53 protein-coding genes, 1 tRNA gene and 1 pseudogene (2 of these 55 only partly in view) are annotated in these 56,825 nt (G+C 66.8%); 28 read left to right on the forward strand and 27 right to left on the reverse strand.

Features of this window, described 5'->3' with window-relative positions; translation table 11 throughout:
• The 4 genes from ACTODO_RS02565 to ACTODO_RS02580 form a co-directional block, all read left to right on the forward strand.
• Positions 1-885, forward strand: partial view of a hypothetical protein gene (locus ACTODO_RS02565; RefSeq protein WP_003791067.1) — the 3' portion only. Its footprint begins 414 nt before the window's first position; the window shows 885 of its 1,299 coding nt (coding positions 415-1,299); the start codon falls outside the window, past its left edge; it ends in the stop codon at positions 883-885.
• Positions 878-2,398, forward strand: a complete 1,521-nt coding sequence (locus ACTODO_RS02570; RefSeq protein WP_208853680.1) for a multicopper oxidase domain-containing protein — start codon at positions 878-880, stop codon at positions 2,396-2,398. Before ACTODO_RS02565 ends, ACTODO_RS02570 begins: the two co-directional genes overlap by 8 nt.
• A gap of 151 nt (positions 2,399-2,549) precedes the next feature.
• The gene (locus tag ACTODO_RS02575; protein ID WP_003791073.1) at positions 2,550-3,770 is read left to right on the forward strand and encodes an MFS transporter; all 1,221 of its coding nucleotides are present in this window, start codon (positions 2,550-2,552) and stop codon (positions 3,768-3,770) included.
• Between the two features lie 46 nt (positions 3,771-3,816).
• Positions 3,817-5,064, forward strand: a complete 1,248-nt coding sequence (locus ACTODO_RS02580; RefSeq protein ID WP_003791075.1) for an App1 family protein phosphatidate phosphatase — start codon at positions 3,817-3,819, stop codon at positions 5,062-5,064.
• 95 nt (positions 5,065-5,159) lie between these two features.
• Here the strand turns inward: ACTODO_RS02580 and ACTODO_RS02585 are convergent, their stop codons facing one another.
• Positions 5,160-5,774, reverse strand: a complete 615-nt coding sequence (locus tag ACTODO_RS02585) for a LytR C-terminal domain-containing protein (protein WP_196773357.1) — start codon at positions 5,772-5,774, stop codon at positions 5,160-5,162.
• A 204-nt stretch (positions 5,775-5,978) separates the two neighbouring features.
• Between ACTODO_RS02585 and ACTODO_RS02590 the strand changes: the two genes are divergently transcribed.
• On the forward strand, positions 5,979-7,127 hold the full coding sequence (locus tag ACTODO_RS02590; RefSeq protein ID WP_003791079.1) for an acyl-CoA dehydrogenase family protein: 1,149 nt from the start codon (positions 5,979-5,981) through the stop codon (positions 7,125-7,127).
• A 66-nt stretch (positions 7,128-7,193) separates the two neighbouring features.
• Here ACTODO_RS02590 and ACTODO_RS02595 read toward each other — a convergent pair whose 3' ends face one another.
• The 5 genes from ACTODO_RS02595 to ACTODO_RS02615 all read right to left on the reverse strand — a co-directional run bounded on the left by ACTODO_RS02595 (position 7,194) and on the right by ACTODO_RS02615 (position 14,092).
• Positions 7,194-8,435: a variant leucine-rich repeat-containing protein gene (locus ACTODO_RS02595; protein WP_003791081.1), complete on the reverse strand. Its 1,242-nt coding sequence runs from the start codon at positions 8,433-8,435 to the stop codon at positions 7,194-7,196.
• Positions 8,436-8,551: 116 nt separating this feature from the next.
• Positions 8,552-9,415, reverse strand: coding sequence for an anaerobic ribonucleoside-triphosphate reductase activating protein (locus ACTODO_RS02600; RefSeq protein ID WP_003791085.1), 864 nt, complete (start codon positions 9,413-9,415; stop codon positions 8,552-8,554).
• Positions 9,366-11,231, reverse strand: coding sequence for a ribonucleoside triphosphate reductase (locus ACTODO_RS02605; RefSeq protein ID WP_003791087.1), 1,866 nt, complete (start codon positions 11,229-11,231; stop codon positions 9,366-9,368). The genes ACTODO_RS02600 and ACTODO_RS02605 overlap by 50 nt, the downstream gene beginning before the upstream one ends.
• Positions 11,232-11,733: 502 nt before the next feature.
• The gene (locus ACTODO_RS02610; protein ID WP_003791092.1) at positions 11,734-12,258 is read right to left on the reverse strand and encodes a DoxX family membrane protein; all 525 of its coding nucleotides are present in this window, start codon (positions 12,256-12,258) and stop codon (positions 11,734-11,736) included.
• 742 nt (positions 12,259-13,000) lie between these two features.
• The gene (locus tag ACTODO_RS02615; protein WP_003791093.1) at positions 13,001-14,092 is read right to left on the reverse strand and encodes a phosphatase PAP2 family protein; all 1,092 of its coding nucleotides are present in this window, start codon (positions 14,090-14,092) and stop codon (positions 13,001-13,003) included.
• A gap of 261 nt (positions 14,093-14,353) precedes the next feature.
• On the opposite strand from ACTODO_RS02615, the gene ACTODO_RS02620 reads away from it, so the two are divergent.
• From ACTODO_RS02620 to ACTODO_RS02645, 6 genes are all read left to right on the forward strand, one after another.
• Positions 14,354-14,812, forward strand: a complete 459-nt coding sequence (locus ACTODO_RS02620; protein ID WP_034512581.1) for a YbjN domain-containing protein — start codon at positions 14,354-14,356, stop codon at positions 14,810-14,812.
• Positions 14,809-15,291, forward strand: a complete 483-nt coding sequence (locus ACTODO_RS02625) for a YbjN domain-containing protein (protein ID WP_003791098.1) — start codon at positions 14,809-14,811, stop codon at positions 15,289-15,291. Before ACTODO_RS02620 ends, ACTODO_RS02625 begins: the two co-directional genes overlap by 4 nt.
• A 125-nt stretch (positions 15,292-15,416) precedes the next feature.
• The gene (locus ACTODO_RS02630; protein WP_003791100.1) at positions 15,417-17,996 is read left to right on the forward strand and encodes a DEAD/DEAH box helicase; all 2,580 of its coding nucleotides are present in this window, start codon (positions 15,417-15,419) and stop codon (positions 17,994-17,996) included.
• A 113-nt stretch (positions 17,997-18,109) separates the two neighbouring features.
• Positions 18,110-18,565 (forward strand): hypothetical protein, encoded by a 456-nt coding sequence (locus ACTODO_RS10295; protein WP_003791102.1) that lies wholly within the window; start codon positions 18,110-18,112, stop codon positions 18,563-18,565.
• 27 nt (positions 18,566-18,592) lie between these two features.
• Positions 18,593-20,137: a hypothetical protein gene (locus ACTODO_RS02640; protein ID WP_003791104.1), complete on the forward strand. Its 1,545-nt coding sequence runs from the start codon at positions 18,593-18,595 to the stop codon at positions 20,135-20,137.
• Positions 20,116-21,315 (forward strand): S8 family peptidase, encoded by a 1,200-nt coding sequence (locus tag ACTODO_RS02645; RefSeq protein WP_034511877.1) that lies wholly within the window; start codon positions 20,116-20,118, stop codon positions 21,313-21,315. The genes ACTODO_RS02640 and ACTODO_RS02645 overlap by 22 nt, the downstream gene beginning before the upstream one ends.
• A gap of 1,483 nt (positions 21,316-22,798) precedes the next feature.
• Here the strand turns inward: ACTODO_RS02645 and ACTODO_RS02650 are convergent.
• From ACTODO_RS02650 to ACTODO_RS02675, 6 genes are all read right to left on the reverse strand, one after another.
• Complete coding sequence (locus ACTODO_RS02650) at positions 22,799-23,176, reverse strand: Rv3654c family TadE-like protein (protein WP_034512586.1); 378 nt, start codon at positions 23,174-23,176, stop codon at positions 22,799-22,801.
• 50 nt (positions 23,177-23,226) lie between these two features.
• Positions 23,227-23,565 (reverse strand): TadE/TadG family type IV pilus assembly protein, encoded by a 339-nt coding sequence (locus ACTODO_RS02655; RefSeq protein ID WP_003791110.1) that lies wholly within the window; start codon positions 23,563-23,565, stop codon positions 23,227-23,229.
• On the reverse strand, positions 23,562-23,834 hold the full coding sequence (locus tag ACTODO_RS02660) for a DUF4244 domain-containing protein (RefSeq protein ID WP_003791112.1): 273 nt from the start codon (positions 23,832-23,834) through the stop codon (positions 23,562-23,564). Before ACTODO_RS02660 ends, ACTODO_RS02655 begins: the two co-directional genes overlap by 4 nt.
• 132 nt (positions 23,835-23,966) lie before the next feature.
• Positions 23,967-24,827, reverse strand: coding sequence for a type II secretion system F family protein (locus ACTODO_RS02665; RefSeq protein WP_244262499.1), 861 nt, complete (start codon positions 24,825-24,827; stop codon positions 23,967-23,969).
• 383 nt (positions 24,828-25,210) lie between these two features.
• Positions 25,211-26,323: a TadA family conjugal transfer-associated ATPase gene (locus tag ACTODO_RS02670; protein ID WP_003791117.1), complete on the reverse strand. Its 1,113-nt coding sequence runs from the start codon at positions 26,321-26,323 to the stop codon at positions 25,211-25,213.
• Complete coding sequence (locus ACTODO_RS02675) at positions 26,316-27,329, reverse strand: CpaE-like family protein (RefSeq protein ID WP_003791118.1); 1,014 nt, start codon at positions 27,327-27,329, stop codon at positions 26,316-26,318. Before ACTODO_RS02675 ends, ACTODO_RS02670 begins: the two co-directional genes overlap by 8 nt.
• Positions 27,330-27,472: 143 nt before the next feature.
• On the opposite strand from ACTODO_RS02675, the gene ACTODO_RS02680 reads away from it, so the two are divergent.
• On the forward strand, positions 27,473-28,243 hold the full coding sequence (locus ACTODO_RS02680; RefSeq protein ID WP_003791122.1) for an HAD family hydrolase: 771 nt from the start codon (positions 27,473-27,475) through the stop codon (positions 28,241-28,243).
• A gap of 9 nt (positions 28,244-28,252) precedes the next feature.
• Here the strand turns inward: ACTODO_RS02680 and ACTODO_RS02685 are convergent, their stop codons facing one another.
• Positions 28,253-29,089: a Fic family protein gene (locus ACTODO_RS02685; protein ID WP_003791124.1), complete on the reverse strand. Its 837-nt coding sequence runs from the start codon at positions 29,087-29,089 to the stop codon at positions 28,253-28,255.
• Positions 29,090-29,106: 17 nt separating this feature from the next.
• Here ACTODO_RS02685 and ACTODO_RS02690 point away from each other — a divergent pair, with 17 nt between their 5' ends.
• The 4 genes from ACTODO_RS02690 to ACTODO_RS02705 all read left to right on the forward strand — a co-directional run bounded on the left by ACTODO_RS02690 (position 29,107) and on the right by ACTODO_RS02705 (position 33,644).
• A complete protein-coding gene (locus ACTODO_RS02690) occupies positions 29,107-30,036 on the forward strand; it encodes a hypothetical protein (protein WP_003791125.1) in 930 nt (309 codons plus the stop codon).
• A gap of 54 nt (positions 30,037-30,090) precedes the next feature.
• Positions 30,091-31,878: a hypothetical protein gene (locus ACTODO_RS02695; protein ID WP_003791128.1), complete on the forward strand. Its 1,788-nt coding sequence runs from the start codon at positions 30,091-30,093 to the stop codon at positions 31,876-31,878.
• A complete protein-coding gene (locus tag ACTODO_RS02700; protein ID WP_003791129.1) occupies positions 31,875-32,780 on the forward strand; it encodes an alpha/beta fold hydrolase in 906 nt (301 codons plus the stop codon). The genes ACTODO_RS02695 and ACTODO_RS02700 overlap by 4 nt, the downstream gene beginning before the upstream one ends.
• Positions 32,781-32,960: 180 nt before the next feature.
• Positions 32,961-33,644: a Crp/Fnr family transcriptional regulator gene (locus tag ACTODO_RS02705; protein WP_003791132.1), complete on the forward strand. Its 684-nt coding sequence runs from the start codon at positions 32,961-32,963 to the stop codon at positions 33,642-33,644.
• A 143-nt stretch (positions 33,645-33,787) separates the two neighbouring features.
• On the opposite strand, the gene sp36 is transcribed toward ACTODO_RS02705, so the two are convergent.
• Positions 33,788-33,967, reverse strand: a complete 180-nt coding sequence (gene sp36 / locus ACTODO_RS02710) for a Sp36 family protein (RefSeq protein WP_003791133.1) — start codon at positions 33,965-33,967, stop codon at positions 33,788-33,790.
• A 9-nt stretch (positions 33,968-33,976) separates the two neighbouring features.
• A complete protein-coding gene (locus ACTODO_RS02715; protein WP_003791135.1) occupies positions 33,977-34,327 on the reverse strand; it encodes a WhiB family transcriptional regulator in 351 nt (116 codons plus the stop codon).
• Between the two features lie 169 nt (positions 34,328-34,496).
• Between ACTODO_RS02715 and ACTODO_RS02720 the strand changes: the two genes are divergently transcribed.
• The 4 genes from ACTODO_RS02720 (at position 34,497) to ACTODO_RS02735 (ending at position 38,472) form a co-directional block, all read left to right on the forward strand.
• Positions 34,497-36,617 (forward strand): transglycosylase domain-containing protein, encoded by a 2,121-nt coding sequence (locus tag ACTODO_RS02720; protein WP_003791136.1) that lies wholly within the window; start codon positions 34,497-34,499, stop codon positions 36,615-36,617.
• Complete coding sequence (locus tag ACTODO_RS02725; RefSeq protein WP_003791138.1) at positions 36,607-37,587, forward strand: metallophosphoesterase; 981 nt, start codon at positions 36,607-36,609, stop codon at positions 37,585-37,587. The genes ACTODO_RS02720 and ACTODO_RS02725 overlap by 11 nt, the downstream gene beginning before the upstream one ends.
• Before the next feature lie 138 nt (positions 37,588-37,725).
• A tRNA-Pro gene (locus ACTODO_RS02730) sits at positions 37,726-37,799 on the forward strand.
• Between the two features lie 139 nt (positions 37,800-37,938).
• Positions 37,939-38,472, forward strand: coding sequence for a hypothetical protein (locus ACTODO_RS02735; protein ID WP_003791140.1), 534 nt, complete (start codon positions 37,939-37,941; stop codon positions 38,470-38,472).
• A 94-nt stretch (positions 38,473-38,566) separates the two neighbouring features.
• Here the strand turns inward: ACTODO_RS02735 and ACTODO_RS02740 are convergent, their stop codons facing one another.
• Positions 38,567-38,989 carry an RNA-binding protein gene (locus ACTODO_RS02740; protein WP_244262500.1) on the reverse strand — a complete coding sequence of 141 codons (423 nt, stop codon included), beginning with the start codon at positions 38,987-38,989 and terminating at the stop codon, positions 38,567-38,569.
• 159 nt (positions 38,990-39,148) lie between these two features.
• The gene (locus ACTODO_RS02745; RefSeq protein ID WP_034511882.1) at positions 39,149-40,132 is read right to left on the reverse strand and encodes a bile acid:sodium symporter family protein; all 984 of its coding nucleotides are present in this window, start codon (positions 40,130-40,132) and stop codon (positions 39,149-39,151) included.
• Positions 40,133-40,342: 210 nt separating this feature from the next.
• On the opposite strand from ACTODO_RS02745, the gene ACTODO_RS02750 reads away from it, so the two are divergent.
• A complete protein-coding gene (locus tag ACTODO_RS02750; protein ID WP_003791145.1) occupies positions 40,343-41,125 on the forward strand; it encodes a YwiC-like family protein in 783 nt (260 codons plus the stop codon).
• A 69-nt stretch (positions 41,126-41,194) separates the two neighbouring features.
• On the opposite strand, the gene hisC is transcribed toward ACTODO_RS02750, so the two are convergent.
• The gene (gene hisC, locus ACTODO_RS02755) at positions 41,195-42,259 is read right to left on the reverse strand and encodes a histidinol-phosphate transaminase (RefSeq protein ID WP_003791147.1); all 1,065 of its coding nucleotides are present in this window, start codon (positions 42,257-42,259) and stop codon (positions 41,195-41,197) included.
• 65 nt (positions 42,260-42,324) lie between these two features.
• On the opposite strand from hisC, the gene ACTODO_RS02760 reads away from it, so the two are divergent.
• Positions 42,325-42,711 (forward strand): phage holin family protein, encoded by a 387-nt coding sequence (locus tag ACTODO_RS02760; RefSeq protein WP_034511887.1) that lies wholly within the window; start codon positions 42,325-42,327, stop codon positions 42,709-42,711.
• Positions 42,712-42,741: 30 nt separating this feature from the next.
• On the opposite strand, the gene ACTODO_RS02765 is transcribed toward ACTODO_RS02760, so the two are convergent.
• The gene (locus tag ACTODO_RS02765; protein ID WP_003791150.1) at positions 42,742-44,436 is read right to left on the reverse strand and encodes an alpha/beta hydrolase; all 1,695 of its coding nucleotides are present in this window, start codon (positions 44,434-44,436) and stop codon (positions 42,742-42,744) included.
• Positions 44,430-44,750: a hypothetical protein gene (locus ACTODO_RS02770; RefSeq protein WP_003791152.1), complete on the reverse strand. Its 321-nt coding sequence runs from the start codon at positions 44,748-44,750 to the stop codon at positions 44,430-44,432. The genes ACTODO_RS02765 and ACTODO_RS02770 overlap by 7 nt, the downstream gene beginning before the upstream one ends.
• Before the next feature lie 228 nt (positions 44,751-44,978).
• On the opposite strand from ACTODO_RS02770, the gene purB reads away from it, so the two are divergent.
• A complete protein-coding gene (gene purB / locus ACTODO_RS02780; RefSeq protein WP_003791154.1) occupies positions 44,979-46,436 on the forward strand; it encodes an adenylosuccinate lyase in 1,458 nt (485 codons plus the stop codon).
• A 90-nt stretch (positions 46,437-46,526) separates the two neighbouring features.
• Here purB and ACTODO_RS02785 read toward each other — a convergent pair whose 3' ends face one another.
• From ACTODO_RS02785 to ACTODO_RS02815, 7 genes are all read right to left on the reverse strand, one after another.
• Positions 46,527-47,207 carry a DUF4853 domain-containing protein gene (locus tag ACTODO_RS02785; RefSeq protein ID WP_003791155.1) on the reverse strand — a complete coding sequence of 227 codons (681 nt, stop codon included), beginning with the start codon at positions 47,205-47,207 and terminating at the stop codon, positions 46,527-46,529.
• Entirely contained in the window at positions 47,204-47,869 is a 666-nt protein-coding gene (locus ACTODO_RS02790) for a DUF4853 domain-containing protein (RefSeq protein WP_003791158.1), read from the reverse strand. The genes ACTODO_RS02785 and ACTODO_RS02790 overlap by 4 nt, the downstream gene beginning before the upstream one ends.
• Positions 47,870-47,891: 22 nt before the next feature.
• Positions 47,892-48,584, reverse strand: coding sequence for a DUF4853 domain-containing protein (locus ACTODO_RS02795; RefSeq protein ID WP_003791160.1), 693 nt, complete (start codon positions 48,582-48,584; stop codon positions 47,892-47,894).
• Between the two features lie 5 nt (positions 48,585-48,589).
• Entirely contained in the window at positions 48,590-49,252 is a 663-nt protein-coding gene (locus tag ACTODO_RS02800) for a DUF4853 domain-containing protein (protein WP_003791161.1), read from the reverse strand.
• Positions 49,249-49,722 carry an alpha/beta hydrolase gene (locus ACTODO_RS02805; RefSeq protein WP_003791163.1) on the reverse strand — a complete coding sequence of 158 codons (474 nt, stop codon included), beginning with the start codon at positions 49,720-49,722 and terminating at the stop codon, positions 49,249-49,251. The genes ACTODO_RS02800 and ACTODO_RS02805 overlap by 4 nt, the downstream gene beginning before the upstream one ends.
• A 132-nt stretch (positions 49,723-49,854) precedes the next feature.
• Positions 49,855-50,496 carry a hypothetical protein gene (locus tag ACTODO_RS02810; RefSeq protein WP_003791166.1) on the reverse strand — a complete coding sequence of 214 codons (642 nt, stop codon included), beginning with the start codon at positions 50,494-50,496 and terminating at the stop codon, positions 49,855-49,857.
• Positions 50,493-51,974: an alpha/beta hydrolase gene (locus ACTODO_RS02815; RefSeq protein WP_003791168.1), complete on the reverse strand. Its 1,482-nt coding sequence runs from the start codon at positions 51,972-51,974 to the stop codon at positions 50,493-50,495. Before ACTODO_RS02815 ends, ACTODO_RS02810 begins: the two co-directional genes overlap by 4 nt.
• 407 nt (positions 51,975-52,381) lie before the next feature.
• Here ACTODO_RS02815 and ACTODO_RS02825 point away from each other — a divergent pair, with 407 nt between their 5' ends.
• From ACTODO_RS02825 to ACTODO_RS02840, 5 genes and pseudogenes are all read left to right on the forward strand, one after another.
• Positions 52,382-54,406, forward strand: a complete 2,025-nt coding sequence (locus ACTODO_RS02825) for a copper-translocating P-type ATPase (RefSeq protein ID WP_003791171.1) — start codon at positions 52,382-52,384, stop codon at positions 54,404-54,406.
• 100 nt (positions 54,407-54,506) lie between these two features.
• Positions 54,507-54,767, forward strand: a pseudogene (locus ACTODO_RS11045) (DUF305 domain-containing protein); the annotation flags it as partial.
• A gap of 126 nt (positions 54,768-54,893) precedes the next feature.
• Positions 54,894-55,184 carry a metal-sensitive transcriptional regulator gene (locus ACTODO_RS10740; RefSeq protein ID WP_016460585.1) on the forward strand — a complete coding sequence of 97 codons (291 nt, stop codon included), beginning with the start codon at positions 54,894-54,896 and terminating at the stop codon, positions 55,182-55,184.
• Positions 55,185-55,199: 15 nt separating this feature from the next.
• Positions 55,200-55,445 carry a heavy-metal-associated domain-containing protein gene (locus ACTODO_RS02835; protein WP_003791178.1) on the forward strand — a complete coding sequence of 82 codons (246 nt, stop codon included), beginning with the start codon at positions 55,200-55,202 and terminating at the stop codon, positions 55,443-55,445.
• Between the two features lie 85 nt (positions 55,446-55,530).
• Positions 55,531-56,825 carry the 5' portion of a metal-transporting ATPase gene (locus ACTODO_RS02840; protein WP_003791180.1) on the forward strand. Its footprint extends 1,261 nt past the window's final position, so the window shows 1,295 of its 2,556 coding nt (coding positions 1-1,295); its start codon is at positions 55,531-55,533; its stop codon lies off the right edge, out of view.

Consider the following 56,825-nt stretch of genomic DNA (forward strand, 5'->3'; position numbering starts at 1 on the left):
ATCCGCTACTACATCGCGGCCGCGTTCTTCCTGGTGGTTGGCGCGACGCTGGCGGGTTTCATCACGGCGGCCATGTTCGACGCGGACGCTCCCACGTGGTTGGCCGAGGCCCGGGACCGCCTGACGGTCGCCCACGCGCTGGCGGGGATCGCCGGATGGGTGGGCCTGACGATGGGTGGAACCCTGGTGACGCTGGGGCCAACCGCGATGCGCACGCGCATGGATCCGCGAGCCGTGTCCTTTGCGACGAGCGCGCTGCCCCTGTGGGTGGCCGCGCTTCTCGTCGCCGGCACGGGCGCTGTGGCAGGGTCGATGCGCGTGACTTCCGTGGGTCTCCTCGTCGTCGTGGGCGCGGCCACCCTGGGCGTGGGCGTTCCGCTGGTCCGCGTGGCGCTTAAGAAGGGGCCGGCTGAATACGGTGCGTGGTCTCTCATGCTGGGCGCCGCATGGATCCTCGTTGCCGGCGCGGGAGCGTCCCTGCGCGCCTTCCAGGCGACGGACGCGACCGGGCTGCGCTCGGCTTTCCTCGCGTGGATGCCGATCCTGGGCGCGGCCGGGCTGGGCCAGCTCTTTGTCGGCGCGCTCACCTACCTGATGCCCGTCGTGATTGGCGGCGGCCCGTCCGCGGTGCGCGTCGGCGTCGGCGTGCTCGAGGCCGGGGCGCCCATCCGGGAGGCGGCTCGCAACGTGGCCGCGGTCCTCGCGCTCGCCGTCGCATCCCTGGGCGGAACCTCCGCCGAACGCCTCACCATCGCCGCGTGGGTGGTCCTGCTGGCCACCTACCTTGTTGACATCGTCCTCATGGCCCGCTGCGGCGTCGCCCAGGCGCGCGCCAAACGCGCCGCCGCTTCATCCCCCACCACACAAGGAGGCAGCCGTGGCTGACCTGAACCTGTCCGCTTCGCCGTCGTCGGGAGGCAAGAAGCCGAAGACGCCCGCCCCGAAAGTCCCCACGACGGGAAGCCCCAAGCTGCGCATGAGCCCTGCGGGCGATCACTCGCCCGTGAGCCGCACGGCCGGAGCGATCGTCGGCGTCGTCTCCGTCGTGGCGCTCGCTCTCGCGATCTTCCTGTCCAACCCGTCCGCGCCCACGACGCAGAGCACGGGAACGGGGACCGGGACCACGACCTCGTCTGTGACGCCGACCGGACACACGACCCGCGTGTCGGTGGGGGTCGAGGGCATCGCTTTCACACCAAACCACATTGAGGTGCCGGTTGGCGACCGCCTGGTCATTGACTTCACGAACTCGGGGGACCAGCGCCATGACCTGGTATTTGAGACGGGCGTGTCGTCCGGGTCGCTCGCGTCGGGTGAGACAAAGGAACTGGACCTCGGCATCATCTCCGGCGACGTCGAGGGCTGGTGCTCCCTACCGGGACACCGTGAGCTCGGCATGACCCTGCACGTGCAGGCCACGGGCGCGTCATCGTCGTCCTCGTCCTCCTCGGGAACCTCGGCCTCGGGCAGCCACGCGCACCACGGGCACGACCACGGCCAAGACGCCGCCGCCGGTCCCGCCACCCCGACGGCCCTGACGGACTACGCGGCGACCATCGACGCGCGAGACCCTGTGCTGCCGCCCGCCACGAACGAGACCGAGCGCCACTACACCTTCACGGTCACCGAGCAGACCGTCAACGTGACGAGCTCACTGACGCGCGAGTCGTGGACCTTCAACGGGGACGCTCCCGGCCCGATCCTGCGCGGACACATCGGCGACACCTTCCATATCACGCTCGTCAACAACGGGACGATGAGCCACTCGCTGGACTTCCACGCGGGCCTCGTCGCCCCCGACAACGTCATGCGCTCGATCGAGCCCGGGCAGACGCTCGAGTACACCTTCGTCGCCAAGAACGCGGGCATCTGGCTCTACCACTGCTCGACCGCGCCCATGTCGATGCACATCGCAAACGGCATGTTCGGGGCCGTCATCATCGACCCGACCGACCTGGATAAGGTCGACCGCGAGTACGTCATGGTTGCCTCCGAGCTCTACCTGGGCGCGGACGGGCAGCCCGCTGACGCCTCGCTCCTGTCGGCCCTGCAGCCCAACGCGATGGCCTTCAACGGCGTGCCCTTCCAGTACAAGGCGCACCCGATCCAGATCAAGACCAACGAGCGCGTGCGCGTGTGGGTCATGGACGCGGGCCCGAACCTGGCAACCACCTTCCACGTCGTGGGTACCCAGTTCGACACCGTGTGGCGCGAGGGCGCCTACGTGATCCGAGGCGGCGGAAGCGGCGGCGGCTGGGGACAGGTCCTCACACTGGGCGCCGCCGAGGGCGGATTCGTCGAGTTCACGCCGCTCGAGGCCGGCCACTACACCTTCGTCAACCACGCTCTCTCCCTGGCGGAAAAGGGCCAGGTCGGCGTCTTCGAGGTGACCGACTAGACCTTTCCCCGTTCCCCGGCCACGGCCTCGTCCTTTTTGACGAGGCCGTGGCTTTTTCGCGGATTCCCCTCCCCGTGCGGAGGGTCCGAATGGTTACGAACACCCCATTCCACTTGGCTTTCGGCACGCTGCACGGCGATAGAATGGATGGATGCTCGGCACCTATCTTGACATTCTGCGTTACCGCCAGTCCTGGAAATTCTCCGCGGCTGGACTTGTGCTACGCATGCCGATGTCCATGGTGGGACTGTCAACGATCCTCATGGTGCGCACTGAGTACGGCAACTACACGCTGGCCGGCGCGGTTTCCGCAGTCAACATCATCGTCATGGCGATTTGCGCGCCCATTCTCGCGCGCCACGTCGACCGCTACGGGCAGCTGCGCGTCATGGGTCCCGCGTGGGTCATCGCGACCCTGTCGATGTGTGGCCTCGTCGCCGCCGTCTTCATGCACGCCCCCGAGTGGCTACTCTTCATCCCGGCGGCCCTCGCGGGCGCCACGTGGGGAGCGCCCGGTGCGCTCGTGCGCTCGCGCTGGTCGACGATCCTGCACAAGCCGGGCCAGCTGTCGACCGCCTACGCCCTCGAGTCTGCGGTCGACGAGTTTGTCTACATCGTGGGCCCCGTGCTCTCCACGGTCCTGGGCACCGCCCTGCACCCGGCCACCGGCCTCATTATCTCAATCGTCAGTCTGGCGGTGGGCGGCGCTCTCTTCCTGTCGCGCCGCGACTCCGAGCCCGCGATCATCCCCTACGATCCGAGCGCCCCGCGCGAGTCCGTTATCCGCAAGCCCGTCGTCCTCGTCATGGCCGCGACCTACATCGGCATGGGTATGACGTTCGGCGCGATGGAAGTGTCGATGGTCAGCTTCACCGAGGAGCTGGGTGCCCCCGCACTCGGCGGCATCCTCCTGGCCCTCTTCTCGATCGGCTCACTGACGGCCGCCCTCGTGTACGGCGCACGCACGTGGAGGCGCCCCACCTGGCAGCTCTTCGTCATCGGCGTGATCGCGATGGCGATCGGCATGAGCCTGTTCCCCGTGGCATTCAGCGTCTGGACAATGGCCATTGTCATCCTCATCACGGGCCTCACCTGCGCCCCCACGATGACGAACGTCAACGTCATTATCCAGAATTCCGTCTCCCCCGCGAAGCTCACCGAGGGCCTGACCTGGATGTCCACCTCGATCAACCTGGGCACGTCGCTGGGCACGGCGATCGCCGGACCCGCGATCGACGCAATCGGCGCGCGCGGCGGCCTGTTCACCATGGCCGGCGCGGGGTGGGCGATGGTCCTCTTCATGCTCATCGGCCTGCCCGCGCTGCGTAAGGGCACCGCGGCCACCCCCAAGCCCACGCTGCCCCTCGACTGAGGACGCAACCCCCTCGATTCTTGCGCCCGCACGGGCGCGAGGACCTATGATTGCCATCATGCGCCTCCGACCGCCCCTCATCGACAACGAATCACCGTCGCTCGCGCTCGCCCTGACGGCAGGCGTGGGTGAATTTGCCTCGTCTCTGCTGGTCGCCGCCATGTCGCAGGGCTGGTACTACCCGGGCGTGGTCGGATTCGGCGGCATCGGCTCTGAACGCAGCGCCCGCATCCTCGGCCGCGTCCTCATGGCGCGCGGCGACGACGGTCGTTCCTGGCTGCAGACCCGGCGCGGATGGCGCCAGTTCTTCAACGCGCAGGTCCCCCGCCAGCCCGTGCTCATCACGGTCGGCAACGCGCGCCGACTCACCTTCGCGGACCGCGGCGGATTCGTCGACATGACGATTCTGGGCCACGGCCTCGAGCCCGGCTGGCACGACGCGACCATCCAGGTCCTGCACGCGGGCGACGTGCGCGCACTCGGCCTGTCCGAGGACACCGCCACCAAACTCGCGACCACTCTGCGCACGGCGACCCCTCTGCCTGCCCCGGCCTCGGCGATGTACGAGCGCCCCCGCAAGGGCCATATCCGCGCCGGCCGCCCCACCTCCGTTCGACTGCGCATCGTGTCGGATCACGAGCATTTCGGCGTGGTCTCTGACATCGATGACACCGTCATGGTGTCGATGCTCCCGCGCCTGGTCACGGCCGCGAAGCACGCCTTCCTGGACCGTGTATCTTCGCGCGAGGCCGTCCCCGGCATGGCGCACCTGCTGACAACGCTGACGACGTCGTCGGCCTCGTCGGAGGTCGTGCCCGAGGGCACCCACGCCCCCATCATGTACCTGTCCACCGGCGCGTGGAACGTCGTGCCGACGGTGCGTTCCTTCCTGGAGCGCTCCGGCTACCCGGCCGGCGGCTTCCTCATGACGGACTTCGGCCCCTCGAATACGGGATGGTTCCGTTCGGGGCCTGAGCACAAGCGCCGCGAGCTGCGCCGCCTGGCCCGCATGTTCCCGCACATGCGCTGGCTCCTCGTCGGCGACGACGGACAGCACGACCCGGAGATCTACGCGGAGTTCGCTCGCGAGTTCCCGCAGTACGTCGCGGGCATCGCGATTCGTTCCCTGTCCGAGATCGAGCAGTTCATGGCGCACGGCAGCTTCGAGGCCATGGTGCCCGACGCCCTGTGGACCGTCCCTGAGTCCGTCCCCGTCTGGTACGGGTCGGACGGCGAGGCGCTCCTGGAGAACATACGAGGCCGTGGCACGGCCGGGCCGCTGACCGGCCGCTAACCGCGACGTCCCCATCGCCCGCGGCTCTCTACGCTCAACGAGCGCCGCAGCCGATGCGAAAAGGCCGCCCACTCGGGGCGGCCTTTTCTTCTGTCTTAGTCCTGCTTCGTGCCCGACATCGGTCGGCACTTCGCGGGCTGCTCGATCGAGTCGTTGGACTTGAGGACTCGCTGCACGTCCTCGGCGCTCATCGTGTCGTCGTAGAAGGTGCCAAGTTCGACCGTGACGGTAGCATCCTCAGCGTCGCTGAGGCGCACGTGGGAGCCGGGGAAGAATCGGGCCACCGAATAGGCGGCGTCCACCGAGTCCGCGCGTGCCGTGATGCGCACCTTGCCGGTGTATTCGACGTCCGAGTTCGCCGGTTCCTCGGTCTGGAAGCCGGCGGTTGAGAGCATATCCGTGGCCTTGGAGGCCAGGCCCTGGTGCTGGGTCGTGTTGATGACCGTGACGGTGACCTGCGAGGGGGCCACGGGCTTCGCGTCCACCTTCGGACACGGGATGTCACCGGTCTCGGCGTACTTGACCTTGACGGAGAAGTCATTGCCGAACGGGACGGGAACGATTCCCGTGAACACGAGGGCGGCCGCCACCGCGGCCACTATCATCGCGATGCCGATGATAGCGAACGTCGTGTTCTGGCGCTGCTGACGCTCGCGCAGGAAACGCTGACGCGGAGTGAGGGCAGGGCGGGGCGCGTTCGGAGTACTCACAGCATCCACCCTAGCTAATAGGGGCGGCCCGAGGCCAGACAACGCCCCGTCAGGCACATTACATCTCGCCCACACGTCCCACTCAGCGTTACAGTTAGGTCACCCTGAGTAACGGGGCCATTACACGCGCTACCACCCCTCGAAGGGCACCGCCGTGTGCTAGGCGCCCCGTCCTCGTTCACCCCCACCGAAAAGAGGACCGCGATGAGCTTCCTGGATTCCGACCTGCTCGCCCGCATCCACGAGCGCGCCGCCGACGCGGACGCCGCCAACACCTACCCCGAGAAGGATCTGGAGGAGCTGCACGAGGCCGGATACCTGTCGGCCTTCGTCCCCACCGAATTCGGGGGCGCGGGTCTGAGCCTGACCGAGATCGCCGCCGAGCAGACGGCGCTAGCCAAAGCGGCTCCCGGCACGGCACTGGGCATCAACATGCACCAGATCATCGTCGGCCTCGGTCGCTACCTGGTCGCCAACGGCAACGCGCGCGGTGAGCAGATCCTGCGCGACGCCGTCGCCGGCGAGGTCTTTGGCTTCGGCATCTCCGAGCCAGGCAACGACCTCGTGCTCTTCGGCTCCACAACGCGCGCGATCGCGACCGCAGACGGCGGCTACTCCTTCGAGGGCACCAAGATCTTCACCTCCCTGTCTCCCGTGTGGACGCGCCTGCTCATCTTCGGGCGCGCAGAGACCGAGGAGGGCCCCAAGTCCGTGTTCGGCATCGTCCACCGCGACGACGAGGGTTATTCGATCAAGGACGACTGGAACACGCTGGGTATGCGCGCCACCCAGTCCATGACGACCCTGCTCGAGGGCGTGACCGTGCCCGAGGAGCGCATCCTCACGATCACGGATCCGGGACCGAGTGCCGACCCGGTCATCTTCGGCATTTTCTCCCACTTCGAGATCCTGCTGGCCGCCACCTACCAGGGCGTCGGCGAGCGCGCGGTCGAGGTGGCCGCCGAGCACGTGGCAACGCGCCGCTCGGTGAAAAACCAGACGACCTACTCCAACGACCCCGACATCCGCTGGCGCATCGCCGAGGCCGCCCTCATCATGAACGCGGTCGGCCCGCAGATCCGCGAGCTTGCGCGCGACATCGACGAGGGCGCGGACCGCGGTCGCGGGTGGATGCCGCAGCTGTCCGCCGCGAAGAACGCGGCCGCCGAGGCCACGCTGCGCGCCGTCGAGCAGGCCATGCGCGCATGCGGCGGCAGCGCCTACTACAACACGCACGAACTCTCGCGCCTGTACCGCGACGCGCTCGCCGGCCTCTTCCAGCCCTCCGATCAGGAGTCCCTGCACGCCGCGTGGGCAAACCTGATCCTGGGCCCCATCGAGAAGGCTCAGTAGGCTTGCGCAGACTTAAGGGGCGGGCCCGAGGATGTCCTCGGGCCCGCCCCTGTTATGCGCGTGATGTCAGTCGTTCCAGCTGAACTTCTGGGGGCCGATCTCGCCGGTCGTACCGGTCATCCAGCCGCCGCGTGCCAGCGCGAAGGACTGGCCGGTCTTCGTGTTCCAGCAGCTGATGCCATCCTGGGTGGAGTGGCAGGCGTAGTCACCCTTGGTCGCTGCGGCGCCGTACGCGAGGGCGTTGCCGCCGCCCGGCACCGCGGCCTCGCAGGACTGGCCCGCCTTGTCCTTCGAGGCGGTGAGGACGCCGACCTGGCTGCCGGAGCAGGAGGCGTATCCGTCCTCGGCCCAGTCGGATTCCTTGATGCCGCAGCTGACGCCATCAGCGGTGAAGGAACAGGTGATGTTGCCGGACGGGGACGAGAAAGAGTCCACGGTGATCGCGCCGGCGGGCGCCGGGTACTTGACGGGTTCCTCCGTGGTCGCGCTCGGGGAGGGCGTCGCGTGTGCGGGCGACGAAGAGGAGGCCGAGGGGGTCGCGTCCGAGCTCGTGGCCGGGCCCTCGTATCCGCGCGTGAAGACGTAGATGACGAAGCCGAGAAGGATCACGGCGATCAGGCCAAGGATGCCCAGGACGACGCCCATCATCGGGAAGCCACGGCGTTCCTTCTCTTCCTTCGGCGCAGCCTCCTGCGAGACAGTGGGCTGCACCTGGTGGGAGGCGCCGGCGCCCGGGTAGGCCTGCGGCGCGGACTGGGGGCGCGCGGGGGTACCCGACGCGCTGGGGTAGGACGAGCCGAAGGACGCGCTCGGGTAGACGGCGGTCGCCTCGGGATCCTGAGCCCCCTTACTGCCTATGATGGACTGACGCTGCACCTGGGCGACGACCTGCTCGCGAGCACCCACCTGCGGGACAGGAGCATTCGTGCCGACGACCGCAGAGTAGGGGGTGGTGCGCTCGACCTGCGAGTAGGAGTTCACGCCACCCTGACCGAGGACGTACATGCCGGATTCGGAGGTACGGATCGACGAGCCGGCGACCGCGCCGGACACGTCTCCGTGCATAACGAGGTAGCCGTTGGAGTCGATGTAGCCGTCATAGTCGTCGCGAGCCTCGAGGGCCGCGTTGACCTGCGGGTCGTTGAACTGGTGCAACCAGTCAAGCAGCCCGCGATAAGCGTGCGGATGCGCGGCCACGGCCGGGCGCAGCTCGGGGTAGCGGTACGCCAGCTGGCGCAGCGCTTCGGCGTCGGTCGACGGGTCCTGGGCAGCCGCCGCAGGATCGTCGAAGTGCAGCTCTTCAGCCATCGAAACTCCAGACTTCACGGTCACGAGGTTGTTACACAATACCGCGATCAGTGGTCACAAGTGAAACCTTCCCCATATTTATTCCCAACATGCGGCGCTGTCACTTGACAAATGCTCTACGAGTCCCCACGGAAGATAAACCTCTCAAAGTCCAGCGTTTCGATGTCCCGCGCGAGGGAACGAACCTGGTCGTCCCACCCAGGCCTCGTCGCGGAAAAGCCGTCGGGCGTCCCCAGGTCGCGCGCCTGCTGAAGGGCGAAGATCCTCACCCCCATCTCGCGTGCCCGCGCCGCCACCTCGAAGCCGTCTCCAGGGCCGTCCGGGTAGACGGTCAGGCGCACCTCGTGGTCCACCTCAGGGTGAGCCAAAACGATGCTCAGCGACTCCCACGCCCGCTCGCCCGCGCCGCTGCGCCCGGCCACAGCCTCGTAATTGCCCCGGGTTGCCTTCACGTCGATGCCCACCCAGTCGACGAGGCCCGCGCCGAGCAGCTCCTTGAGGCGCCTCGGGTAGGGTCCCGCGGTATGCAAGCCCACGCCAAAGCCGAGCTCGCGCACGCGCGCCATCGCCGCCCCGAGCGCGATCTGGCGGGTCGCCTCGCCGCCGGAAAACACGACGCCATCAAGGAGGCCTCGCCTGCGCGCCAGCAGATCCTCGAGCGCTCCCCACGCGACCACGCCCGGGATGCGCGGGTCGATAATCGCACTGTTGTGGCAGTACGGGCACGCCCACGGGCACCCCTGCAGGAACAGGGACGCCGCGAATTTCCCCGGCCAGTCCACGGTCGACATCGGCACGAGGCCGGCGATCTGCAGGTCGTCCGGCGTCCACTCGCGCGCATCCCGCCCCCCGACGAGGCCGGGGACGCCCAGGCTCAGCGTGCCCTCCCGGGTTGCCCCGGCATCGTCGTCATGGGGACGGGCGCCCACGTCAGCGACTCCCCGCGGGAGGGAACGCGCTGACGAGCTCACCGTGCGCATCCGCGGCGCTCTCAGAGAACATCTGGCGCTCGTGGTACTCGCCCTTCTTGCCGATGTTGAAGGACTGGACCGGGCGGAAGTAGCCCATGACGCGCGTCCACACCTCGCAGGCCTGCGGCTCCGCGTGGGGGTGGGCAGCCGCGCACTTCTCACAGGTGAAGTGCTCACCAGCCAGGTAGCCGTGGACCGGGCAGATCGAGAAGGTCGGCGTGATCGTGATGTAGGGGACCTTGAAGGCCGTCAGCGAGCGGCGCACCATCTCTTTGCAGGCCTCGCCCGAGGACACGCGCTCACCCATGTACAGGTGCAGGACCGTGCCGCCCGTGTACTTGCCCTGCAGGACCTCCTGATCCTCAAGGGCCTGGAACGGATCATCCGTGTATCCCACGGGAAGCTGCGAGGAGTTCGTGTAGTAGGGCTCATCGGGCGTGCCCGCATGGATGATGTCGGCGAAGCGCTTTCGGTCCTCCTTCGCGAAGCGGTAGGTCGTCCCCTCCGCGGGGGTCGCCTCCAGGTTGTACATGTGGCCGGTGGCCTCCTGGAGCTCGACCATGCGCTCGCGCACTCGATCCAGGATGCGCACGCACATGTCGAAGCCGCGCGGGTCCGTCAGGTCGTAGGCGTCGTCGCTGAAGTTGCGCACCATCTCGTTCATGCCGTTGACGCCGATCGTCGAGAAGTGGTTATCAAGCGTGCCCAGGTATCGCTGCGAGTAGGGGAAGAGGCCGTGGTCCATGTGGTACTGGATGGTCTCGCGCTTGATTTCGAGGGACTTCGAGGCCAGGTCGATGAGCTCATCCATGCGCGCGACAAGACCCTCCTCGTCGCCCTTGTAGAGGTAGCCGAGGCGCGCCATATTGAGCGTGACCACGCCAATCGAGCCGGTCAGCTCCGCCGATCCGAAGAGGCCGTTGCCGCGCTTGAGGAGCTCACGCAGGTCCAGCTGCAGGCGGCAGCACATGGAGCGGATCATGTGCGGGTCCAGGTCGGAGTTGATGAAGTTCTGGAAGTAGGGCAGGCCATACTTCGCGGTCATCTCGAAAAGGGCGTCGACATTCTCGCCCTCCCAGTCGAAGTCGGGCGTGATGTTGTAGGTCGGGATCGGGAACGTGAAGACGCGGCCGTCCGCGTCGCCGCCCGTCATGACCTCGATGAACGCACGGTTGATGAGGTTCATTTCCCGCTGCAGCTCACCGTAGGTGAAGTCGACGACCTCGTCACCGATGAGGGGATGCTCGTCCGCGAGGTCATCCGGGCACGTCCAGTCGAAGGTCAGGTTCGTGAACGGGCACTGGCTGCCCCAACGCGAGGGCACGTTCAGGTTGTAGATGAGCTCCTGCATGCACTGCACGACGTCCTCGTACTCCATGTCGTCCAGGCGCACGAAGGGGGCCATGTAGGTGTCGAAGGAGGAGAATGCCTGGGCGCCCGCCCACTCGTTCTGGAGAGTGCCGAGGAAGTTGACGATCTGGCCGCACGCCGAGGAGAAGTGCTTGGGCGGGGCCGAGGCGATCGCGCCGCCCACGCCGTTGAAGCCCTCCTGGATGAGGCGCTTGAGGGACCAGCCGGCGCAGTATCCGGCGAACATGTCGAGGTCGTGAATGTGGTAGTCGCCCTCGCGGTGCGGCGCGCCGATCTCGGGGGTGTAGACGTGTTCGAGCCAGTAGTTGGCGACGATCTTGCCCGCCGAGTTCAGGACGAGTCCGCCGAGCGAATACCCCTGGTTCGCGTTGGCATTCACCCGCCAATCGGAGCGGTCGAGGTACTCCTGCACGGTTGCGATGGCGTCGACGTCGTAGCGGGGTGCGCTAGTCATTGTTCTTCCTGTCTTGATTCCGTTGTGTGCCGCGGGCTGCTGGGCACTGGGTGGGAGATGTGTGTGGTGTCGTGGGACTGCGTGGGGCGGCGTGCGCCTCTGACCCTGCGCTTCGGTGGGCGGCGGGCCGGTACTGCTGTTCGGTCGCGTGATCGACACGTCGTGGATGCTCCACCCTCGTGGGGCGAGGCCGTAGCACTGTGGGTGGAGGTGGTTTCCTCCGCCCGGCGTGAGGCTCCCCTAGATCTAGGGGAACGCGACCATCAATCACTAGATGTAATGCTTGATGCGAACAGTGACCACTATATCTAGTGTCATACGTGCGTCAGAAGCACGACGCGCGCGACGATCAGTTCCGCTCATCACGCGCGCGCTTTTTCAGCATCCACCGAGGACTAACGTCCCATTGTGGAGCCGCGCCCCGCGCTCCCCAGCCTGCCGCCAACACAGCGAGGCCGCGACCGGAAACACGGCCACGGCCTCGTTGAGACAGTCGGACGAATCAGATGAGGAAGGGCAGCTTCTTGACGAGCCCCAGGCCCTTCCACCACGAGCCCAGGCCGAGCGTATCGCCCGCGCTGGTCAGCGGAATCAGGATGAGAACGAGAGCGTAGACCAGGTGCTCATTGACGACCGGATTGAGGGAACCCCACACCCACGGGGCGACCGCCGCGTACATGAAGCCCAGCATGACAACGCCTGCGACAGCCGCGAGGCGCGTGCCAATGCCCAGCAGGAAGGCCAGGCCGATACCCAGGAGGCCCAGCATGAACAGCCAATCCATGGCGGGCATGGCCAGCGACTCGAAGAAGGAGGCCAGGGGCTTGCCGGTCGTCGCGCCCGTCAGGTAGCTCTGCGCCGGCGTGCCGCCGTTGATCCACGCGCGCGAGGGGCCCGTCGAATAGTGCAGGCCAAACGTCTTATCCAGGAACGACCACAGGAAAATGAAGCCGACCGCGATGCGCAGCAGGGCCAGGACGAAGCGCGCGGGCTTGGAGGTGACGACGGCTGATGCGGGACGAGGCATGTCAGTCCTTTCGGGACGGAACTGCAGGTGGGCGTTGTGTGGGCGTCGACAGCGTGCCGCCCTCTCCCATTATCCACTGCCCAAACCCCGCAACGCTAGGGACATTCCACCAGCCCAGCCCAACTGGAAGATGGCACGAGGTTGATGGACCCTTCGAGCAAACAACTGCACACAAGTGGCGGCCCAGCGAAACCCGTGACACCACTGCTCAGGCGTCCAGGGGCAACCTTGAAACCAGCGACACCTTTGCTCGCCCACAATGCCGCAAAGACACACATTTCGAGCGAGCAAAGGTAATGGCGGTTTCACCCACGCACAAAGACCGGGCCACAAAGGTGACAGCGGTTTCAGCCTGGCAACGCGTTGCACCGAAAAGGCACGCAATGCGGCAAGCGAGGTGTGGACGCGACACCTGCGCGGTGACGACGAGGCCTGACCGGGCTCCGAGACGACGCGCCAATCAGCGACCAAGCGCCACCGGTGTGGAGGGCGCCGGAGGGACCGAAGGGCACGGTCGGGCTTCGAGACGCGGCGCCGGGCGAAGCGAAGTCGCCTAGTCTCGCGGGCGGCCGGGCCCTCCGGCGCCCGGAACACCCGTGGAGCCACAAGCAACACACGCAGGAAGGACGACGCGCCGAGCGAAGCTCGCGGCGCGGACGGCCAGCGGGCGGGCCGCCACCCACCGGCACACACAGCGGCCGGGCCCGACAGCGCCCGGAACACCAGCAGCGCTCAGAAGGAATTACTCGCCCGCGAGGCGGTCAACCTCGTGCATGATGAGGCCGCACACGGCGCTCACCCACGCGACGGCTGCGACGCCGAGGACGCGGGAACGCCAGGGCCTTAGCTGCAGGAAGTCCTCAAAACCGTAGCCGGATCCTGGGGACGCGGCGGACATACTGAAGCCCCACATGGCGGCGCCGGTGGCCAGCAGCGCGATGACGATGAGTCCGAGGCTCACCCACACCATGACGCGTTGGACTTTCGCGCCGTGTCGGGGGCGCCGCTCGATGGGCGACAGGGCGAGGGCCCACGCCCCAGCGATGAGGGCGGCGGTAATGACGTCGGAGGGGCGGTGCCAGCCTTCCATCATGACGGACACGCCCATGAGGGATGTCCACGCCCAGCCGATCCACGCGGACGGGCTGCGGAACCACTGGGGCGCGACCACGATGAGGGCCAGCGACAGGGTGACGGCGACGGTGGTGTGCCCGGAGGGCAGGGAGTTGCCGGCACCCGTCGTGACGCCCAGATTCGGGCGGGTGAGGATGTAATCCTTGAGGATCTGCGTCGTGATGTTAGCGCCGATGACAGCGCCGAGGGCACGCCCTGCGAGCGTGGGCCGCCGTCGCGCAGCGGCAACGAGGGCGACGACGATGCCGGCCGCGACCATAACGGGCACGGACACGATGCCGGTGATGAGGGTGGAGAAGGCCTCGTAGCGCCTCGCGGAGCGCATCGTGCCCTCCATGAGGATCGTGTCGAGGACCTGCCCGGGCGCGGTCGAGAGCGCCACGTGACTGATGAGCATCGTCAGCACCAGGCAGGTGGCGACTCCCCCGAGGCGTCGGGCGAGCTTGCGCCGGTACCAGGAGTCGGAGGTCAGGCGACGAGGCTGGGGCCCGCTCGCCGGGGCCTCGCCGTTGGTCTGGGGGCCGGGAGCGCGCCCTCGGGTGGGCCGCTGGGTAGCGGGGGCGCTGTCCGCTCGGGAGGAGCGACCGGCGGTCTCGGCGGATGCCGACAAGCGCGCGCGGGGGCGCACGGGGCGTGAGCCTTTGGTGTAGGACTCGTCGACGGTGGGGTCGGAGGGCAGGGCGGCGTTGGGGTCGTCCATGGTGTCCTCCGTTCGTGTCGATGCGATATTTCGTATCCACTGTAGTGGAGGGACGCGCGGGCGCGTGTATTGGTTCCGCTTTCTCGCGAATCGAAGGCAAGCACACAGCGGGTGGGCGGCCGGCGTACCTGCCCTCTCCTCGTTGAAAAGGCGTGGGAGGCCCCGTGTCAAGACTTGTCGGACAACGTGGGCGCGCGCGGGAGAGAGGCCTCGGTTACAGTGGGGGTGTCCGATTCTGTATGTCTCACGCGGGAGTTGTCAGTGGCTGCATCTTCACCTGTCAGCACCGATCGCATTCGGGATTTGCTGCGTTCCCGGGACGTGCGTTTCGGCGACTACAACGAGGGCGAGCTGGCGTATCTGACGCCGAACGCCGCTTTTTTCTGGAATGCGACAAACCCTCAGATTTTGCAGTTGCGCGCTCAGTGGCGCGGGATTGCGCGCACGCCGGAGCAGTTCGGTGAGCTTGCCCGCGAGGTCGCGGCCTGCAATTCGACGCGCACGGGCCCGAAGGCGTACTTGGCGCCCCTGGAGGATGGCACGCAGTACGGCCTGATCGCAGAGTGCAACGTTGTGGTCATGTCGGGACTTACGCAGGCTCAGTTGGATAATTTCTTTGAGACGTCCATGTCGATGATCATGGGTTTCTTCGCGGATCTTGAGGTGACGTTGCCCGGGTTCGTCGATTGGGATTCCCAGGGTCGGGAGGTGTCGCTGTGAACGTTCCATACCTGGTGCCCGAGGATGAGGTAACCCCCTACCCGGCCGATTTTGAGCGGGTCGTTCAGGCCGTGCGCGAGATGGGTTACGCGCTGGACGTGATCGAGAAGGGTCGTGCGGCGGGCGCTATTTTTGACGAGATTCCGTTCCTCGTGTCTTTCGATGCGGCGGGTCGCTTCCTGTCGATTCGCGCGCTGTGGGAGTCGGATCTGCCGGCCGAGAGCGCGGAGCCCGCGCTGTTCGCGACGGCCGACAACTGGAATCGCGAGAAGTATTTCCCGACGGTGTACACGGCGACCTCACCGGAGGGGACGCTGGGCGTGTACGCGGATTTCGTGGTGGACACGGAGGCCGGCCTGTCAGACGTGCAGCTGCGTGACGCGATTTCGTCGGGTATTTCGACAGGTATCGCGGCAATCCAGTACGTGAAGGAGTCCGCCTCCGAGGCGCTGGGGCTCGGTGAATCCGGGCGCGAATGAGCGCTGACCTCTCACCTTCTTCACAGACGTCTTCGTCGAACGAGGCCGGGGCTTCCTCGCCCGGTCAGGCACGCAATGGCCTGTCCTCTCCTTCTCCCGCGCACCTGCTCGATGTTCTGGAGCGCATGAGCGCCGAGGATGATCGGCTGCTCGGCCACGTGACGCTGCCGGGCCGATCGGGAAAGATCGCGGATTGGCCGCAGTGGGTGTCGCCCGCGGTCGTGGACGCGTGGGCACGCCGGGGCGTGGAGCACCCGTGGATTCATCAGCGCGAGGCCTTGGACGCTGTGCGCGAGGGCCTTGACCCCGTGCTCGCGACGGGCACGGGGTCTGGCAAGTCGCTGGCCGCGTGGACGCCGATCCTCTCCGACCTGGTGGAGGCCGAGGATTCCTCGCGTATTTCCGCGATTCACCGCCGCCCGACGGCCCTGTACCTGGCTCCGACGAAGGCTCTGGCGGCGGACCAGCTGGCTTCGCTCATGTCGCTGCTCGGCCAGGATGGCAAGTCCGCCGACGCACAGGCGAGCGCAGGCGCGGAAGGAAGCCCCAGCCTCGTCGATGAGAGGCTGCGCCGCGTGCGCGCGACGACCGTGGACGGGGATACGCCGCGCGAGGCGAAGGAGTGGGCGCGCGCGGGCGCTGACCTGATCCTGTCGAACCCTGATTTCCTGCACTACGTGATGCTGCCGTCGCACCAGCGGTGGTCGCGTTTCCTGGCGTCGCTGCGCCTCATCGTCATCGACGAGGCCCACCATTGGCGAGGCGTGACCGGCTCGCACATCGCGCTGGTCGTGCGCCGTCTGCTGCGCGTCGCCCACCACCTGGGGGCGGATCCGCGCGTCGTCATGCTGAGCGCGACCGTGCGCGACGCGGCTGCGGTCGGGCACGCGCTCACGGGCCGCGACGCGGTCGCCATCACCGAGGACGGATCGCCTGCGGGCGCCCACGAGCTGGTGCTGTGGCAGGGCGCGATCATGGCCGACGAGTCCGAAGTCGACATCTCTTCTTTCTTGGAGGCCCTCGACGCGCCGCCCGGCACGGCCACCCTCAAGGTCCCGATCGTTCGACGCAGCGCCGGGGTTGAGGCCGCCAACCTGGCCACCGCTTTCGTCGAGGAGGGGGCGCGCCTCCTCGCCTTCGTGCGTTCTCGCGCGGGGGCCGAGGCCGTGGCCGCTCAGGTGCGCGACCGGCTCTCGGCGCGTGGTTCCGCGAACGCAGGCCGGGTGGGCGCGTATCGCGGCGGTTACCTGCCCGAGGAGCGCCGAGCGCTCGAGGAGGCGATCCGCACGGGAGGAGTGCGGGCGCTCGCCACGACGTCCGCACTTGAAATGGGCCTGGACATCTCAGGCCTGGACGCGACGATCACGGTCGGCTGGCCGGGCACGCGCGCGTCCCTGCGCCAGCAGATCGGGCGCGCGGGTCGCGCGGGCGCGCCGGGCACGTCCGTACTCATCGCTTCCGCCAACCCTCTCGACGCGTACCTGGTGCGCCACCCGGAGCACATTCTCGGCGAGGTCGAGGCCTCCGTCATCGACCCCTCCAACCCGTGGGTGCTGGCCCCACACGTCGCCGCCGCGGCTGCCGAGATACCGATCACCCCATCCGATATCACCTACTTTGGCCAGGAACTGCGAGGCGTGACCGAGCGCCTCGTCGCCGACGGGTATCTCAAGCACAGGCCCGCCGGATACTTCTGGGACGCCACTCGTGCCGAGCGTCCCAGCGACCTCACCGACCTGCGCGGAGCCGCCGGCGACGTCCAGATCGTCGACGCGGCCACCGGCACCGTCGTCGGCACCATCGACCAGGCCTCCGCCGACGCCCACGTCTTCCCCGGCGCCATCTACATCCACCAGGGGCGCACCTTCCACGTGCTGAGCCTCACCTCCCTCGCCACACCCACCGCTCCCGCCACCCAGGGGTGGCCACGCGCACTCCTGCCCGAGGCCCCGGGCGGCACCCGGGGAACCGAGCGCCTCGGGGGCGGGGAGCGGGAGGGGGCCCAGGCCTCGTCGATCATCATCCCACCCGCGCGGACGGGCGACGCGCGCGTCGCCCTGGTCGAGGAGGTGCGCACTCCCCTGCGCACACGCTCGACGACCCACACGAGCGTCGAGGTCTGCGCGATCGAGGAGACCTACGTGTGCGGGGACGGCACGGTCACCTGGCATCACGGGCCGACGAACGTGTCGACGCGGGTCACCGACTATGACCTGCTGCGCCTGCCCGGGCTCGAATTCATCCGCAACATCGAGCTGTTCCTACCCACCCACACGCTGCCAACGAAGTCCACGTGGTTCACCCTCACCCCGACGGCGCTGGCCACGATGGGGATCGAGGCCGCGGACCTGGCGGGAACCCTGCACGCCACCGAGCACGCGATGATCGGGATCCTGCCCATCGTCGCGACCTGCGACCGCTGGGACCTGGGTGGCCTGTCCACCGAGCTGCACGACGACACGGGCGCGCCCACCGTCTTTATCCACGATGCGTTCCGAGGCGGCGCCGGGCACGTGCTCGCCGGCTTTCACAGCGCGCGGTCCTGGGTGGCCGCGACCCTCGAGGCCATCTCCTCCTGCGACTGCGAGTCCGGGTGCCCACGCTGCGTCCAGTCCCCCAAGTGCGGCAACGGCAACGAACCCCTGTCCAAACAGGGCGCGATCACGCTGCTTGCCTATTTGTTGCAGCGAGCACCCGGGGCGTGATGCGGTGCCGTCATATGACTTGTTTTCTTGAACGCCTGATCATATGCTGATCAGCGTCTCATTTTATTCCGCAGGACACGTGTTTGGCGGACTCGCTACGCAGGAGGTGCGCCGTGGCTGACGTCGCTTTCGATTCCAACAAGCATGCCCAAACTCGGCAGGATGTCGAGCACGGGGGGGCGGCAATAGCCTCCAGCTCCGAGGCAATCGCCCGCCTTACGGACGGACAAAACGAGCGCTTTTGGACCGATGAGGCGGGCCCTCAGGCACTGCGGAACGCCTTTATCGCCTTCCTCGGCGCCTGCGGTGATATCGCCACTAACGAGCGCGACACTCTCCGCTCCTTCGGGCGCAATGTCGATCAGGCGATCGAGGACTTTGCCGCCGTTGAGCAGGCAACGGGGGACGAGCTGAAGGCGCTTCGCGACTCGATGGGGGACCCGTCGGTCTACACGTCACCGACGCCCCCCTCCGCGTCACCTGCCGGGGGGTCAGCACCGAGCACCGATCCCGCGACGACGGCTGGCACCAATGGCGCGCCCACCCAGGAAGCACAGACAGAGTTCTGAGCCGAGACGCACGATAGGAGACAGACCATGGTGAGCAGCCCCATGTATGACCGCCTCATGAAGTTCGTTGAGGGAGTCGAGGAGTCCCACAAGCTCAGCGGCTACGATTGCGAACATTCCACGATCATTGCCGGAATAGGCATGATGAGCGCCAGCGTGTCCCACTTCAAGGAATACCAGGGATTCGAGGGACAGACGGGCGAGGCCATTGACGGCTGGATCGATCAGGCGCAGAAACGCTACAGCAGCGAACGACAGGCGTACGTGACCGGAACCGAGCACTACGTCGAGGGTCGACGCTTGCTGATGCACGCCGCCGAGGATGCAAAGCTCCTGTCCCCAACCCTCCTGGACAAGGCCACCGAGTCAATGCGGGATCTTGCTCAGGTCGTCATTCCGGTCGCAAAGCACATGGGTCCATTCGGAGAGCCCATCAACACGATCGCCACGACCGGCGCTGCCTACGTGGACGCGATCGAGGCGCAGGCAAACGCACAGCGCGAGGCCGCAGCCACGGCGATCCTGCAGCGTGTCAACGACGAGGCGCAGAAGCTCGCCGACCAGTTGCACGCGCACACGGAGGAGCTTAAGGAGATTAAGGACGGTATTGATGATAGGTATTTTCCTTCCCACCCAGGCCCCTCTAGCCCATCCGTGTCGAATCAATTAAGCCAGGGCAACATGTGGGTCTCACCCCACGAGGCAGGCGTATACGGGGCCAGCCGCGATGACGACTACGGCCGTTCCGACCTTCGGGGTCAAGGATCGGGCCTGTACGCGGACGGATACGACGAGGGCGGTCCGATCAGCGACCGCATCATGTCCTCGAAGCGCATTCCCAACCAATACATCTCCGAAGGAGAGCTTGGATCCCGTCTGAACCCCGTCACCGATCCGCAGGACCTGATGGATATTGACCTGCTGCACACGCGCGTCAACGGTGACCGTCACGCGAACGGCGTCATCGGCGGTCATACTCCCGCTTCTCCCGTCGATCGCGATCACCCTCTATGGCGTCTCAACGGTGGCCCTGCCAGCGAATCGTCGACGGCTGGTCGCCTCGGCGGCACCGGTATGCTCGGCGCAGGGGCACTGGGCCTTCGCGGGTCCGCTCGCATGGGTTCTGCCGCATCCAGCATGGGTCGAGCCGGTGGAGCGGGAGCCGGAGGATCGGCTGCTTCAGCTGCCCTGCGTACCGGTTCCTACTCCGGTGCCGGATTCGGCAAGTACACGCCGCCAACTCCTGCGGGTGCGACGGGGGTTGGTGCCAACGGAGCCTCTGGAGTGACGGGCATGTCAGGGGCGTCCGGCGCGAATGGCGCTGGAAGCTCCACGGCCGGCGGTCGCACCCAGGGAGCCGGCGGTTTCATGGGCGCTGGTGGCGCTGGCGCCGGAGGAAAGAGGGACGAGAAGAAGGCCCAGCGACGCCGCTACACGCCGTTCCGCTTTGAGGACGATGAGGACGAGCTGCCCGAGGGCTACGTGAACCCCATGTCGCAGACCTACGGGTCCGACAAGGACATCGCCCCTGTACCTCGCAAGGACGACGGATGGGATCCCCGCCAATGGTGACACGCACGAACAGCACTGCACGCCTGCTTGGCGTTGCGGCCTCGACCCTGGCGCTCGCCACGGGTGCCACCGCACTACCCTCCGGCCCGGCCCATGCGGCGGACACCATCACAGCCGCCGACCAGCCCTATTTCGCGTACTACCACCTCGACCAGGCGCGCGCGAAGGGCTACACCGGGCAGGGAGTCACCATCGCAATCCTGGACGGCGAGGTCGACACCAGTGCGCCCGAGCTGGCGGGTGCCGACATCACCGATAAATCGCCCTGCACGGTGACGTCTTCAACTGCATCCATCAGCCACGGTACCGCCATGGCCGCCCTCCTCGTGGCGCACGACTACGGCATCGCTCCCGATGCAAAAATCCTCTCATACCGATTGGTTTTTTCCGATGACTCAGCTGGCTCAGATTGTTCGGGCGTCTCTGGTATTGACAAGAATGAAGCCTCATCGCTGATCAATACTGCGATTAATGACGGCGCTCAGATCATCAGTATTTCATCGTCTAACAAGGCTGGAACGACTCCTCTCAAGTGGGCAATAGCACGAGCAATATCCCAGGGGATCATCATCACCGCGGCCGCCGGTAATGATGCAAAGAACGAAACGGATGTCACCTACGAAAAATGGTCCGGTGTCATCGGCGTAACTGCCATTGATATCAACGGGAACTTCCAAGATTACTCCTCATGGGGCGAAGGCGTCGTCAGCGCAGCTGTAGGAGGTCCTTTGAAGGCGCGGAATTATTCGAACGGACAGCTTGAAGAGGTCAACGGCACATCCGTCTCGACTCCTCTCGTCGCTGGCTCTCTCGCGCTCGCCCGCCAGAAGTGGCCCCAGGCCACCACGAATCAGCTCCTTCAGCTTCTCATTCACACGGGGACCAACCCGGACCACACGTGGAACAAGTACACGGGTTACGGCGGTGTTGCGCCCGGTGCAATGGTCAACACGGACCCCAGCCAGTATCCGGATGAGAATCCTCTGGCAGTCAAGGACGGCGGTTCCAGTCCGACGCCCGACGAGGTTAAGCAGTACACCGACGGTGTGGTCTCTCCCTTTGAGATCGCCTACGACAACTCCTACATATACCGGGGCCTGGACGAGAACAAGATCGGCGACAGCCGAAACCCCTACCCCACTCACCTGGGGACCAGCCCGCGCTACCACGGCAAGTAAGCCCACGGGGGCGCGGGGCGTCGTTTGGTGTGTCCGCTTGATGCCTAGCTATGGCTACCAACCAGCAATTTCGCATGCAATTCCCCCGCGACTCTTTCAAACATTGAATTTGCATTGTTGGAAGTGCGCCACTTTCAGGCATTGCTGAAACTTCATCCAATCGAATTGCATGCGGAATTGGGGGATGAAGACTCATCTCTATAACCGCGCTTGTTCCTCGCGGCATTGCGCTACTTACGGGAGTATGCACTGCCTAGTAGCTAGCGCAATGGTGTGCGAGCGGGTGCACTGCTTGCCTATTCGGTGCGACGCGTTGCCGGGCTTGAAACCGGTGACACCTTTGCAGGTCTGTGTGGGTGCGGGCTTGAAACCGGTGACGCCTTTGCGTGGGGAAAATGCTGGTTTTCCGGGTGTTGTGGGCTCGCAATGGTGCTGTTGGTTTCATTGGTCGGCCTCGGGGAGGCGTGCAGTGGTGCTGTCGGTTTCATTGTGCTCCATGCTGGTGCCTTCCGTGCATTGGGGACGTCAAGGCTCGGGACATGGTGGGGATTTTGCACTACATGAAGCTCTCCGGCCGCGTGTCACCGGCGTGTCGCGGTTCTAATGACGCTATTTCCCCCATTTGGTGGTGCGATCACCGCCTGACGCAGCGCATGGTGACCCTCGTGTCGTGCAATTTCCCCCGTTTGGTGGTGGTGAGGCCGCAACGTGAGGTGGTGTGCTCGCCAAAGTGCAGACCCATTGGGTCACAACAGCCAAAAATAGGCCGTTTTGGATGAATGGGTCTGTACTTTGGCGGATTCGGTGTCACTCTCGGTGTGCTGCTCGCACACGAACCCCTCAACGTGCGCGTTAACCCGTTGATACGCACGTAAACCCCTAGATGTGCACCTGGGCGGGGCTGCCTACGTGCATGTCATCGGGCCCGCGTGCGGGTAAGAGGGCCCGGGTGCATGTCATCGGGCCCGCGTGCGGGTAAGAGGGCCCGGGTGCATGTCATCGGGCCCGCGTGCGGGTAAGAGGGCCCAGGCGCAGGTCATCGGGCCCACGTGCGCAGGACGCGTTCACAGAAACAGAAGCGGGGCCTGACGACTCGCAGGCATCCCGACGCCCTCTATCTATATGCCCAGGGAGACGACGGAGGCAAGACCCCGAAGGGTCCCACCTCTCGTTGCACGCGGTGGCCGCGCCGTCGGCGCTGACAAGTCACGCTACCAGCAACACGCAGTGTCCTATAACCCCGCATCCGTGACATCGCTCGGGCCGAATGCGCTCAGTGCACGAAACCCGCCAGCACATACTCGAAGGGGCCGGCCATAAGGCCGACCCCTTCGAGTATCCCATCAACACAGTGCAAGTCTTCTGATGCGCTCCCTTTCTCGGCTCACCCTTTGTGGGTGTCGCCCTTGGCTTGATGACTATTAGTGTACGGACCCCACCTGTGGGAACCATTGAACGAACCTGGCAATTTCCTGTGAATTTTTCACCGCTCGGGTCCGGCGCGCGCCCGAGCACTCACATTCGTTGAATAACCGGCGATTCTTACTGGCTGCGTGAGGACCACCAGGCAGTCGAGATCACGCACCTCGCAGGATTGAACGCCCACGCCATTCGCCTCAGCAACGGCGAAGGCCGCCCCGCATGGCCGCTCCCCCACGTCCTCCCAGCCGGCCGTTGCTGACTGCTCTGCCCCGGCCAGAGCCGCCAGGTCGGCGACGGCCTGCAGGCGCACCCGCTCGCGGTGGGCGACGCCAACACCGCCAAGGACCACCACAAGCACAAGGGCCAGGACGATGAGCCCCACGGAATTGATGGTCCCCGACCCTTCCTCGTCGGAACGGTCGCCGGCACGCCCATACACGACAGGCTCACCTCGGTACACAGCCGCCACCCTACCTCGTGATCGCAGCGTCACGGCAGGTCCCCCTCGTCGATGGTGGTCACCGAGCATCGGGCGATGCCCCCGACCCAGCCGGCTGCCCCTCGGTAGGGGGCGGTGCCGGTGACGCTCACCCACCCGCCGGTGCGTGTCACCTCGTAGGATCCGGGCGGGTAGGAGGCCGAGGCCGCTCCCTGCGGGTCGGTCTGCCCGATGGAGGCGGCCCGCGCGCCCTCGCGCACCGCCTGACACAGGGATGTTCCGGTCATCCCCGCCTGAGCAGCAGCGACGATGACACCGACGACGAGGGTGACGGCGACGAAACCGATGGCGTGTTCGACGGTGACGTATCCGTTCTCGTCGCTGTTCATCGGGTGTTGAGCGCCTCCTGAATGATGGATTCGAGGGCGGCTCGCACCGTGTCCGATTTGAGGATTACGATGAGCAGGCCCGCGAATCCGGCGGCTGCGATGGTGCCGATCGCGTACTCGACGGTGGTCGCGCCCTCCTCGGGGTCGCGCCCCTCGGTGGGCTCGGCCGTGGTCCGGGGCCGCAGGGCCCGAACTCCCTCCTGCACGGCCGCCATCGCGATGAGCTGAGCGCGCGTGGCTGCGCAGTCGATTCTGTCGATGATCGTCATTGATCTGTCCTTTCTTCCGTTGCGCGCGGTCGCGCGCAGGGCCAGTGTGCGCGGGACCGTCCCACGTTTCCAGGCGGATTCGCACCCCTGTGGATAACCAACGAGGCCCCGCAACCCCTGTGGATAACCCGCCTACACGCCGATTCCTCCCACGAGATGCGCAAGCAGGGGTGCGATACCCAGGGACAGGAAGGCGGGCAGGAAGAAGACGCCGAGCGGACCGACAAGGCGGACGCTCAGCTCCTCGGCCTGCGCCTTCGCATCGACGAGGCGGGAGCGACGCTCCCACGCGGCACTGCGAGCGAGCAGCGTTTCCGGGGAGGTTCCGCTGGTCCACGAGGCCTCAAGCGCATCACGCAGGGGATGGCTCCACTCGGGGGTGTCCTCCCATGCGTCCGCCCAGGTCGCCCCGAGCCGCAGCGAGGCGGCGGCCCACGTCAGTGCCTCGGTGGTACTGGCGTCGGCCAATGCGTCGAGAGCGCGGGGAATTGCCGCGCCGCAGGCCAGGGCGGAGGCAACGAGGTCGCAGGCAAGCGCGCCGTCTATCCCCTCCTCGACGCGCCTGCACCGAGCAAGGATCCGTCGACACGAGGCGACGCCCGCCGCCCACGCGGCCACACCCACGAAGGCGCACATCCGCCCCGCTGCTCCTCCCATGTAGAACTGCCAGGGCGATGCCCCCAACGCGAGCGCGCACGCGATCCCCACGAGGGGAAGGGCCGCGAGGACACGCGCGGACATGAGCGGGCCGGCGGCGGCGACGCGACGCGCCTCCTCGAGCGCCTGCGCGTCGTCTATCGCGCTGCCGATCGCGTCGAGAACGTCGGCGAGGGGCGCTCCGAGGTCGTGGCTGAATCGGCAGGCGAGGGCGACGGATGCGGCGCTCACACGGGATGCGGCCACTCCCGGTGCCCTTTCTACTCTGCGCAGGGAGCGCCAGCGCGTCGGCGCGCGCGCCCACTCGTCGAGGACGGCAGGGTAGGAATCATCCACGCCGACGCTCCCTCCCGCATCGATGCGCGCCAATGCGAGGCCCCAGGCAAGGGAGGTGGGGGCTCCCGCGCGCAGACGGGTCGCAACCTCAGCGACGAGGAGGGAGAGCTCGCGCGGGGTGGGTGGGCCCTGTGCGCGGCCTCGGTGGCGCGCGGATCTTCCCGGCCCGGGGATTAGCCGACCCCACCGCCCCCGGGCCTCGCGCCCCGGGCTACGGACGCACGTCGGCCGCGCCCATGCGCGCGCGATGCGCTTCTCACGCGCTCCCCGATACACCGCAACACAACACTGACAACACAACGCAACCACGCTTATAACGAACACGCTGACCGCCGCCAGATCGCCAAGGCCGAGGCAGTCCGCGAACGCATCCCAGCCCGCCCTCATAGCCCGACCCGTCGGGCGAGGGAGGCCCATACCTCATGCGTGGTGACGCAGCCATCGGCGGTGGCGCTGAGCGCGAGAGCGCACTCAAGAGACCCGCGAGCGCGCGTGAGGACCCCGACCTCGGACACCCATCGGTGCCCGGAGGGGGCTCGGCGCAGGTGGAGGACGGCGTCGATGGCGCTGGCGGCCTGGGCGGCGACGGCATGCTCGCTCATCCCGGCGAGCGCTCCGAGGGCGGCAAGCCGTGCGGGCACGTCGTGCGCCCCGTTGGCGTGGATCGTCGCCCAACCGCCGTCGTGCCCGGTGTTGAGGGCGGTGAGGACGTCGCGCACTTCGGGGCCTCGGCACTCGCCGAGGACGAGGCGGTCGGGGCGCATGCGCATGGCCGCGCGCACGAGGTCGGCGAGGGTGACCGCGCCCCTCCCCTCGACGTTAGGGGCGCGCTCGATGAGGTGCACGCAGTGCGGATGAGCGGGCGCGATTTCTGTGACCTCTTCGATGCAGACGATCCGCTCACCAGCGGGGACAAGGGCGAGCGCGGCGCTCAGGAGCGTCGTTTTCCCACTTCCGGTTGCCCCGCTGACGAGGACGTTCGCGCGCGAGGCGACAAGGGCCCGCAGGAGCGTCCCCACCGCGCCGGGCAGAGTCCCACAGGCCGCGAGATCCGAGATGCCCAGCCGACGGGTGCCAAGGACGCGCAGGGAGATGAGTGTGCCGGATCCCGACACGGGCGCGAGGACCGCGTGGAGGCGCACGCCCCCGGGCAGGGTGCCGTCCGCGATGGGGCGCGCATCGTCGAGGCGCACGCCGCTGGCGCTCGCGAGGCGGATGGCGGCGCGGCGGGCGTCCGCCTCGTCTCTGATACCGGCGTCCACGCGGACGAGGCCGCCTCCTCGATCGACCCACGCCTGAGTGCCGTTGATGAGGACGTCGGTGACGGCTGGGTCGTCGAGGAGGCTCGCGAGGGGCGGGTCCATGCCGCGTTGCCGGGCGCGTAGGGTCTCCAGGGTGGAGGTGACCGCGGCGGCTCCGCAGCCAGGCGGCGCGGACGCGGCGGCCGCACGAGCGGGGTCCTCACCGCGGGCGAGCAGGCGCAGCGCGTCACGCATGGCGCGCCTCGATCGCGAGGAGCTCGCCCGGTGACGACACGGCCCCGCCTGCACACGCGGTGGAGGCGGATTCGAGGGCGCGGATGAGGCCGCGCAGGTCCCGCCCGGGGCGCGTTGGGGCGCGCAGGATGGAACCGGGGGCGCACGCGCGCAGACCGGCTCCCCAACGCTCACCAGCACTCACAAGCGTGATCGCGGGACATGGAGGGGGAACCGCCGTGCATGTCGCTGACAGTGCGGCGGCCCCCTCCACGTCCCCGTGGGTCACGACGATAAGCGCGTCGGCGTGGATCGCGGACACACATCGGGCGGCTCGCTCGTCCCATCGGCCCGCGTCCACGATAAGGGGCGCGTCGAGGGATCGGCACGCGGCGACCACGCGGGGATCGTCGGCGGCGGCACCGCCTCGGGAGTCCCCGACGAGGGCCCGCACGCCCCCGACGACGGGCAGGTGCTCACGCAGCGACGGTAGATAGGAGTCCTCGGATGCGTCGAGATCCGCCCAGCGTACGCCGGGCACATCATGGTCAGCCGCGAGCGCGACACCGGGCACGGACCCGGATGCGTCGACGACGACTGCTTCGCCAGACCTCGCTCGGCGGGCACCGCGCTCCCCGCGCCGCACACCCCCTCGGACACTCCGACGACTCCCGCGCTCGCGTGCCAGCAGCCGCACAATGCCGGTGACCCCAACCCCGCCGGCGATCCCGGCGACCACCCACACCGCACCCGATCGTCGCGTGCGGGAGGATGCCTCGGCAATGAGGGACACGAGAAGCGCGGTGTCCACCGGTAGTCTCACCTGACCGCCCTGCCCGACGCGCACGCAGGGTGTTCCCTCGGGCACGGGAGCCGACGCGGAGGCGAGGATTAACGAGGCTTGGCCCGGGTTCGAGCACACGCGCGCCCCTGCGAGCACTACGGCATTGCGCACGCCGTCGAGGTCGGGTGGAACGAGTCCGATGAGGGCGACGGTTCCTCGATGTGGGGCGACATGGGCGTTCATAAGACGACGATGCGCCCGCACCGGTAATCTGGTCCACCCGCGTGCGCGTCCCTGTGGACAACGCCAACCCGAGGTGCGAGGCTGTGCATAGAGGGGTCCGATGGAGGACCCCTGTGGATTGAGCCAACGCTGGAGTAAACGCAATGGTACGCGCGGCCTTTTTCGACCTGGATAAGACGATTCTGGACACGTCCTCGAACGTGGCTCTGTCCGGCCCGTTCATCGAGGCCGGCCTCATGAATCGGCGCACCGCACTCACCTCCGTCCTGGTTCAGCTGCCCTACCTGCTCGCGGGCGCGGACGAATCGCGCATGGAGCAAATGGCGCAGGCACTGGGACGCATGGGGCGAGGCTGGAACGCCGCGTTCCTTGAGGCAACGGTGGAGGACGCGCTCGAGCGCACGATCCAGCCCGTCTGCTACGCGCAGGCGCTCGCGCGCATCGAGCAGCACAAGCGCGCGGGAGACATCATCGTCATCGCCTCGGCATCGGTCGAGCAGGTGGTACGTCCCATCGCGCAGATGCTGGGGGCGGACGAGGTCCTCGCCTCGCGCGCAGCGGTCGACGAGGACGGGTGTTTCACGGGCGAGATCACGCACTTCAACCAGGCGCAGGGCAAGGCGGATGCCTGCGAGGCCCTGGCTCGCGCGCGCGGCTGGGACCTGTCAGACTGCTCGGCCTACTCGGATTCGGTGTCAGACGCGCCGCTCCTGCGCCTCGTCGGCCACCCCTACGCGGTCAACCCGGACCGCGGCCTGCGCGAGATGGCGCAGCGCGAAGGCTGGCCCACCCTCACGTTCACGTCCACGGTGCGCGTCCTGCCGCGCGAGGTTCCTACGCCCGCGAAGGTCGCGGTGCCTTTCATCGCCGGCGTCGCCGTGGGCGCGGCGGCCTGCGCGCTCCTGCGCCGCTGAGAAACAGCCCTAGGAGAGGCGGCCTGCCTGCACGTGGCGGGCGACGTCGCGCCCCACCTGGGCGCCGTAGACGACTCCCGCACAGTAGTGGATGATCCACCGGGCCAGGCCGGCCTCGTCGGCGCTCACCCACCCGGCGAGTTCGCGTCCCGCGCGCGCCGGATCGAGCGCGTCGTAGGCGCTGGGCACGCACACACCGGTTGGGTCGACGCCTCGGGTCACGAGGATCCAGCGCGCCAGTCCGCCTCCCACGACGGACGAGGCCGGGTCAAAGACACGCCGGAAACGGAAATGTGCGGTCAGGGCGGCAGCGACGGCGAGGCCGGGCGCATCGCAGCACGTGTAGGCGAGGGCGGGCGCGAGCAGGGACGGGTCGGCGGGCACGGCGACGGACCGCGACTCGACGAGGCCGGCGGCAACGAGACCCGAGCAGGCATCCCTGTGCAGTCCAGCGATCAGCGCGGGCAGGGGCGTGGGGGCGACGCGCGCACCGCCTTGGGAGCGGGTGTTGAGCGCGGGGAAGCGCGAGGCCAGGTTCCACTGCGAGCGCCAGATCCCCAGCGCGAGGGCAGCCCCCGGATCCGAGGCCGCTCCCCCTTCGTCAGCCATGGACAGGGCACGCACGTCGTCGACGCTCGTGCGGGCGCCCTCGATGATGGACAGGGCGGCGGCCTCGCGCACAGCGGCCTCCGCGCGCGCTTCCTCCCAGCCTCGGCGCAGTCCCTCACTAAAGCGCAGGTCGGCGAGTGCCGTGTGGGCCTCGTTCATGGCGGAGGCGACGTCAGGGCAGGCTGCCGCCGCGCACAACACGGCGGGTGCGGGGTCGACGAGGGCTTCGATACTCACCCCTCTACACTAGGGGCATGACGCTTTTGCAGCATCGAAACCTCTCCGCGCGCCTGCGCTCGGGGTTGTTTGCGTTCGTTTTCGCCCCGATCGCCCTGGTGTTCCTGGGGTCCTCGATGGTTGACGTGCAGGCGTTGGCCTCGGTCGGCCAGCCCTTGGCCTCGGTCGAGGGACTCATCGGCATGGCGCTCGCGTCACTGCTGCTGGCCCTCATCGCCCTCAATTGCGAGGAGTCGAGCGCGGGCATGGTCGTAACCTTCGTGTGGTCGATCGTCGTGGGGGTGGCCCAGTTCTTCGGCGTGGCGCGCCTTCCTTTTCTCATGAAGTCATCCGTGGGCGCCGAGGATGTCATCGCGGGTGTGTCCTGGTGCCTGTACCCGGTGTGCATGTCGCTCATGCTTGGTGCGTGCGCGCTGACGATCAAGTCGGTGCGAGTGCGCGCCGGTAAGAGCACGCGCGTGCCTCTGGCCCGCGTACACCGCCACGGATTCGGGACGACGGTAGCGCTTCCCGCAGCGGTCGCGGCGGGCACGCTGATGGTCGCGGCGGCCCCCTCGGACACGACAAACGTCGCGGCCATGGGCCTGGAGGGGGTCACCGAGGGCTTCGAGCCGATGCACTGGCTCGCGCTCGGAGCGGGCATCGCGTTCGCGGTGCTCGTCGTGAGCGCCCGCTGGTCGATCACGGGCACGCAGATCGCGAGCTGGTTCATTTTGGTGCTCCCCACGTACGTGGTCCTGCCCGTGTGGGCGTCGCTGACGGGCAACGTGATCGTCCCCGGCCCGTCCCTGCTGACGAAGATGGCGCTCGCGAGCCCGCCGCTGGCGGCGCTCGGAATGGCGACCGGCTGCGCTTCGATGGGTGTCCTGTGGGCCCGCGTGCGGGCGCTCAAGAAGCTCGAGACGGATGAGGATTCGACGGCAAAAGAAGGGCCTGCCGAGGGCTAATGCGCGTAAGCGCTCACGCTGACCGTAATATGTGGGCAGATACAAGGAGGAAGCATGTCTGATATCGAGTTTGACGCCCAGCGCGACCGCGCCGAGGAGGCACCTGACAACCTGGTGCTGACCGGTGAGGAAATCGAGCTGCCCGGTGAGGATTCCGACGCGTCGGCGATCATCGGCGAGTCCAGCGACCCCATCCACACGGGCGAAATCGAGGCGGTCGCAATCGGCGGCCTGACGGGCCGCGTGCCCGCCGCAGCGCCGCTCAAGCCGACGATCGAGGACAAGATCTCCACGGGCGAGCTGCCCGTCGTGTCCGCCCCCGAGGGCGATCTCCCGGTCGTTTCTTCCTCCGACGAGGCCGGCTCCGCCCCCGAGCAGGAGCAGGCTGAGCAGGATTCTCCCGCCGACGCTCCGGCCGCCGACCAGGGCGCCGATGAGTCTGCCGCGGCCGACGCTCCGTCCGCAGAGGCGACCGATGAGCCCGAGACCACCGACGAGGCCCCCGCTGAGGACGTGACCGAGGAGCAGGCTCCCGCAGAGGACACCGCTTCCGACGAGCACGCCCACACCTCGTCGAACGAGGAGGGCGAGCAGCCCGAGGCCTCCGCGGACCAGGCGGAAGAAGGTGAGAATTCCTTTGCTTCCCTGCTCTCCTCCGCAGACGAGGACGCCGCAGACGAGGCGACCGAGGACGTGACCGAGGATCCGGAGCCCGCGCTCGCCCCCGTGATGACGCCCGCGCAGGCGGCCGCCGCCCTGAGCGAGGCCAACGACGAGGCAACCGACGATACCTCCGACGAGGCCGAGGCCCCCTCGAGCGACGATCAGCCCTCCGAGGACGAGGTCGCCAAGAGCGAGGTCGCCGCGGTCGGTGGCGCTGCCGCCGAGGCCTCCGCGCACTCGCCGTCCTCGCGCCGCTCCATGATCTTCGGTGACGACGAGACCCTGTCCTCCTCGATTCCCGCAGTCGCGGCCGAAGAGGAGAACACTCCCGCCGAAACCTCCGCGGAGGAAGAACCCGAGGCTGAGGAGGACGCCCCCTTCACCGAGCCGACGACCCAGCTGCCGACGCAGGACACCGAGGCCTCGTACTCCTTCGAGGATCAGGATGCCGCCGAGGCCGCACGCCCGCGCCGCCGCTCCCTGCTGGGCCAGGGCGACGAGGACAGCGAGGCGGCGACCCTGGCCGCCATCGCGGCGACCGCCACGCGCGGCGACAAGTCCGACGCGCCTTCGAGCCTGGACGACGAGCTCTTCTCCGCCGCCCCCGAGATCACGGAGATGCCCTCGCGCACGGGCGCCCACTGGCTGTCCTTCCTGCTCTTCCTGCTGCTCGTGCCCGCCGGCTGGTACCTGGCCGCCGACGCGGGTGCCCGCATGACCCTGGCGGACGCCGCCCCCATGTACACGGGCGTCGCCTCGATCGTGGCCCTGGGCGAGGTCCTCGGCGCGATCATCATCTCCGCGATCCTTTTCGTGACCGCGCGCCGCTCGTCGCTGGGCGCATGGCTGATGGGCATCGTGACCCTCATCGTGGGTCTGCCATGGCTCATGGCCCCCGGCATCACCAAAGCATCGGTGCTGTCCGCGCTCACCGCGCTGACCAACACGGGCTCGCTGGGCGCGAACCTCTCGCACCACCTGCAGGCCTCCGGCTATTCCGGCCGCTTCGCCCTGCTGGGCATCGCCCTCATGGGCCTGGCGTACGTGTCCCACTCGGCGCGCCGCACCGGTCGCGCCGAGGAGGCGCTGCGCGTCTCGCTGGAGGCCACCAACCCGGCGGGTGCCTTCTACTCCAAGCGCGCCCGTAAGAAGGCGGCGAAAGAAGCGGCCCGCAAGTGAAAACTCTGATTCCCGCCAGCGCGATCGAGCTCGAGGGTCCGTGGACCCATCGGCACGTGAGCGCTGGCGGCGCCGCATTCCACGTCGCTGACATGGGCGAGGGCATGGACCATGCGCTCGTCCTCCTGCACGGCTTCCCCGAGCACTGGTGGGCGTGGCGCGACGTCCTGCCCGCCCTCGCGGAGTCGACCTCGCGCGTGTTCGCCCTTGATTTGCGAGGCTTCGGCACCTCCGACCTGACGCGCGGAGACTGCGACCTACAGCAGATGGCGAACGATGTGATCGGCGTTGTGCGCGCCCTCGGCGTGGCTTCGTTCTCCGTGGCCGGCATGGGGATTGGCGGCACGGTCGCGTGGATGATCGGTGCCCTGGCGCCCCTCGAACTGCGATCGGTGGCCGTCCTGTCGGCACCCCACCCCCTCGGGGTCCAGCCCGTGATTGGTCACGCACCCTGGGCGGGTGGCCGCCTCCTGCAGGGTCGCCTCGCGCTGCCCACCGGGCGTGAGCGCGCGCTGCGTTCGGGCTCTCTCGTGACGACCGTGTTCCGCGCGTGGGCCTCGCCCGGGAACGTCAACGCCCTCGTCTCCCAGTCAGGCACGTACCGCGCCGCGCTGCGTCGCCCCTTCGCGGCGCATACCGCCCTGCGCGGCCTGAGCGCCGCCCGCAAGATCTCGCGCGAAGAGCGCCGGCTGCTGTCGGAGCCTGTGCGTGTGCCCGTCCTATCCCTGGTGGGGCGCGACGACGGGGCATGGTCGGCGCTGGATCACGCGGCCGACGCCCAGTTCGTGGACGCGCCGCTGACGCAGATCGTCATTCGCGAGGCCGGACACTTCCTCCCCGAAGAAGCACCGCAGGTTGTGGCCGAGGCTCTGTCAGAGCACGTCTGCACCCACGCCAAGTAGCCTATTTTTCATTAGACAGATCACACAAAACGCGAAATGAAGCCCATTTCACCTGATAGATAGGGCATAATGGTGTGATGCGCGGTACCTTCTCGTGAGTGGTATTACGTATGGGATCCACTGCGCAATCCAAATCGAAACGCCCGAGCAATCGGGCACGAGCGGAAGGAGCTCCGCACCATGATCGGTGACGGAAACTTCATCAGCCAGGTGCCGCTGTTCGGTGGCCTTGATGATGCACAGCAGGTGTCCCTCCAGCAGAAGATGGGTCATACGACCCTGCGTCGCGGAGAGACTCTCTTCGACGAAGGCGATCTCGGCGATCGCCTGTACATCGTGACCGAGGGCAAGGTGAAGCTCGGCCACACGTCCAGCGACGGCCGCGAGTCTCTGCTCGCAGTCCTGGGCCCCGGAGAGATCATCGGTGAGCTCACGCTCTTCGATCCGGGTCCGCGCTCGACCACCGCAACCGCCGTTTCTCCGGCGTCCCTCCTCTACCTCGAGCACGAGGATCTCATGCACGTGCTCGACACCAACCCGACCCTTGCCAAGCACATGCTGCGCGCCCTCGCTCAGCGCCTGCGCCGCACCAACGAGTCCCTCTCGGATCTCGTGTTCTCCGACGTTCCCGGCCGCGTCGCCAAGGCCCTCCTGGACCTTGCAGATCGCTTCGGCACCGCGACCGACAAGGGTGTCCACGTCCCCCACGACCTCACGCAGGAAGAGCTCGCCCAGCTGGTCGGCGCCTCCCGCGAGACCGTGAACAAGTCTCTGGCCGACTTCGTGTCGCGCGGCTGGATCCGTCTGGAAGGTCGCGCCGTGACCCTCCTCGACGTCGATCGCCTGGCGCGTCGCGCTCGCTGACCGCAGCCTACACAGGGTTGGGCCCGGCTCCTCACGGTGCCGGGCCCAACCTTTTGCTTGACGATATGAACGAGGCCGTGGTCCCTCGTGCGTTGTCCGCACGTGCCGACCACGGCCTCGTTAACGCGCAGAGCTGCTGCGCGTCAGTTCTGAACGGCGGGTGCTTCCTCAATCGGACGCTTGAGGTAGGCCACCAGATTCTCGGAACCCGTGGGTCCGGGGATCACCTGGACGAGTTCCCACCCGTCGGCGCCCCACTGGTCGAGGATTGCTTTCGTCGCGTGCGTGAGCAGCGGAATCGTGGAGTATTCCCATTTAGTCATGGCCCTATCCTACCCGCCCGCCAACTGGGGGCGCACGAAGGACAGGACCTTCGGAACGTGGGGGCTGCGGAGCTCGCGGGCGAGCGGCTCGTCGGAGGTGCGCAACCATTCCAGCCAATTGTCCGCGTGAGGATAGTGGCGCAGTATCGCTCGACGTTCGCGTTCCGTCAGACCGCCCCACACGCCGTAGTTAGCCTCAGAGTCGAGAGCATCGGCGAGACATTCGAGGCGAACCTCACATTCGTAGCAGCGCATACGAACCTGACGCTGGGAGGCACCCTGCACGAACAGCACGTCCGGTTCGATGGACGCGCAGAGCGCGCGGGCGACCCAGCTCTGGTCGTCGCCTTGCGTTGACATCGTGGAACTCCACCTCACTGTAGTTCGAGCCCTGCCTGTGACCATACACACATGCGTGTGTGGGCGCAAACGCTGCGACCACTATCGAAGGCCCCTCGAGGTGATTCATCAGGCAATTCTTACGCGTCGCCAAACGCCAGATGAGCGGGCCGACACGTAAGCTAGGAATATGTCGCACTCTCACTCTCGCGCTGTCCGACCGGCCCAGCTGCTCGCGCTGCTGCTGGCGTTCCTGAGCGTGTCCTCGCTCATGGGCGTCGTCACGGCCGGCATGCTCGTCCCTGTCGCGGGTCCCACCGCACTGGTGGCGAAGTCGGTTCCCTCCGTCTTCAACGAGCTGCCCGGTGACCTGCAGACCGTGGCCCCGGCCGAGGAGTCCCAGCTCCTCGATTCGTCCGGCGGCGTGATCGCGCACTTCTACGACAAGCAGCGCATCGTGGTGCCCAGCGCCAACATCGCTGACGTTATGAAGAAGGCAATCGTCGCGATCGAAGATAAGCGCTTTTACGAGCACAACGGCGTCGATCCCACAGGCATTGCTCGCGCGCTCGTGACGAACCTGGGCGAGAGCGGCCGCCAGGGCGCTTCGACGATCACCCAGCAGTACGTGCGTAACTCGCTGGCAGAGCGCGGCTACCTCGAGGGTGACGCGGAGCAGGTGAGCGCGGCAACCGAACAGACCACCGAGCGTAAGCTGCGCGAAATCAAGTACGCGCTGGCACTTGAGAAGACCCAGTCGAAGGACGACATCCTGACGGGTTACCTCAACATCGCCCCCTTCGGTCCCATCACCTACGGTGTCGAGGCCGCCTCGCAGCGCTACTTCTCCAAGTCTGCGTCGGAGCTCAACTATCTGGAGTCTGCGCTCCTCGCCGGCCTCGTCCAGTCCCCCGTCCAGTACGATCCACTGACCCACCCGGAAGCCGCTCAGGCACGCCGCGACACGGTCCTGGCAACGATGCTTGACCAGGGCGTCATCACGCAGGAAGAGTACGACGAGGGCGTCGCGACGACGGTCGATTCGATGCTCCATCCGACGGTGTCCTCGGAGGGTTGCTCCGGCGCGGAGTCCTCAAAGGCCTACTTCTGCGACTACGTCCTCTCTCAGTTCCTGGAGGACCCGACGTTCGGCGCGACGCGTATCGAGCGCGAGCGAGTGCTCAAGACCCAGGGCATTACAATCCGTACGACGCTGGACTCCGCGAAGCAAGACGCAGCCTATGCCTCCCTGACGAACGCGATTCCCGTGGGCGACGCCTCCGGCCTGAACGACGCGCTCGTCTCGCTGGAACCACGCACCGGCAAGGTGCTTGCGATGGCCCAGAACACGGCCTACGGCATCGAGGCTGGCCAGACGATGTCGAACTACTCGGCCGACGGTAACTTCCAGGTGGGCTCGACCTTCAAGGTGTTCACGCTCCTGCAGTGGTTCAAGGAGGGACACTCGGCCTACGAAACCGTGGGTTCGGCCAACACCTTCTATCCGAACGGCTCCTTCAAGTGCGACGGCCGCTCCATCACGACCGAGGGCTACCAGGTCAACGACCTCGCGGGTAAGACGGGCACGATGAACGTCGTGCGCGCCACCGGCCAGTCGGTCAACCAGGCCTTCGTGAACATGGCGTCGCGCGTGGACTTCTGCTCGATCTTCGAGACCGCCTACGACATGGGCATCACGGAGGACGGCGAGGTTCCGTCTCCCTTCCCCGCCAACATCCTCGGTTCCGTGTCGAGCTCCCCGCTACAGATGGCCTCCGTGTTCGCGACGATCGCAAACTCCGGCCAGCAGTGCAAGCCCCAGTCCATCGAGTCCGTGACCGACCGCGACGAGAACGTTCTCAAGGAGTTTGCAGCGGACTGCAAGGAGGTCATCTCCGCTGACATCGCGAACAAGACGGCGGCACTTCTGACGGCCTCTGCCGGCCAGTACTACACGTCGACTCGTCTGGGCGACGGCCGTCCCTTCGCCGCGAAGTCGGGTACGACCGACGGCCACGCCAACACGTGGCTGACCGGCTTCACCCCCTCGCTCGCCACTGCCGCGTGGGTGGGCCACGGCGACAACTCCTCTCAGGAAGTTTCTGGCGTCGTCATCAACGGCGTGTACCACAGCGAGATCTTCGGTGAAACCTACGTCGGCCAGAACATCTGGGCGCCCTACATGACGCAGGCGCTGGCGGGCACACCCATTGAGGCCGTCTCAAACGCGAACATCGGTGCGACGACGCCTCAGCGCGGCGCGACTCCAACTCCCGCACCGAGCGCGTCACCCAACAGCAATGACCACTGACGTCACGTCTGCACTCGCAGGGGCCACGGCCTCGTCCACTCGACGAGGCCGTGGCCTCCTGCGCACCGCGGGAGCGATCGTCGGCGGCCTGGGACTCGCTGGGCTGGCCGCGGGCGGCGCGGCACTCGCGTGGGGATCGATAGAGCGCACGATGCCGGTGCTACGCCGCTACGACGTCCCCATTCAGGGCGACGTTCCAGAGGTGACGATCCTCCAGATCGCAGACCTGCACCTGTTCCCCGGACAGGATTTTCTCCTGCGTTTCCTGTCCGATGTCGCAGCCTCAGAGCGCTTCGACATGGTCGTAGCGACCGGGGACAACTTCGGATCTATGGATGCGCTGGACATGGTGATGGACGCCTATCGCCCGTTCCTGTCCTATCCGGGCGCTTTCGTGCTCGGGTCGAACGACTACTACTCGCCAATTCCGAAGCGCTGGAGCCGCTACCTGTCACGATCAAAGCCACACCCCGTGCGGGTTGTTCCCGATCTTCCCTACCTGCCGATGGTGCGTCGCATGCGTCAGGCTGGCTGGGTCGATCTGTCGAATGCTTCCGGCACGATCAGCCTGCCCACCGGCACCGTGTCTTTGCTGGGCACGGATGACGCTCATATCCACCGGGATCGTGTGGTAGCGCCGGCCTCGTCATGGGCAGCGCCGGGCGTTCTGCACCTGGGCGTCACACACGCCCCCTACACGCGCGTCGTGTCCGCGCTGACGTCGGCAGGCTCGGACCTGATCCTCGCCGGGCACACGCACGGCGGCCAGATCGGCATTCCCGGAGCCGGGGCGATCATCACGAACTGCGACATTTCACGCCCCTACGCGAAGGGCTTGAAGCGGTGGGAGGCTCCGGACGGTACTGAGGCGTGGCTGCACGTCTCGGCTGGCCTGGGAACCTCACGCTACGCAAAGATTCGCATCGCGACGCGCCCCGAGGCGTCTCTGCTGCACGTGCACCCCGCGTAGGAGGGTGTCACCACGGCCGGCTGCCGGGCTTTCTGGGCTCCACGCAGCCAGACAACATGCGGCGTGGACCACACTTCGAGTGCTCACTCCGTCTCCGTTTGGGAATATCGACAGGGTGAGGCTATACTCGAACGGCACCGGGGTGTGGCGCAGCTTGGTAGCGCGCTTCGTTCGGGACGAAGAGGCCGTGGGTTCAAATCCCGCCACCCCGACCGGTAGTCGCCGGGACCACAAGGTCCCGGCGACTTTTGTATAGGCCCTATGCTCAGAATCACTGACCAATGGGTCGAAAGCGCACGATCGCCCATTAGACTAAGGTCGTCCCCATCACTCACTTTGAGGAGAATCTTTATGAAGCGTCGTCTTGCAGCAGCCCTGCTCATCATCACGCTCCCCTTGGGCATGGCAGCATGCCACGGAACGAAGTCCCGCAAGGCCACGCCCAGCACCCCGGCGCCTGCTGCGACAGCCAACGCCAACCCGACCCAGGCCCCCGGCCAGACCCCCGCTCCGACGCAGGCCCCCGGCCAGACCCCCGGCCAGGCCCCCGGTGCCTCCGGCCAGTCCGTCGAGCAGGCCTGCAGCCTGGTCGACAGCCAGCTGAGGTCATTCGCCGACAGCTACAGCGACCCCAACGACTTCGCGCAGGCACTGGCAGCTGCTGAGGCCACCATCAATACTCTGAATTCTCCGCAGATCACCAACCCCGACGTGAAGCAGGCGTCCAGCAAGGTGGCCTCGGCCCTCTCGGACATGGTCAACTTCGGCAAGAAGTACCAGTCGAACCCGAATGCCGCAGACCCGAATGAAGCTCAGCGGTTGACGGAGAACCTGACCACGTCGCTGTACACGCTCGGCAACCTGTGCCCCGCGATGCTGAAGTAATGACGCGACTGTAAGCGCTCAGTCATTGATCGCATAGCGATTGGGGGCGGCCCAATGGGCAGCCCCCAATCGCTATATTCGACTCAGTGACTAATCAGTGCTGGTATCCGCACTTGTTGAACAGTTCCGTCTGCTTCGCGCTGAGATCTTCCATGATCTTGTGGTACTCCTCGAGCTTCTGGACGTCCATACTCAACGGGTCCGCCTTCAGGACACCCGAGTTGTCAGCGGCGGCGCGCCATCCGGCCGCGACCTGATCGACGGACTCCTTAATCTCCTTGTTGGTGATTCTCTTCGATGCCTCTTCGTAGGTGGTGGCAAACGTGGTGTAGGTGTCGGTGATGTTGGCAGCGTCACCATTCTGTGCTGAATTCACGAGGGCGAGGCCCGCGTCCTTGAGAGGCTTCTCGAGCAGCTTGCAGGCGTCAGCCTTCGACTGGGACCCACAGGCGGCCATACCCAGGGGAAGAAGGGTCACGAGGATCGCGGCAACGCGATCCAGAACATGAGCTCGCACCAGGAGACGCTCACCAACCTGTGCAACGTGGACAAGTGAGCAACCACTGACTCATGAGCAACGCAGGAGGGGCGGCCCAATGCGCCGCCCCTCCGCACTGTTTGCTCGACCGATAACCAGAGCTGGGGATCAGCGTCCTCGCGCCCCGGCCTCATCCATTTAGGCCTGTCCGCCGTTCTTCCAGCGACGGAAGAACATCGCCAGCAGCGCGCCGGACAGGTTGTGCCACACGGAGAATACGGCTGCCGGGAGCGCGGTCTCCGGGGTGGAGGCGAAGTGGGTCTTCGCCAACGTCGCGGCGAGCGCCGAGTTCTGCATGCCGACCTCGATTGCGGTCGTCCGCGACGCCTTGTCGGAGCCGCGGCCGGCGCGTCCGGCCAGGTAGCCGAAGAGGTAGCCCAGGAGGTTGTGGCAGATGACCACGGCAATGATGAGAGCGCCAGAGGTCAGGATCTTGTTGACCGAGCCAGACACGACGACCAGCAGCACGTAGCAGATACCAAACACGGAGATCCAGGGGAGAAGCGGCAGGATCTTCTCCACAAACTTGCCCGCGACGAAGCGCACGATGAAGCCGCCCAGGACGGGGGCGAGAACCATCAGCAGGATGTTCTTCGCCATCGCCGCGCCATCAACCGGCATGCGATTACCCACCAGCCAGGCGGTGAGCAGGGGCGTCATGAGGGGCGCGAGCAACGTCGAGATCGAGGTCATGGTGACCGACAGCGCGACGTCCGCCTTCGCCAGGTAGGAGATCACGTTCGAGGCCGTACCACCGGGCGCACAGCCGACGAGGATGACGCCGACCGCGACCGCGTCGGGCAGACCGAACACGTAGCACAGTGCCCAACCGACGAGGGGCATGATCAGGTACTGGGCGACAACACCCACGACCACGGGCAGCGGACGCTTGACGATGAGCCCAAAGTCGGGCAGCGTCAGGGTTAGGCCCATGCCGAACATGATGACGCCGAGCGCCCAGTTCACGCCGGGAGCTAGCGGCTTGAACGTGTCGGGCGTGATCATGGCGATCGCGAAGGCCGCCAGGATCAGCAGTGGGAAGACCGTGACGGCGATGCGCGCGCTGCGATCTTCGGGGGAAAGGACGGGGGATTGAGTTGTAACTGCGTCTGATGTGGACATACCCCCCATATTTCACCGATTGTTAAATCATTCCCGCTTCAGTCTCACGTTGTGACCCTCCCAGTATTGAGCTTCACAGGCGTACTTCATTAAGCTAAGGCTATGCACAGTGCAGCGCCGCAGACTCAGACAACGCCCGAACGCACCGCGGATGGCGTCACCAATCGCGCACCGGGGCGCCCAAAGCCGCGCCACCACAACAATCCCCGCATGCGTAAGCTTGCCCGCAACGGTTGGATCTCCGACCAGCACGGCGCGTGGACGATGATGGCTTTCCCGCCGCTGCTCGGGTGGGCGCTGTCCTTCACCTTCTCGTGGACGGTCGTCCTCATGCTGGTCGCATGGGCGATGGCCTTCCAGATGTTCTCCGCCGTGTGCCTGTGGGTCAAGACACCCGCCAAGCGCCGCTCTCGCATTGCCCCCGCGGTCCTGACCTACGGCCTGCTCGCGGCGCTCCCCGGCGCTACCCTCCTGGCCCTGCGCCCACAGCTGCTGTGGTGGGCGATCGCTTTCGTACCCCTGGCCTCATCCGCGATCTACCTCGTGTGGAAGGGCCGCGAGCGCTCCCTGGGTGCCCGCGCGGCCTCGATCCTAGCGGGTAACATCATGGGACCCGTGGCGTTCTCGCTGGCGATCGCAGACGGTTCACCGGCTGCGGTGACCCTCAACGCGTGGGCGACGTGCGCCGCGTTCGGCCTGCACTACATCGGCACTGTTCCGCTGGTTCGGTCGATGATCCGCGGTCGTAAGGACCCGCGCTGGGCGATGGGTTCCACGCTGCTGCACGCGGTGTTCACGCTGTGCACGGCTGTGGCGTGGTGGTTCGGCGCGCTCGAGATCTGGCCTGTCCTCATGTGGGCGTGCCTGACCGCGCGCGCGTGGGTGATGCCGACGCTGAACCGGACCCGCGCACGCCCCTTCTCGCCCAAGCTCATCGGATTCAGCGAGCTCGGCTGGTCGCTTCTTCTCATCGCCTCGCTGCTGATTCCGTAATCCGCTGCACCCCGGTGGGTGGTCGTGGGCGCGTCCGTTTCGTCGGGCGCGCCCATTGGCATGCTGACCCTACGCGCCGATGCCCACGGTGCGCGCGAATTCAACGGCCACGGACAGGAAGCGGTCGTTCTGCTCGCGCGAGCCGACCGAGACTCGGACGCCCACGCGGAAGGGGCGCACGATGAGGCCGACGCGCGCGCATGCCTCGACGAGGCCGTAGACGTCGCCTCGTATCAGGTAGAAGTTCGACTGACTGTCGGGGATGTCGTAGCCGAGTCCGCGCAGGGCAGGGATGATGCGCTCGCGCTCGGCGATGATCTCGGCGACCGCGCGCTGCACGCCCTCGGCATCCTTCAGGGAGGCGAGGGCCGCGGCGAGCGCGAGAGAACTGACGCCGAAGGGGACGAGGAGGGCCTGGATCGCGCCGATCACCTCGGGATCACCGATGGCGTAGCCGACGCGCACGCCGGCCAGGGCGTGGGCCTTGGAGAACGTGCGCATGACGATGACGTTGGGGTATTCCTCGATGAGGGGGACCGCGGTGCGCACGCCGGGCTTGGTCGCGAAGTCGATGTAGGCCTCGTCGACGATGACCATGACGTCGTCGGGGACGTCAGCGACGAAGCCGGCGATCTCCTCGTAGGTGAGGGCCGGGCCGGTCGGATTGTTGGGAGAACAGACGATCACGGCGACGGTGTCGGGCGTGATCGCGGCGCGCATGGCGTTGAGGTCGTGGGTGGCGTCCGGGAGGAGCTCGACGGGCACGGGGTCGCCGCCCACGGAGGGAATGGCGATCGGGTAGGACTCGAAGGAGCGCCAGGGGAAGACGACCTGGCTGCCGGGCTGGCAGACGGCGGACAGTGCGGCGACGAGGATCGCCGAGGAACCAGTACCCACACAAACCTGGTCGGCACCGACGCCGAAGCGCTGCGCGAGGGCCTCGCGCAGGGGCGCGGCCGTCAGGTCGGGGTAGCGGTTGATCGTCTCGAGTTCGCGGGCGATCGCCTCGAGCACCGCGGGGCTCGGCGGCGTCGGCATCTCGTTGGAGGAGATTTTGACGGCGTCAGGCGCGGTCTTGCTGGGAACGTAGCGAGGCAGGGAGGCGACGGCGGGACGGATGCGCAGGTTGGTCATGTGTGTAGTCCTATCCCATGGACTTGAACCGTGCAAACATCATCCCACTGCGCAAGAATGGAGAAATGGACTTTATTGCTCGTTTATTGGCCACGATGGCCGGCCTGTGGGTGACGACCCGCGTGGTCTCGTCGATCTCGATCGAGTCGTCGTCGGCGTCGCAAACCGTCATCGTTCTGGCGGCCGTCGCCCTGGTGTTCACTGCGGTGAACTCGATCATCAAGCCGATCGTGACGACTCTGGCGTTCCCCCTGTACCTCCTGACTTTCGGCCTGTTTGCCCTGGTGACGAACTCTCTGCTCTTCGCACTGACGGGGTGGCTGTCCACGTCGCTCGGATTCCCCATGACGACGGGCGGCTTCTGGTCCTGCCTGTTCGGCGCGGTCATCACCTCCGTGGTGTCCTCGATTGTCTCGGGCATCCTGCGGGATAAGAAGGACAAGCGGGACTGACGTATCGGTTCCCCTCTCCGTCGAGGCGCATTACCCCTGGGTGATGCGCCTTGTTTGATAGTGGTGGATGGTGGTCTGTGTGTCCTGGCTGAGGCCGAGCGCCTGGGTGCGGCGGGCCTCGGCGGCCGCCAGGGCGCTCAGGCCCGGATCGGAGGAGGCCCGGGCGGCGTCCAGAGTGCTTCGGATTTCGTCCACGTACAGCGGCGCGCTGTGCGAGGAGGGAACCGGGTCTTCGGGGTGAGCCGCGGCCTCGTAGTCGTGGAACCTGACGGTCGTCACGTTGTCTCCGCGGGTCGCGTTCCCGTCCAGACCGGGAACGATGTCGCCCGAGTTTTCGTAGGAGAGGACGGGTACGTCGCTGGGCGCAACCGTCGCCGTGGGCGAGCCGGCGGTGACGACGGAGACGACGTTGTAGCGTGCGCGTACGGCGGGGTCGGCGGCCAGCTGAGCCGCCATGATGCCGCCCTGCGAGTGGCCGGCAAACTCGACGGCCTCCTCGGGTGTGATACCGGCCGCGTCCATGGCTTCCATGATCGCGTCGAGCTGATCCGAGGCCATTCCCGCCACGCCCTGCAGGTTGGTGGTCATGTCCTGAGGGCCCGACTGCCCGATGGCGAAGGACTGGGTACCTCGAATGTCGACGGTCCACGAGCGGGTCGTCGCGCCATCCTCCCCCACGGTCACGTGTTCCTCGATGGCGATCTCTCCGTTGTCGGCGTCGCCTCCGCGCATGTCGACGATGTGCTCGATGGTGTCGGCGCTGGTAGTGATGCCCTCGTAGTGGGTGTCGGGTGCCGCGTCGGGCATGGCCGCGAGCGCGGCCTGTGTTCGCGCGTCGAGGGCACCGGACGGAATACGTGCGGCGGCCTCGCTGTGATGGACGCGCGCGTTCCCGTCCGTTCCCCGAACCGCAACCCCGTAGCTGGCTCCGTGCCCACAACCCATGCGGTTGTAGAGGGCGGCTACCACCCAGGGCACAGCGAGCGCGGCGATACCGGAGGCGGGCTGCGTGGAGGTTGAGTTCAGGTCCTGGCTCACCCCCTGCCCGGCCAGTGACTGCGCGACGCCTCGGAACGCAGGCAGGGAATTCACGTCGAGGGCGAATCTGCCGAGGTCACGCTGGAACAATGCCCCGGACTCCTCGTCCCCGTGCAGAGCGAAGGAGACGCCGTCGATCGCGGTGTTCCACAGGTCCCTCCTGCGTACCATGGTCGTCATCTCGGGTAGGAGGACCGCGGGCAACCAGGGCACTCCCGCGCTCGCGGATGCGTCCTGAAACCCGTGGTAGAGCGCCACGCCACCAGCGGCCAGGGCACCGCCTGGGGAGAGGGCGAGCGCTCCGAGGCTCCGCCAGCTGAGCTGCGCCCCCAACGGGCTGCCGGGGACTGCCTCCCACAGGGAGGCGGCTGCGTTCGCATCCGCGTACGTGAGGGCCACGTCCTGCATCTTCCACCGCAGGTCGTCGACGCTGGACTCGAGAGAGTCGAGGGCACTGATGGCGGCGCTGATCGCGCAGATGAGTGCAGCAGCCGTTTCCGGGGCAAACAGCGAGGCCAGGTCGGCCTCGGCGAGGGCGGCGTTGAGCGCAAGGCGCGCGGGTCCGATCGAGAGGTTCTCTTCGTACGTGACGAGGGTGTGCGTGGCGCACAGCTCGTTGACGTCGACGCTGAAGGAGCCCGAGGACACGGACACGTGTCGGTTCGGATCGAAAGCCACGGTCACCACGCTCCCAGCATGACGAGTTCGGGATGAAGTACTGCTGATTCGGCGGACTCGGAGAGGCTACGCGCGAGGCCCTGCGTCCGCTCCGTGTCAAAGGCTGGGATGAGGTCAAGGGCCTGTTGGATCTGGTCGAGGACTGCCTGAGCGCCGGCGATGGTTTCGCCGCAGCGCGCCCGGTAGGAGTCGCCTCCCACTCCCGTCCACTGCGGGCACGTCGCGCCCACAAGTACCCCGCGCAGGCCGTCGACGAGGCCCTGGGCGGCTTGGAGGGACAGGCCTGGGCTGGTCGGATCGAGGATCATGGTGTCTCCCATCATCGGAAGAGTCGTTGCTTGTCCTCGCACGCTACGCCGTCCCACTCCCCCACCACCAGCCGCGCAGCGCCCCCTGTGGATAAGCGCCCGACGCCACCCGCCCCTGTGGACGACACACCCGGGGCCCTCACGCGCACACCCACTCAGCCCCGGCCTCGTACGTTACCCACGCCACGAACCACCGAGCGGACTCTACGTCCCGATGGCCCCTCGTTCTGGGAAAATAGGGGTATGAGCGACACGATGACACTGTTCTCCACTGCCCACGGCTATTCGGACCTGGCGGGCGGGGGTGAACCGCTCAGCCCGCTGGACGGCCGCTACCGCGCGGTGGCCGCGCCCCTGGCGAACTACCTGTCCGAGGCGGGCCTGAACCGCGCGCGCGTGCACGTCGAGATCGAGTGGCTGATTTTCCTGCTCGACAACTCGGTCCTGCCCGGCGCACCCACGCTGACCGACGCCGAGCGCGACTACCTGCGCGCCCTCACGCGCGACTTCGGCGCCGACCACATCAAGCGCCTGGGTGAGTTCGAGGCCGTCACCCGCCACGACGTCAAGGCCGTCGAGTACCTGATCGGCGAATACCTCGAGGCGGCCTCCGAGAAGCTGGGCGAGGGCACGAATCTGCCGTCGCTGCGCGAGGTCGTCCACATCTTTTGCACCTCCGAGGACATCAACAACCTGGCGTACGCGCTGACCATCAAGGCGGCGACCGAGCAGGTGTGGCTGCCCGCGATCCGCGCGCTCCGCGATCGCCTGCGTGGCCTCGCCGAGGCCGGGGCGGATGTCCCGATGCTGGCGCACACGCACGGACAGCCGGCGACCCCGGTGACGGTCGGCAAGGAGATGGCTGTGTTCGCGCACCGCCTGTCCCGCCAGATCAAGCGCGTCGAGGCCACGGAGTACCTGGGCAAGATTAACGGCGCGACGGGCACGTGGGCTGCGCACGTCGTGTCGGTGCCGGGCGCGGATTGGCCGACGCTGGCCCGCTCGTTCGTGGAGGGCCTGGGCCTGACGTGGAACCCGCTAACCACGCAGATCGAGTCGCACGACTGGCAGGCCGAGCTGTACGCGGACGTGGCGCGCGCTGGTCGTATCGCCCACAACTTGGCGACGGACGCATGGACCTACATTTCGATGGATTACTTCCACCAGAACCTGGCGGCGCAGGGCTCGACGGGCTCGTCGACGATGCCGCACAAGGTCAACCCGATCCGCTTCGAGAACGCGGAGGCGAACCTGGAGGTGTCGAACGCGCTGCTGGATTCGCTGGGCGCGACGCTGGTGACCAGCCGCATGCAGCGCGACCTGACGGATTCGACGACGCAGCGCAACGTGGGCGTCGCGTTCGGTCACGCGGTGCTGGCCTACGACAACCTGGTGCGTGGCCTGGATGGCATCGAGATCAACGCGGCTCGCATGGCCCGCGACTTGGATGCGAATTGGGCCGTGCTCGGCGAGGCCGTCCAGCAGGCGATGCGCGCCGCCGCGATCGCGGGCGCGACCGGCATGGCGAACCCGTACGAGCGCCTCAAGGAGCTGACGCGCGGCCACGAGGTGGGCGCGGAAGACATGCGCGAGTTCATCGCGGGCCTGGGGCTGCCGGCCGAGGTGGAGGAGCGCCTCCTCGCCCTGACCCCCGCGACCTACATCGGCCTGTCCGAGCGCCTGGCGCGCTGGGAGGCCTGAACTCTATCGGTTGGGGCGGCGGGTGCGCGGTTGGTCCGCGCCTCGCCGCCTTTCCCGTTTCTGCCCTGTATCGACGAGGCCGGGGCAGTTTTACGAGCCCGACTGGGTGCCGCTCTGGGTACCGGATTGTGGGGTGACGTGAGCGCCCGTGGTCAGTGTGGGGACCGGGTGCAGGTCCGGGTTCGTGTTGTCGCTGATCGTCACGTGCATGCCCGGGAACGCCTCCTCCACCGAGGGCAGAACGAACTGACCGGGATCATCCAGGGGCTTATTCGTCGGCAAACACGCGGAGCGCGACCTCACGGCGATAGAGTCCTCCGAAAACTTGAACTCGACAAGGCCGCCATAGTTGTCGATCAGCTGAATACCCCGAGTAGCATCCCTATCGATTTGCTTGTCAACCTGCACGGCCACCGCCCAATCGGGCTTGTTTTCTGTCACCAGTTTCTCGAGTCGCTCAAAGGACATCGACGGAGCCACCGTGGTGTAGCCAACCACCCGATACCCCTGGGTATCACCAGTGCCACACACTTGCACATACGGCAGGCCCATCACCGTCAGCTCACCACCGGTCTCGGCAGCCACCGGCACAGCCACACTCGATATCTCCGGCAGCTGACGGCTTATGTACTCTTCAATGCTCACACGCTCAGGAAAGGGAACGAACTCAGCATCGCGCGACTTTGCTGCATGACACCCACCCAACACGGCCACCACCACGACGCACCACGCACCCACGCGTACTGGGGTCCATTTCTTTGTCATGTTCATTCCCCCGTCTGCGCTCCGGACTGAATCCCCGACTGCGGACGCAACTCAGGATTCTCACCGCCGTTATCGTCATAGGCCCGCACGATTGTCAGATTCGGAAACATCTCTTCGGGGCTAGGCAGCGGATAAGACGAGCGCGGAGTGTCCGGATCGAGAGGCTGGGACGGGAACATACACCCCGAATACAAACTAATGATAATGCGGTCCTGAGCCTCGTGGTGATAGAAAATCAGACTATTCCCGTAGCCATCCCCGACAGCAACAGAGCGAGAGTTGAGTTTATCTCTGCGTACCGGATCCCACGAATAGCCGAAGCCGTTACGCTGCGCCCCCTCAACGACAATCCGGCGCAAATCCTCATAATCGATCGTAGGAATAACCATCGAATCCCAATGGATATCCATATCGGTCGTATCCGTCGTCAAGCAACCGTCGACTCGATTCTTGCCACCGACTTCTAGCACGCCACCGGACTCGACAACGACCTCCTCGATGATGCCCAGATACCGGGGCAGGGTATCCCTGATGTGAACCTCCGTCGTCTGCCCCTCAGAGATCGGGATACTCCCACTGCCGCGCCCAAAATACAGGTCAGCATCATCCGGTAGGCTCGGAATACACGCCGCCAGAAGCAACGAGGCGCAGGCAGCAGTGGCCGCCATTTTCCACCGAGAACTCATGCCATCACTCCCCCGACTGGGCACCGCTTTGGGGCCCCGACTGGGCACCGCTCTGCGCGTCGGACTGTGGGTCGGCTTGGGCACCGAGGGTCAGCGTAGGAACCGGATGCAGATCCGGGTTCGTGTTGTCGCTGATCGTCACGTGCACGCCCGGGAACGCCTCCTCCACCGACGGCAGGACGAACTGACCGGGATCGTTCAGGGCGTGGGAGGTGGGCAGGCACGAGGAGTAGGAACTCATCTCGATACCGGTCTCGGTATACTTGAACTCAGCCGAATTGCCGTCGTTGTCCGTGAAGTAAATCCTCCGACTCCCATCTTCACGGAAGTCGTTTTGGACCCACAGACCAGACACACCGTCACGCCTATGGGCCCTCACGGCCTCCTCCAGCCGATCAAAGGAAATCTGCGGAGCCGCCGTGCTGTAGCCAAAAACCCGATAGCCCTGCGTATTGTCGATCCCGCACGCCTGCACGTAGGGCAGGCCCATCACCGTCAGCTCACCGCCCGTCTCGGCGGCCACCTGCCCGGCCATGCGCGATATCTCTGGCAGCCGACGACTCATGTACTCCTCAAAGCCCACACGCTGACGGAAAGGAACGAGCTCTCCCTTGCGCGGCATGGCCGCATCCCACCCGTACAAACCGGCCACCACCACGACCGCGGCGAGACCAACACGCGCTGGCGTCCACCTCATCGCCCTCAACTCCCCGACTGCTGGTCTGCATCCGTCGCCACCTGACGGAAAATCAACGGATTCTTCTGCTTATTCGCATCGTACGCGTCGACGACTGTTAAGCGAGGGAACATATCTTGCACGGATGGGAGCGCAAATTGGCCGTAGATGTCCCTGGAACGCAAAGACGGCAGACACCCGGAGGAAAATTGGACAAAGATAACGTCATTCTCGAAGTGATCAAATATGAGAGAATTGCCATCCTGGTCGCCAAGACCAACACTACGCATATTCTCCTTATCCCGAGGAACCGGATCCGTCGAATAACTGTACCCGTAGCGCTGAGCAGCATCTCCGACAATCCGGCGCAGATCCTCATAATCGATCAGCGGAATATTAAAGCGAACCGCACTAATCTCGTACCCATTGACTGCAGATCGACAGGCCCAACTCTCCGAGTGCCCGACGTCAGCGATAACCCCTCCCGATTCCATCGCAACCTCCTCGATAATGCTCATGTACCGAGGCATCGTGCCGCTGACAAAGGCCTCCAACGTCTGGCGTTCGGTCACGGGAACGCTTCCGCTATCTGGGTAGGGGACAGAGTCCGGCAGTTCCGGAAAACAAGCCGCCAAAAGCAGCGAGGAACAAGCAGCGCCCACCAGCGTGACCAGCTGTTTCCGACTCATTTCCTCTCCATCGTATCTGCAATGACCTTACCGATGTCTTCGAGCGAGTAGTTATGTTCATTCGGTTTCGCCCTATAGAAATACGCGGAGTGGTTCACATACTTGCCGGCGTTTGGGTCTGGGTTATATCCATCTCCCCCACTCGCGTCACCTGAGAGGTGCCCGATGCCCTCCAGCTCCTTGGGATCACGCCCAAAGGAGCTATCGGGCCCCATTCCCTGAACCTCGTCGTGTAGCGGAATCGCCGAGACCCACGTATGTTCGGGGTTCACCCCCAGCGTCCCGACAGAATGCACAGCTGCGCCCGGGGAACCCGTGTACACGAAGTCATCGACAACGTCCTTACCGATGCTACGCATCGCGATGCCCGCCGTCGCGACCGTCACCGACCGCAGGCCACTAGAGGCCTCGCTCGTGCGGTCGCGCAGGACTTCGAGGTCCCCCTCTTCGATGACAAGATCGGCGGCCATGATGCTCCTTCAACGTCACTTCGGTGCCGATAAGCCAGACCCTACCAAACGGTCATAAGGCGAACAACAGCGCCCCCAAGGGGTGGGACACCCCGCCTTACCGAAAAGACGAGGCCGACTCTCGCCGGCCGGTCACGGCCTCCAGGCGGGGTCGCACTCGGGCGCGCCGTAGCGGTCGTAGAGCTCGTCGGGGCGGGCGATCTCGTCGGCGAAGCCGAGGGCGCTCATGTCGACGACCGTGTCGGTCTGCGCACCGGAGGCCTCGAGGTCGTCGACCTCGTCGTGAGCGAGGAGGACTCGGGCGCGTACGCTGACCGGCGCCATCTCGGGATTGTTCCAGGTTGCCCGGGTGATCGCGTCGAGGGCGCGTGTGGCAGCCTCGTGCTCCGACAGCGCGTCCGAGGAGGCCACCACGACGTCAATGGACACGAGGGAGGGGCGCCCGAAGCCCTCGCCAACCTCGACGTGGACGACGCGGCGCGGCGCGCGACCCTCACTCGCACCGGCCTCGTGCGCACGCACAGGGAAGCCGGAGTCGAGCGCCGCGGTCGCCAGGTCAACGAAGCGCTGCGTGCGCCCGGTGCCCCTCGTTGAGGACAGGGCGCGCCACGCGATGCCCGCACCCAGGGCGCCCACGCCGAGCGCGCCGATCATGAGCGGCCCGGCGATCTGCGGGAGCCGACCGCGCAGGCCCGCGGAGGCCGCCTTGTTGACGGGGGTCGAGACGCGCATCCATCGGCGCACCTCGCGCAGGGGGGCGTTGGGGTCGGTCATGACCTGTCCTTTCTGAGGGAGGAGAGGGCGGAAGCGATGCGCGGCGGGAGGGCCGCGCGGCGCCTGGCTCGGGCGATACGGGGCAGGCGGGGGGCCGTGACCGCATAGTCGATCGGGTAGGTGGCAGGTTCGAAGGAGCCCCCGCGTTCAAGCGCGGCGACCGTGTCCCACGTGCTCTCGGAGGTCGGGGTCAGGATGTCCTGCCAGATCTCGTAGTGCATGACGCGGGTGTCCTCGCCCGGCGCGGGTAGGAAATCCTGCAGGGCCGCCATCGACGAGGCCAGCCGGCCCCACGGGGTCACGCGAACCTTGCGCTCGAGGAGGCGGACGGTCTCCGTGTACGTCGAGGAGGAGTGCGCGTAGTAGAGGGGGCGGGTACGAGGCCTCACGAGGCTCCGTCCAACGGTGACGCGCCGGTCGGGGGCACGGTCGGGCGAGCCGTCGAGGCTCGGCATGACGTCCTGGTCGTGGTAGACGGCAACGGTCACCACGTCGGGGCGCACGCGGATGCGCCGGTTCGGGCCGCCCGTGGACAGGATGCCAGCGACGTTAACCCCGGCCTCGTCGGGAGGGACCGAGGCGAGGGCGGCGGCGACAATCCCGCCCTGGGAGTGGCCGCAGATGAGGACGCGCTCGCGCGGCCACCGCTCGGTGGGTACCCCATCTCGTTCCATGGCAGCGTGCAGCGCGCGCACGACGCCGACGCTCATCGCGCTTTCCAGGCCGAGCATGAGGCGGATGTTCGTCTCGGCGTCGGCGGGGTTATTGGTGGAGCGCCAGGTCATGGACTCGGTGCCGACCAGGGAGAGGAGCCAGCGGCGGGCATCGCCCTCACCGACGCGGGTGATCTTGACGGCGGGGCCGATCGTGCGCGACCAGTAGAGCTCGTCGATATCGGCGCACATGTCGGAGAGGAGCGCGGGGGCGTCGACGCGGCGAATCTGGGCCTCGGGGTGGCCGGGGAGCGGCTCCTGGAAGGCGGGGTCAGCGTCGGAGTCACGCAGGAGTGCGACGTGGACCGCGCCGCCGCGCAGCGCGCCCACAGCGGTGCCAATCGTGAGCATGCCGGTCATGAGGGCGTCGTATCCGCGCCTGGGGATGAGGGGCAGCATGCGCGCCATGCGCCCGTCCCTGTCTGCGCCGATCGCAACGACCGTTCGCGCCCACGCGCGCCCGACGGTCGCGGTGCGCCGGGCGACGTGCGAGAGGGAGCGGATGAGGAGGGTGTCGAGGCCGGGGGTATCGAAGAAGATACGCTGCGATTTTTCGCTGATCGCGGTTCCCATGTCGTCCGAGAGGGAGCGCGCGCGGGCGCGCACGTCCTCGGGTAGGGCGGAGATTTCCGCGAGCGCTCCGACTGCGACCGTGGCCGCGAGGGCGGGCAGGACGGGGGCGACTTTGAGGCGCAGGTAGAGGCCGGGGTAGGCCTGGGGGACGCGGCGAATCGCGCGGTAGCGCTGACGCGGGCGTCGCTTCATGTCCCCTCCTTACCTGTGTGCTGCCTCCACCCTACGGCGGGTGGGAGCCGGGCGCGCCGCATTGGGGGATGCGTGTCGCCACCCCCACAGCCCGTGTTGACGGCACCCCCTTGACACCCATACCCCCTAGGGGTATTATCTACACCATCTTATCCTGATCGTTTTTACCCATCATCTCGACCCCGACCGGGTTGAGCGAAAGGAACGTCATGAGCACTCCCCACCATTCCGGCGATCACCCCGCTCCGGAAACAGACCACACCCACCACCCGGATCATGCCAGCCACGAACATCACGCAGATGCCGACACCCACGGCCAGGCGATGCCCCACGGTCACCCGCACTCTGCCCTGGACGAAGACCACCACGTTCATGATCACGGCGAACACGCCGGGCACAGCACCGCAATGTTTCGGGAACGCTTCTGGTGGTCGCTGATTCTGTCCATTCCCGTCGTTATTTTCAGCCCCATGGTCGCCCACCTGCTCGGCTACCCCCTCCCGGTATTCCCCGGATCCACCTGGGTTCCCCCGGTACTGGACACGATCATCTTCGTCTACGGCGGAACGCCTTTCCTCAAGGGTGGATGGACGGAACTGAAATCCCGCCAACCCGGGATGATGCTCCTGATTGCCATGGCCATCACCGTTGCGTTTGTCGCCTCCTGGGTCACCACTCTGGGGCTGGGCGGTTTTGACCTGGACTTCTGGTGGGAGCTGGCCCTGCTGGTGACCATCATGCTGCTGGGCCACTGGCTGGAGATGCGCGCTCTCGGGGGTGCGTCCTCCGCGCTTGACGCGCTGGCTGCCCTGCTGCCGGATGAGGCCGAGAAAGTCATTGACGGGATCACCCGCACCGTGGCCACCTCCGAGCTGGTCGTCGACGACGTCGTGCTGGTGAGGGCCGGTGCCCGGGTGCCGGCCGACGGAACCATCATCGACGGAGCCGCCGAATTCGATGAGGCGATGATCACCGGTGAATCCCGTCCCGTCTTCCGAGACACCGGTGACAGGGTGGTCGCCGGTACCGTGGCCACCGACAACACCGTCCGCGTCCGGGTGGAGGCGACCGGCGGGGACACCGCCCTGGCCGGGATCCAACGCATGGTTGCCGACGCACAGGAGTCCTCCTCCCGGGCTCAGGCCCTGGCGGATCGGGCGGCGGCGTTGTTGTTCTGGTTCGCGCTGATCTCTGCTCTGATCACCGCGGTGGTGTGGACCATCATCGGTAGCCCGGACGATGCCGTGGTGCGCACGGTCACGGTGCTGGTCATCGCCTGTCCGCACGCCCTGGGCCTGGCGATTCCGCTGGTCATTGCGATCTCCACCGAGCGGGCCGCGAAATCCGGGGTGCTTATCAAGGACCGGATGGCGCTCGAGCGGATGCGCACCATCGACGTGGTGCTCTTCGATAAAACCGGCACCCTGACTGAGGGTGCGCACACGGTCACCGGTGTCGCGGCAGCTGTCGGCGTCACCGAGGGCGAGCTGCTGGCCCTGGCCGCCGCCGCGGAGGCCGACAGCGAGCACCCCGTGGCCCGCGCCATCGTGGCGGCCGCGGCCGCCCATCCCGAGGCCTCTCGTCGGCAAATCCGTGCAACTGGTTTCAGCGCCGCCTCCGGCCGGGGGGTCCGGGCCACTGTCGATGGCGCTGAGATCCTCGTGGGCGGGCCGAACATGCTGCGCGAGTTCAACCTCACCACCCCGGCCGAGCTCACCGATACCACCAGCGCCTGGACCGGGCGTGGGGCCGGTGTGCTCCATATTGTCCGCGACGGTCAGATTATCGGTGCGGTGGCCGTCGAGGACAAGATCCGCCCCGAATCCCGCGCCGCCGTGAAAGCCCTGCAGGACCGCGGGGTGAAGGTCGCGATGATCACCGGTGACGCGCAGCAGGTGGCCCATGCGGTTGGCCAGGACCTAGGGATTGATGAGGTCTTCGCCGAGGTCCTGCCCCAGGACAAGGACACCAAGGTCACCCAGTTACAGGAGCGTGGCCTGAGCGTGGCCATGGTCGGCGACGGTGTCAACGACGCCCCGGCCCTGGCCCGCGCCGAGGTCGGTGTTGCCATCGGGGCCGGCACGGATGTGGCGATGGAATCCGCCGGAGTGGTCCTGGCCAGTGACGATCCCCGGGCAATATTGTCGATGATTAAGCTCTCGCAGGCCAGCTACCGCAAGATGATCCAGAACCTCATCTGGGCGTCCGGTTACAACATCTTGGCCGTGCCCCTGGCCGCCGGCGTGCTCGCCTCTAGCGGCATTCTGCTTCCCCCGGCTGCTGCTGCGGTGTTGATGTCGCTGTCGACGATTGTGGTGGCGCTTAACGCTCAGCTGCTGCGCCGGATTGATCTGGACCCGGCCCGCCTGGCTCCCACCAGTCCGAAGGAGGAACACGCCACGCCTACTCCGGCATCCACCGCCGTCCACTGATCCACCACTTCTCTCCACTGCCCCCATATGCCCCTGAAAGGCTCCACCATGAAGCGCACCCTATGTTCTTTCCGCTCTCGCCGCGGCCTCCACCCTGGCGCTGGCCGCCTGCGGTAAGGCCACCGAGTCAGGCAACACCGACGCCACCACCTCGGCCACCAGCACTGCGACGACTACCGCTGAGACGACCGAGACCACCATGGCAACGACTGAGACGGACGGGGAGATCTCCGCCGATTACAACGACGCGGACATCATGTTTGCCCAGATAATGATCCCCCATCACCAGCAGGCCGTGGAGATGAGTGAGATGCTCCTGGCCAAGGAGGGTATCCCCGCCCAGGTCGTGGAGTTTGCCCAGGGGGTTATTGTGAACTGCGGGCCGGGGCTGGGCGCGCCGCATTGGGGGATGCGTGTCGCCACCCCCACAGCCCGTGTTGACGGCACCCCCTTGACACCCATACCCCCTAGGGGTACTATCACTTCCATGAGCAACGAGCACGGATACCACGGCAACACCGAGAATCATCTCGCGCGCCTGCGCCGCATCGAGGGCCAGGTGCGCGGCCTGCAGCGCATGATCTCGCAGGGCGAGTACTGCATCGACATCCTCACACAGGTCTCGGCCGTCCAGTCCGCGCTCGATTCGGTCGCGGTCAACCTGCTCAAAGACCACATGAACCACTGCGTCGTCACGGCGGCGCGCGAATCCGACGAGGCCGCGCAGGCCAAAGTCGACGAGGCGGCCGCGGCCATCGCGCGCCTCATCAAGTCCTAATAACAAGGAGACATCATGACCACCGAGATCGATCGCACCATTGAACTGTCCGTCGACGGCATGACCTGCGGCCACTGCGTGATGAGCGTCAGCGAGGAGCTGAGCGAGATCCCCGGCGTCAAGAACGTCGAGGTCATCCTCAACTCGGGCGGCACCTCCAAGGTGACGGTCCTGACCGACACGCCCCTGGACGACGCGGCGCTGAGCGACGCGGTCTCCGAGGCCGGCTTCACGCTGGTCGGCATCGCCCGCGACTTCTGAGGATTTCCACGCCTCAACGACGAGGCCGGGGCACTTTCCCCGGCCTCGTTTCCTTTCACCAAATACATACCCCCGGAGGGTACCCATGTCCACTGACTCCATGACGACCACTCCCCCGGCCGCCCTTTCTGCTCCTGAGGCCAACCCGGCCTCGGACCCGACCCCCCAGGTGGGTGAGGGAACCCGCGCCCACGCCGCCGACCTGCGCCGACGCCTCATCGTCTGCGCGCCGCTGGGCATCCTCGCGATGATTCTGTCGATGGTGCCCGCCTGGCAGTTCACGGGGTGGCAGTGGGTCGTCGCGGCGGCCTCGATCCCGGTGGTCACGTGGGGCGCGTGGCCCTTCCACCGGGCGGCCTTCGCAGCGGGTCGCCACGGGGCGACGACGATGGACACGCTGGTCTCCCTCGGCGTCATCTCCTCGACGCTGTGGAGCTGGTGGGCGCTGCTGTGGGGCGGCGCCGGAGAGCTCGGCATGCGCATGCACATGAGCCTGATACCGCGCGCAGCTCACGCCGGCCACGCGGAGATCTACTTCGAGGGCGCGTGCATGATCGTCGTGTTCCTGCTGACGGGACGCTACATGGAGGCGCGCGCACGCTACCGCGCGGGCGACGCGCTGCGTTCGCTGCTGAGCATGGGCGCGAAGGAGGCGACGCTCGTGAGCGTCGACCCCGCGACCGGCGAGCGCTCCGAGAGCGTCGTGCACGCCTCGTCCCTGCAGGTCGGCGACCTGTTCACGGTGCGCCCGGGCGAGAAGGTGGCAACCGACGGCGTCATCGTCGAGGGTTCCTCCGCCCTGGACACCTCGCTCCTGACGGGCGAGTCCGTGCCCGTGGACGCCGCCCCCGGCGACGCGGTGACGGGTGCGACCGTCAACACGTGGGGCTCCCTGCTGGTGCGCGCCACGCGCGTCGGCTCGGACACGACGCTCGCGCAGATGGGGCGCATGGTCGCCGAGGCCCAGGCAGGTAAGGCGCCCGTCCAGCGACTCGCGGACCAGATCTCCGGCGTGTTCGTGCCGATCGTCATCGTTGTTTCCTTGCTGACGCTCGGGGGCTGGCTGCTCGCGGGCGGCGGCGTGCAGGCCGCGTTCACAGCTGCCGTCGCCGTTCTGGTCGTGGCGTGCCCGTGCGCGCTCGGCCTGGCCACGCCCACCGCGATCCTCGTCGGGTCGGGTCGCGCCTCGCAGCTGGGCATCCTCATCAAGAACGCGGAAATTCTCGAGCAGACGCGCTCGATCGACACGATGCTGCTGGACAAGACGGGCACGGTCACGACGGGCGTCATGTCCCTCGAGTCGGTCGCGGTCGCGCCCGGTGCGGGCGAGGCCTCGGCCCTGTCCCTGGCCGCCTCCGTTGAGTCCCTCTCCGAGCACCC

Source organism: Schaalia dentiphila ATCC 17982, from assembly GCF_000154225.1.
Classification (GTDB): Bacteria; Actinomycetota; Actinomycetes; order Actinomycetales; family Actinomycetaceae; genus Pauljensenia; species Pauljensenia dentiphila.

Coding starts and splice junctions, on each gene's coding strand:
- ACTODO_RS02575 (WP_003791073.1), top strand. CDS start 2,550: ATGCTCGGCACCTATCTTGACATTCTGCGTTACCGCCAGTCCTGGAAA.
- ACTODO_RS02580 (WP_003791075.1), top strand. CDS start 3,817: ATGATTGCCATCATGCGCCTCCGACCGCCCCTCATCGACAACGAATCA.
- ACTODO_RS02590 (WP_003791079.1), top strand. CDS start 5,979: ATGAGCTTCCTGGATTCCGACCTGCTCGCCCGCATCCACGAGCGCGCC.
- ACTODO_RS02595 (WP_003791081.1), bottom strand. CDS start 8,435: ATGGCTGAAGAGCTGCACTTCGACGATCCTGCGGCGGCTGCCCAGGAC.
- ACTODO_RS02600 (WP_003791085.1), bottom strand. CDS start 9,415: ATGCGCACGGTGAGCTCGTCAGCGCGTTCCCTCCCGCGGGGAGTCGCT.
- ACTODO_RS02605 (WP_003791087.1), bottom strand. CDS start 11,231: ATGACTAGCGCACCCCGCTACGACGTCGACGCCATCGCAACCGTGCAG.
- ACTODO_RS02610 (WP_003791092.1), bottom strand. CDS start 12,258: ATGCCTCGTCCCGCATCAGCCGTCGTCACCTCCAAGCCCGCGCGCTTC.
- ACTODO_RS02615 (WP_003791093.1), bottom strand. CDS start 14,092: ATGGACGACCCCAACGCCGCCCTGCCCTCCGACCCCACCGTCGACGAG.
- ACTODO_RS02630 (WP_003791100.1), top strand. CDS start 15,417: ATGAGCGCCGAGGATGATCGGCTGCTCGGCCACGTGACGCTGCCGGGC.
- ACTODO_RS02640 (WP_003791104.1), top strand. CDS start 18,593: ATGGTGAGCAGCCCCATGTATGACCGCCTCATGAAGTTCGTTGAGGGA.
- ACTODO_RS02645 (WP_034511877.1), top strand. CDS start 20,116: ATGGGATCCCCGCCAATGGTGACACGCACGAACAGCACTGCACGCCTG.
- ACTODO_RS02655 (WP_003791110.1), bottom strand. CDS start 23,565: ATGAACAGCGACGAGAACGGATACGTCACCGTCGAACACGCCATCGGT.
- ACTODO_RS02660 (WP_003791112.1), bottom strand. CDS start 23,834: ATGACGATCATCGACAGAATCGACTGCGCAGCCACGCGCGCTCAGCTC.
- ACTODO_RS02670 (WP_003791117.1), bottom strand. CDS start 26,323: ATGCGTGACGCGCTGCGCCTGCTCGCCCGCGGTGAGGACCCCGCTCGT.
- ACTODO_RS02675 (WP_003791118.1), bottom strand. CDS start 27,329: ATGAACGCCCATGTCGCCCCACATCGAGGAACCGTCGCCCTCATCGGA.
- ACTODO_RS02680 (WP_003791122.1), top strand. CDS start 27,473: ATGGTACGCGCGGCCTTTTTCGACCTGGATAAGACGATTCTGGACACG.
- ACTODO_RS02690 (WP_003791125.1), top strand. CDS start 29,107: ATGACGCTTTTGCAGCATCGAAACCTCTCCGCGCGCCTGCGCTCGGGG.
- ACTODO_RS02695 (WP_003791128.1), top strand. CDS start 30,091: ATGTCTGATATCGAGTTTGACGCCCAGCGCGACCGCGCCGAGGAGGCA.
- ACTODO_RS02705 (WP_003791132.1), top strand. CDS start 32,961: ATGATCGGTGACGGAAACTTCATCAGCCAGGTGCCGCTGTTCGGTGGC.
- sp36 (WP_003791133.1), bottom strand. CDS start 33,967: ATGACTAAATGGGAATACTCCACGATTCCGCTGCTCACGCACGCGACG.
- ACTODO_RS02715 (WP_003791135.1), bottom strand. CDS start 34,327: ATGTCAACGCAAGGCGACGACCAGAGCTGGGTCGCCCGCGCGCTCTGC.
- ACTODO_RS02720 (WP_003791136.1), top strand. CDS start 34,497: ATGTCGCACTCTCACTCTCGCGCTGTCCGACCGGCCCAGCTGCTCGCG.
- ACTODO_RS02725 (WP_003791138.1), top strand. CDS start 36,607: ATGACCACTGACGTCACGTCTGCACTCGCAGGGGCCACGGCCTCGTCC.
- ACTODO_RS02735 (WP_003791140.1), top strand. CDS start 37,939: ATGAAGCGTCGTCTTGCAGCAGCCCTGCTCATCATCACGCTCCCCTTG.
- ACTODO_RS02745 (WP_034511882.1), bottom strand. CDS start 40,132: ATGTCCACATCAGACGCAGTTACAACTCAATCCCCCGTCCTTTCCCCC.
- ACTODO_RS02750 (WP_003791145.1), top strand. CDS start 40,343: ATGCGTAAGCTTGCCCGCAACGGTTGGATCTCCGACCAGCACGGCGCG.
- hisC (WP_003791147.1), bottom strand. CDS start 42,259: ATGACCAACCTGCGCATCCGTCCCGCCGTCGCCTCCCTGCCTCGCTAC.
- ACTODO_RS02760 (WP_034511887.1), top strand. CDS start 42,325: ATGGACTTTATTGCTCGTTTATTGGCCACGATGGCCGGCCTGTGGGTG.
- ACTODO_RS02770 (WP_003791152.1), bottom strand. CDS start 44,750: ATGATGGGAGACACCATGATCCTCGATCCGACCAGCCCAGGCCTGTCC.
- purB (WP_003791154.1), top strand. CDS start 44,979: ATGAGCGACACGATGACACTGTTCTCCACTGCCCACGGCTATTCGGAC.
- ACTODO_RS02785 (WP_003791155.1), bottom strand. CDS start 47,207: ATGAACATGACAAAGAAATGGACCCCAGTACGCGTGGGTGCGTGGTGC.
- ACTODO_RS02790 (WP_003791158.1), bottom strand. CDS start 47,869: ATGGCGGCCACTGCTGCCTGCGCCTCGTTGCTTCTGGCGGCGTGTATT.
- ACTODO_RS02795 (WP_003791160.1), bottom strand. CDS start 48,584: ATGAGGTGGACGCCAGCGCGTGTTGGTCTCGCCGCGGTCGTGGTGGTG.
- ACTODO_RS02800 (WP_003791161.1), bottom strand. CDS start 49,252: ATGAGTCGGAAACAGCTGGTCACGCTGGTGGGCGCTGCTTGTTCCTCG.
- ACTODO_RS02805 (WP_003791163.1), bottom strand. CDS start 49,722: ATGGCCGCCGATCTTGTCATCGAAGAGGGGGACCTCGAAGTCCTGCGC.
- ACTODO_RS02810 (WP_003791166.1), bottom strand. CDS start 50,496: ATGACCGACCCCAACGCCCCCCTGCGCGAGGTGCGCCGATGGATGCGC.
- ACTODO_RS02815 (WP_003791168.1), bottom strand. CDS start 51,974: ATGAAGCGACGCCCGCGTCAGCGCTACCGCGCGATTCGCCGCGTCCCC.
- ACTODO_RS02825 (WP_003791171.1), top strand. CDS start 52,382: ATGTTTCGGGAACGCTTCTGGTGGTCGCTGATTCTGTCCATTCCCGTC.
- ACTODO_RS10740 (WP_016460585.1), top strand. CDS start 54,894: ATGAGCAACGAGCACGGATACCACGGCAACACCGAGAATCATCTCGCG.
- ACTODO_RS02835 (WP_003791178.1), top strand. CDS start 55,200: ATGACCACCGAGATCGATCGCACCATTGAACTGTCCGTCGACGGCATG.